Annotated in this window: 55 protein-coding genes and 1 pseudogene (1 of these 56 cut by a window edge); 36 read left to right on the top strand and 20 right to left on the bottom strand. The window is 68.6% G+C overall.

Going from position 1 to position 54,799, the window contains the following annotated elements; genetic code table 11:
• From AB7U46_RS03770 to AB7U46_RS03760, 3 genes are all read right to left on the bottom strand, one after another.
• On the bottom strand, positions 1–622 hold the 5' portion of the coding sequence (locus tag AB7U46_RS03770) for a metallophosphoesterase family protein (RefSeq protein ID WP_428335599.1). It extends 110 nt beyond the left edge of the window; the window shows 622 of its 732 coding nt (coding positions 1–622); its start codon is at positions 620–622; the stop codon falls past the left edge of the window.
• Between the two features lie 66 nt (positions 623–688).
• Complete coding sequence (gene serA / locus AB7U46_RS03765; protein ID WP_428335598.1) at positions 689–2,284, bottom strand: phosphoglycerate dehydrogenase; 1,596 nt, start codon at positions 2,282–2,284, stop codon at positions 689–691.
• A gap of 72 nt (positions 2,285–2,356) precedes the next feature.
• Positions 2,357–3,502, bottom strand: a complete 1,146-nt coding sequence (locus tag AB7U46_RS03760; RefSeq protein WP_428335597.1) for a phosphoserine transaminase — start codon at positions 3,500–3,502, stop codon at positions 2,357–2,359.
• A 160-nt stretch (positions 3,503–3,662) separates the two neighbouring features.
• On the opposite strand from AB7U46_RS03760, the gene serB reads away from it, so the two are divergent.
• On the top strand, positions 3,663–4,541 hold the full coding sequence (gene serB / locus AB7U46_RS03755; protein ID WP_428335596.1) for a phosphoserine phosphatase SerB: 879 nt from the start codon (positions 3,663–3,665) through the stop codon (positions 4,539–4,541).
• Here the strand turns inward: serB and nagA are convergent.
• Both nagA and AB7U46_RS03745 read right to left on the bottom strand, forming a co-directional pair.
• Positions 4,517–5,665, bottom strand: a complete 1,149-nt coding sequence (gene nagA, locus AB7U46_RS03750) for an N-acetylglucosamine-6-phosphate deacetylase (protein ID WP_428335595.1) — start codon at positions 5,663–5,665, stop codon at positions 4,517–4,519. The two genes, serB and nagA, sit on opposite strands and share 25 nt — an antisense overlap.
• Positions 5,653–6,480 carry a BadF/BadG/BcrA/BcrD ATPase family protein gene (locus tag AB7U46_RS03745; RefSeq protein ID WP_428335594.1) on the bottom strand — a complete coding sequence of 276 codons (828 nt, stop codon included), beginning with the start codon at positions 6,478–6,480 and terminating at the stop codon, positions 5,653–5,655. The genes nagA and AB7U46_RS03745 overlap by 13 nt, the downstream gene beginning before the upstream one ends.
• Before the next feature lie 128 nt (positions 6,481–6,608).
• On the opposite strand from AB7U46_RS03745, the gene AB7U46_RS03740 reads away from it, so the two are divergent.
• The 11 genes from AB7U46_RS03740 to AB7U46_RS03690 all read left to right on the top strand — a co-directional run bounded on the left by AB7U46_RS03740 (position 6,609) and on the right by AB7U46_RS03690 (position 16,965).
• On the top strand, positions 6,609–8,708 hold the full coding sequence (locus AB7U46_RS03740) for an FAD-dependent oxidoreductase (protein ID WP_428335593.1): 2,100 nt from the start codon (positions 6,609–6,611) through the stop codon (positions 8,706–8,708).
• On the top strand, positions 8,705–9,316 hold the full coding sequence (locus AB7U46_RS03735; RefSeq protein WP_428335592.1) for a CDP-alcohol phosphatidyltransferase family protein: 612 nt from the start codon (positions 8,705–8,707) through the stop codon (positions 9,314–9,316). Before AB7U46_RS03740 ends, AB7U46_RS03735 begins: the two co-directional genes overlap by 4 nt.
• Positions 9,317–10,498, top strand: a complete 1,182-nt coding sequence (locus AB7U46_RS03730; RefSeq protein WP_428335591.1) for an ABC transporter substrate-binding protein — start codon at positions 9,317–9,319, stop codon at positions 10,496–10,498. It abuts the gene before it with no gap.
• 7 nt (positions 10,499–10,505) lie between these two features.
• The gene (locus AB7U46_RS03725) at positions 10,506–12,095 is read left to right on the top strand and encodes an ABC transporter permease (RefSeq protein ID WP_428335590.1); all 1,590 of its coding nucleotides are present in this window, start codon (positions 10,506–10,508) and stop codon (positions 12,093–12,095) included.
• Between the two features lie 6 nt (positions 12,096–12,101).
• Complete coding sequence (locus AB7U46_RS03720; protein WP_428335589.1) at positions 12,102–12,731, top strand: hypothetical protein; 630 nt, start codon at positions 12,102–12,104, stop codon at positions 12,729–12,731.
• A 185-nt stretch (positions 12,732–12,916) separates the two neighbouring features.
• A complete protein-coding gene (locus tag AB7U46_RS03715) occupies positions 12,917–13,690 on the top strand; it encodes a DUF6478 family protein (protein WP_428335588.1) in 774 nt (257 codons plus the stop codon).
• Positions 13,691–13,700: 10 nt separating this feature from the next.
• Positions 13,701–14,048 carry a hypothetical protein gene (locus AB7U46_RS03710; RefSeq protein ID WP_428335587.1) on the top strand — a complete coding sequence of 116 codons (348 nt, stop codon included), beginning with the start codon at positions 13,701–13,703 and terminating at the stop codon, positions 14,046–14,048.
• Between the two features lie 87 nt (positions 14,049–14,135).
• Complete coding sequence (locus tag AB7U46_RS03705; RefSeq protein ID WP_428335586.1) at positions 14,136–14,597, top strand: RidA family protein; 462 nt, start codon at positions 14,136–14,138, stop codon at positions 14,595–14,597.
• A complete protein-coding gene (locus AB7U46_RS03700; protein ID WP_428335585.1) occupies positions 14,597–15,364 on the top strand; it encodes a glycerophosphodiester phosphodiesterase family protein in 768 nt (255 codons plus the stop codon). Before AB7U46_RS03705 ends, AB7U46_RS03700 begins: the two co-directional genes overlap by 1 nt.
• Positions 15,365–15,412: 48 nt before the next feature.
• Positions 15,413–16,579, top strand: coding sequence for a GNAT family N-acetyltransferase (locus AB7U46_RS03695; protein ID WP_428335584.1), 1,167 nt, complete (start codon positions 15,413–15,415; stop codon positions 16,577–16,579).
• Between the two features lie 11 nt (positions 16,580–16,590).
• The gene (locus tag AB7U46_RS03690; RefSeq protein WP_428335583.1) at positions 16,591–16,965 is read left to right on the top strand and encodes a 4a-hydroxytetrahydrobiopterin dehydratase; all 375 of its coding nucleotides are present in this window, start codon (positions 16,591–16,593) and stop codon (positions 16,963–16,965) included.
• 25 nt (positions 16,966–16,990) lie between these two features.
• Here AB7U46_RS03690 and AB7U46_RS03685 read toward each other — a convergent pair whose 3' ends face one another.
• Complete coding sequence (locus AB7U46_RS03685) at positions 16,991–17,479, bottom strand: peroxiredoxin (protein WP_428335582.1); 489 nt, start codon at positions 17,477–17,479, stop codon at positions 16,991–16,993.
• Positions 17,480–17,554: 75 nt separating this feature from the next.
• On the opposite strand from AB7U46_RS03685, the gene AB7U46_RS03680 reads away from it, so the two are divergent.
• Genes AB7U46_RS03680 through AB7U46_RS03670 form a run of 3 tightly spaced genes read left to right on the top strand, consistent with a single transcriptional unit; the run spans position 17,555 to position 19,955 of the window.
• The gene (locus AB7U46_RS03680) at positions 17,555–18,751 is read left to right on the top strand and encodes an NAD(P)/FAD-dependent oxidoreductase (protein ID WP_428335581.1); all 1,197 of its coding nucleotides are present in this window, start codon (positions 17,555–17,557) and stop codon (positions 18,749–18,751) included.
• Positions 18,748–19,311, top strand: coding sequence for a 16S rRNA (guanine(966)-N(2))-methyltransferase RsmD (gene rsmD / locus AB7U46_RS03675; RefSeq protein WP_428335580.1), 564 nt, complete (start codon positions 18,748–18,750; stop codon positions 19,309–19,311). Before AB7U46_RS03680 ends, rsmD begins: the two co-directional genes overlap by 4 nt.
• Positions 19,308–19,955: an HAD family hydrolase gene (locus tag AB7U46_RS03670; RefSeq protein WP_428335579.1), complete on the top strand. Its 648-nt coding sequence runs from the start codon at positions 19,308–19,310 to the stop codon at positions 19,953–19,955. Before rsmD ends, AB7U46_RS03670 begins: the two co-directional genes overlap by 4 nt.
• A gap of 56 nt (positions 19,956–20,011) precedes the next feature.
• On the opposite strand, the gene map is transcribed toward AB7U46_RS03670, so the two are convergent.
• Complete coding sequence (gene map, locus AB7U46_RS03665) at positions 20,012–20,824, bottom strand: type I methionyl aminopeptidase (RefSeq protein ID WP_428335578.1); 813 nt, start codon at positions 20,822–20,824, stop codon at positions 20,012–20,014.
• A 114-nt stretch (positions 20,825–20,938) separates the two neighbouring features.
• On the opposite strand from map, the gene AB7U46_RS03660 reads away from it, so the two are divergent.
• Genes AB7U46_RS03660 through AB7U46_RS03650 form a run of 3 tightly spaced genes read left to right on the top strand, consistent with a single transcriptional unit; the run spans position 20,939 to position 23,309 of the window.
• Complete coding sequence (locus tag AB7U46_RS03660; protein WP_428335577.1) at positions 20,939–21,667, top strand: competence/damage-inducible protein A; 729 nt, start codon at positions 20,939–20,941, stop codon at positions 21,665–21,667.
• Positions 21,664–22,377, top strand: coding sequence for a GNAT family N-acetyltransferase (locus AB7U46_RS03655; protein WP_428335576.1), 714 nt, complete (start codon positions 21,664–21,666; stop codon positions 22,375–22,377). Before AB7U46_RS03660 ends, AB7U46_RS03655 begins: the two co-directional genes overlap by 4 nt.
• Positions 22,374–23,309, top strand: coding sequence for an OmpA family protein (locus AB7U46_RS03650; protein ID WP_428335575.1), 936 nt, complete (start codon positions 22,374–22,376; stop codon positions 23,307–23,309). Before AB7U46_RS03655 ends, AB7U46_RS03650 begins: the two co-directional genes overlap by 4 nt.
• Positions 23,310–23,345: 36 nt before the next feature.
• Here the strand turns inward: AB7U46_RS03650 and AB7U46_RS03645 are convergent, their stop codons facing one another.
• On the bottom strand, positions 23,346–24,251 hold the full coding sequence (locus AB7U46_RS03645) for a LysR family transcriptional regulator (protein WP_428335574.1): 906 nt from the start codon (positions 24,249–24,251) through the stop codon (positions 23,346–23,348).
• 284 nt (positions 24,252–24,535) lie between these two features.
• Between AB7U46_RS03645 and AB7U46_RS03640 the strand changes: the two genes are divergently transcribed.
• Positions 24,536–26,548, top strand: coding sequence for an FAD-dependent oxidoreductase (locus AB7U46_RS03640; protein WP_428335573.1), 2,013 nt, complete (start codon positions 24,536–24,538; stop codon positions 26,546–26,548).
• Between the two features lie 16 nt (positions 26,549–26,564).
• On the opposite strand, the gene smc is transcribed toward AB7U46_RS03640, so the two are convergent.
• On the bottom strand, positions 26,565–30,023 hold the full coding sequence (smc, locus tag AB7U46_RS03635; RefSeq protein WP_428335572.1) for a chromosome segregation protein SMC: 3,459 nt from the start codon (positions 30,021–30,023) through the stop codon (positions 26,565–26,567).
• Between the two features lie 204 nt (positions 30,024–30,227).
• On the opposite strand from smc, the gene AB7U46_RS03630 reads away from it, so the two are divergent.
• A complete protein-coding gene (locus AB7U46_RS03630; RefSeq protein ID WP_428335571.1) occupies positions 30,228–30,584 on the top strand; it encodes a CidA/LrgA family protein in 357 nt (118 codons plus the stop codon).
• A complete protein-coding gene (locus AB7U46_RS03625) occupies positions 30,577–31,293 on the top strand; it encodes an LrgB family protein (RefSeq protein ID WP_428335570.1) in 717 nt (238 codons plus the stop codon). The genes AB7U46_RS03630 and AB7U46_RS03625 overlap by 8 nt, the downstream gene beginning before the upstream one ends.
• On the opposite strand, the gene AB7U46_RS03620 is transcribed toward AB7U46_RS03625, so the two are convergent.
• From AB7U46_RS03620 to AB7U46_RS03600, 5 genes are all read right to left on the bottom strand, one after another.
• Positions 31,290–31,964: a trimeric intracellular cation channel family protein gene (locus AB7U46_RS03620; RefSeq protein WP_428335569.1), complete on the bottom strand. Its 675-nt coding sequence runs from the start codon at positions 31,962–31,964 to the stop codon at positions 31,290–31,292. The two genes, AB7U46_RS03625 and AB7U46_RS03620, sit on opposite strands and share 4 nt — an antisense overlap.
• Before the next feature lie 38 nt (positions 31,965–32,002).
• Positions 32,003–32,461: a ribonuclease HI gene (gene rnhA, locus AB7U46_RS03615; RefSeq protein ID WP_428335568.1), complete on the bottom strand. Its 459-nt coding sequence runs from the start codon at positions 32,459–32,461 to the stop codon at positions 32,003–32,005.
• Complete coding sequence (locus AB7U46_RS03610) at positions 32,462–33,064, bottom strand: LysE family translocator (protein ID WP_428335567.1); 603 nt, start codon at positions 33,062–33,064, stop codon at positions 32,462–32,464.
• Positions 33,061–34,008 (bottom strand): 4-hydroxy-3-methylbut-2-enyl diphosphate reductase, encoded by a 948-nt coding sequence (gene ispH / locus AB7U46_RS03605; protein ID WP_428335566.1) that lies wholly within the window; start codon positions 34,006–34,008, stop codon positions 33,061–33,063. Before ispH ends, AB7U46_RS03610 begins: the two co-directional genes overlap by 4 nt.
• Positions 34,009–34,070: 62 nt before the next feature.
• The gene (locus AB7U46_RS03600; protein ID WP_428335565.1) at positions 34,071–34,763 is read right to left on the bottom strand and encodes a glutathione S-transferase; all 693 of its coding nucleotides are present in this window, start codon (positions 34,761–34,763) and stop codon (positions 34,071–34,073) included.
• A 74-nt stretch (positions 34,764–34,837) separates the two neighbouring features.
• Between AB7U46_RS03600 and AB7U46_RS03595 the strand changes: the two genes are divergently transcribed.
• The gene (locus AB7U46_RS03595; protein WP_428335564.1) at positions 34,838–36,049 is read left to right on the top strand and encodes a polyhydroxyalkanoate depolymerase; all 1,212 of its coding nucleotides are present in this window, start codon (positions 34,838–34,840) and stop codon (positions 36,047–36,049) included.
• A gap of 77 nt (positions 36,050–36,126) precedes the next feature.
• Here AB7U46_RS03595 and AB7U46_RS03590 read toward each other — a convergent pair whose 3' ends face one another.
• On the bottom strand, positions 36,127–36,687 hold the full coding sequence (locus tag AB7U46_RS03590; protein WP_428335563.1) for an NYN domain-containing protein: 561 nt from the start codon (positions 36,685–36,687) through the stop codon (positions 36,127–36,129).
• A gap of 138 nt (positions 36,688–36,825) precedes the next feature.
• Between AB7U46_RS03590 and folK the strand changes: the two genes are divergently transcribed.
• The 11 genes and pseudogenes from folK (at position 36,826) to recO (ending at position 45,534) form a co-directional block, all read left to right on the top strand.
• Positions 36,826–37,410 carry a 2-amino-4-hydroxy-6-hydroxymethyldihydropteridine diphosphokinase gene (folK, locus tag AB7U46_RS03585; RefSeq protein WP_428335562.1) on the top strand — a complete coding sequence of 195 codons (585 nt, stop codon included), beginning with the start codon at positions 36,826–36,828 and terminating at the stop codon, positions 37,408–37,410.
• A 78-nt stretch (positions 37,411–37,488) separates the two neighbouring features.
• Positions 37,489–37,842, top strand: a complete 354-nt coding sequence (gene rpoZ / locus AB7U46_RS03580) for a DNA-directed RNA polymerase subunit omega (protein ID WP_428335561.1) — start codon at positions 37,489–37,491, stop codon at positions 37,840–37,842.
• A 44-nt stretch (positions 37,843–37,886) separates the two neighbouring features.
• Positions 37,887–40,004 (top strand): RelA/SpoT family protein, encoded by a 2,118-nt coding sequence (locus AB7U46_RS03575; protein ID WP_428335560.1) that lies wholly within the window; start codon positions 37,887–37,889, stop codon positions 40,002–40,004.
• Positions 40,005–40,022: 18 nt separating this feature from the next.
• Positions 40,023–40,709: a DUF2062 domain-containing protein gene (locus AB7U46_RS03570; RefSeq protein ID WP_428335559.1), complete on the top strand. Its 687-nt coding sequence runs from the start codon at positions 40,023–40,025 to the stop codon at positions 40,707–40,709.
• Positions 40,710–40,777: 68 nt separating this feature from the next.
• Positions 40,778–41,521 carry a pyridoxine 5'-phosphate synthase gene (locus tag AB7U46_RS03565; protein WP_428335558.1) on the top strand — a complete coding sequence of 248 codons (744 nt, stop codon included), beginning with the start codon at positions 40,778–40,780 and terminating at the stop codon, positions 41,519–41,521.
• Positions 41,522–41,528: 7 nt separating this feature from the next.
• A complete protein-coding gene (acpS, locus tag AB7U46_RS03560; RefSeq protein WP_428335557.1) occupies positions 41,529–41,960 on the top strand; it encodes a holo-ACP synthase in 432 nt (143 codons plus the stop codon).
• A gap of 53 nt (positions 41,961–42,013) precedes the next feature.
• Positions 42,014–42,796 (top strand): signal peptidase I, encoded by a 783-nt coding sequence (lepB, locus tag AB7U46_RS03555; RefSeq protein WP_428335556.1) that lies wholly within the window; start codon positions 42,014–42,016, stop codon positions 42,794–42,796.
• 43 nt (positions 42,797–42,839) lie between these two features.
• Positions 42,840–43,497: pseudogene (gene rnc, locus AB7U46_RS03550) on the top strand (ribonuclease III); the annotation flags it as partial.
• Positions 43,493–44,410, top strand: a complete 918-nt coding sequence (gene era, locus AB7U46_RS03545) for a GTPase Era (protein WP_428335555.1) — start codon at positions 43,493–43,495, stop codon at positions 44,408–44,410. The pseudogene rnc and the gene era, both read left to right, overlap by 5 nt.
• Complete coding sequence (locus tag AB7U46_RS03540) at positions 44,410–44,745, top strand: DUF1491 family protein (protein WP_428335554.1); 336 nt, start codon at positions 44,410–44,412, stop codon at positions 44,743–44,745. The genes era and AB7U46_RS03540 overlap by 1 nt, the downstream gene beginning before the upstream one ends.
• A gap of 66 nt (positions 44,746–44,811) precedes the next feature.
• The gene (gene recO / locus AB7U46_RS03535; RefSeq protein WP_428335553.1) at positions 44,812–45,534 is read left to right on the top strand and encodes a DNA repair protein RecO; all 723 of its coding nucleotides are present in this window, start codon (positions 44,812–44,814) and stop codon (positions 45,532–45,534) included.
• On the opposite strand, the gene AB7U46_RS03530 is transcribed toward recO, so the two are convergent.
• From AB7U46_RS03530 to AB7U46_RS03510, 5 genes are all read right to left on the bottom strand, one after another.
• Complete coding sequence (locus tag AB7U46_RS03530) at positions 45,531–46,034, bottom strand: N-acetyltransferase family protein (protein WP_428335552.1); 504 nt, start codon at positions 46,032–46,034, stop codon at positions 45,531–45,533. The genes recO and AB7U46_RS03530 overlap by 4 nt on opposite strands.
• 50 nt (positions 46,035–46,084) lie before the next feature.
• Complete coding sequence (locus AB7U46_RS03525) at positions 46,085–47,083, bottom strand: NAD-dependent epimerase/dehydratase family protein (RefSeq protein ID WP_428335551.1); 999 nt, start codon at positions 47,081–47,083, stop codon at positions 46,085–46,087.
• 70 nt (positions 47,084–47,153) lie between these two features.
• Positions 47,154–48,794 carry an acyl-CoA dehydrogenase family protein gene (locus tag AB7U46_RS03520; protein ID WP_428335550.1) on the bottom strand — a complete coding sequence of 547 codons (1,641 nt, stop codon included), beginning with the start codon at positions 48,792–48,794 and terminating at the stop codon, positions 47,154–47,156.
• 270 nt (positions 48,795–49,064) lie between these two features.
• On the bottom strand, positions 49,065–50,153 hold the full coding sequence (locus tag AB7U46_RS03515) for a Hint domain-containing protein (RefSeq protein ID WP_428335549.1): 1,089 nt from the start codon (positions 50,151–50,153) through the stop codon (positions 49,065–49,067).
• Positions 50,154–50,162: 9 nt separating this feature from the next.
• On the bottom strand, positions 50,163–51,698 hold the full coding sequence (locus tag AB7U46_RS03510) for a Hint domain-containing protein (protein WP_428335666.1): 1,536 nt from the start codon (positions 51,696–51,698) through the stop codon (positions 50,163–50,165).
• Positions 51,699–52,037: 339 nt separating this feature from the next.
• On the opposite strand from AB7U46_RS03510, the gene dapE reads away from it, so the two are divergent.
• From dapE to AB7U46_RS03495, 3 genes are all read left to right on the top strand, one after another.
• On the top strand, positions 52,038–53,186 hold the full coding sequence (gene dapE / locus AB7U46_RS03505) for a succinyl-diaminopimelate desuccinylase (protein ID WP_428335548.1): 1,149 nt from the start codon (positions 52,038–52,040) through the stop codon (positions 53,184–53,186).
• Positions 53,183–53,596: a GNAT family N-acetyltransferase gene (locus tag AB7U46_RS03500; RefSeq protein ID WP_428335547.1), complete on the top strand. Its 414-nt coding sequence runs from the start codon at positions 53,183–53,185 to the stop codon at positions 53,594–53,596. The genes dapE and AB7U46_RS03500 overlap by 4 nt, the downstream gene beginning before the upstream one ends.
• 89 nt (positions 53,597–53,685) lie before the next feature.
• Positions 53,686–54,799: RNB domain-containing ribonuclease (locus tag AB7U46_RS03495; protein WP_428335546.1), on the top strand; the 1,114-nt coding region annotated here is incomplete at its 3' end.

The raw sequence follows: 54,799 nt of genomic DNA, 5'->3' as shown, positions 1-54,799 counted from the left end.
GATTGCCGTAATGGGTGGCCTTGTCGATCGCGGTATGGCCATGCACCACGAGCTTGCCGTGATCGCGCGGATCGTCGAGGAATTCGGAGCGGATCCAGAGCATGTCATCCTCGGTCTGCTGGGCCAAGGGCACGCCCGGCCGGATCCCGGCATGAACGAAGAGCGCATCGCCAAAGACGAGATGCGTGGGCAGCGCCCCGATCCATTCGACATGTTCCTGCGGGATCGTCCAGAGCGCATCGGCATGGACCTCGGCCAGCGGCCGATCCTCCGGCCCGCGGATGCCGTAGGAGGTGAGCGTCGTCGCCCCGCCGACGCGCGGATGCAGCCAGGGCCGCTCGACGCGCAGGTTCGGATCGCGCGCCCAGGGGTCGGCGATGAACATCGAGAAAAGACGGTCGTGATTGCCCTTGAGCACATGCCAGGGCTCCCCCGCGGCCTGCCCCGCCATCAGGTGTTCGATCACCTGGCGCGATTTGGGGCCGCGATCGACGAGGTCGCCGACATGGATCAGGGGGGCGGTGAAATCGCCCTCGCGGGCGCGGTCGGCGGCGACGAGATCCTGCGCGCGGCGCAGAAGATCATAGTGGCCGTGGATGTCGCCGATGGCATAGCTGCGCATGGGTCGCTCCGATGGAAAAGGCCCCCCGCTTTGGCGGAGGGCCGGATTGCTGCGCCTGTGTTACGCTCAGGCGATGTTGAATTCCAGCGGTTTCACCTGCTGGAAGAGGCCGGTCGCCTCGAGCTCCTTCACGACGTCGGGCGCGAGCGCCTCGTCGAGATAGGCGATCGCGATCGCCTCACCGCCGGCGGCCGAACGGCCGAGCGTGAAGTTCGCGACGTTGGCGCCGTGATCGCCAAGCAGCGTGCCGAGCTTGCCGATGATGCCGGGGACATCCTTGTTCGTCGTGTAGAGCATGTGGTTGCCGACTTCGGCGTCGACATTGATGCCCTTGATCTGGATGAAGCGCGGCTTGCCGTCGGAGAAGCAGGTGCCGGCCACCGCACGCTCGCGGATGTCGGTGACGACGGTGACCTTGATGTAGCCGTCGAACACGCCCGACTTGTCCTGCGTGGTGGTCGAGATCTGGATCCCGCGATCCTTCGCGATCACCGGTGCCGAGACCATGTTCACGTCGGGGTTGGTGCGCTTCATGATGCCCGCGATCACGGCGCAGTCGAGCGCCTTGAGGTTCATCTTCGACACGGTGCCGTCATAGGTGATGTTGATCGCCTTGATCGGCTCGTCGGTCATCTGGCCGACGAAGGAACCGAGGTATTCGGCAAGCTTCACCCAGGGGCCCATGACCTTCGCCTCTTCGGCGGTCATCGAGGGCATGTTGAGCGCGTTCTCGACGGCCCCGTCGAGCAGGTAGTTCGACATCTGCTCGGCGACCTGCAGCGCGACATTCTCCTGCGCTTCCGAGGTGGAGGCGCCGAGGTGCGGCGTGCAGACGACGTTCGGCAGGCCGAAGAGCACGTTCTCGGTGGCCGGTTCGGTCGAGAACACGTCGAAGGCGGCGCCGGCGATATGGCCCGACTTGATCATGTCGGCCACGGCTTCCTCGTCGACGAGACCGCCGCGGGCGCAGTTGATGATGCGCACGCCCTTCTTCGTCTTCGCGAGGTTCTCGCGGCTCAGGATGTTGCGGGTCTGCTCGGTCAGCGGCACGTGGAGCGTGATGAAATCGGCGCGGGCGAGCAGGTCGTCGAGTTCGACCTTTTCCACGCCCATCTTGTCGGCCTTTTCCTGCGACATGAAGGGATCATAGGCGATGACCTTCATCTTCAGGCCCTTGGCACGGTCGCAGACGATGCCGCCGATATTGCCGGCGCCGATCACGCCGAGCGTCTTCGCGGTCAGCTCGACGCCCATGAACTTCGACTTCTCCCATTTGCCGGCCTGGGTCGAGGCATCGGCTTCGGGGATCTGACGCGCCACGGCGAACATCAGCGCGATCGCGTGTTCGGCGGTGGTGATCATGTTGCCGAAGGGCGTGTTCATCACGATGACGCCCTTCTTCGAGGCGGCGTCCTTGTCGACGTTGTCGACGCCGATACCGGCGCGGCCGATCACCTTGAGATTGGTCGCCTTCTCGAGCAGCGCCGCGGTGGCCTTGGTCGCCGAGCGGATCGCGAGGCCGTCATAATTGCCGATGATCTCGGCGAGCTTTTCCTTGTCCTTGCCGAGCTTCGGCTGGAAGTCGACCTCGATGCCGCGATCGCGGAAGATCTGCACGGCAGCGTCGGAGAGGGCGTCGGAGATGAGAACCTTGGGGGCCATGTCTGGGGCTCCTGAAATTTCGGGAATTTGGGAAAGGATGGGCGCCGCACTGCGCCCACCCGTCTTCGCAAATCAGGCCTGAGCGGCGATTTCCGCCTCGAAGGCGTATTCGATCCAGGGCATCAGCGCCTCGACATCGGCCGTCTCGATGGTCGAGCCGCACCAGATGCGCAGGCCGGCCGGAGCGTCGCGATAGGCGCCGACGTCGAGCGCGACGCCTTCCTTTTCAAGCCGTTTCGCAACGGCCTTGGCGAAGGCGGCGCCATCCTTGATGCGGTCATCGGTGAACTTCAGGCAGACCGAGGTGGTCGAGGCATTCGCCGGGTCGTTGGCGAGGTTCGCGATCCACGGACGCGCGGCGCAGAAGTCCCACACGACCTTCGCGTTGGCTTCGGCGCGGCCGATCAGGCCCTTGAGCCCGCCGATCGTCTTCGCCCAGTTCATCGCGACGAGGTAATCCTCGACGCAGAGCATCGACGGCGTGTTGATCGTCTCGCCGACGAAGATGCCCTCGATCAGCTTGCCCGCCTTGGTCATGCGGAAGATCTTCGGCAGCGGCCAGGCCGGCTTGTAGGTTTCGAGCCGTTCGACGGCACGGGGGTTGAGGATCAGAACGCCGTGGCCGCCCTCACCGCCGAGCACCTTCTGCCAGGAGAAGGTCACGACATCGAGCTTGTCCCAGGGCAGGTCCATCGCAAACGCGGCCGAGGTTGCGTCGCAGATCGTCAGGCCTTCGCGGTCGGCGGGGATCGCGTCGCCATTGGCCACGCGCACGCCCGAGGTGGTGCCGTTCCAGGTGAAGACGACGTCGGTGTTGAAATCGACGGTGGTGAAATCGACGATGTCGCCATAGGCGGCTTCCTTCACCTCGGCGTCGAGCTTGAGCTGCTTGACGACGTCGGTGACCCAGCCGGAGCCGAAGCTCTCCCAGGCGCACATCGTGACCTTGCGCGCACCGAGCAGCGACCAGAGCGCCATCTCGACGGCGCCGGTGTCCGAGGCGGGCACGATGCCGATGCGGTAGTCCGCGGGCACGCCGAGGATCTCGCGGGTGGTTTCGATCGCCTCTTTCAGCTTGGCCTTGCCGACGGCGGCACGGTGCGAACGGCCCAGAGGCGCGTCAGCGAGCATATCGAGGGAGAAACCGGGGATCTTCGAGCAGGGGCCCGAGGAAAAGCGCGCATTGGCCGGGCGCAGCGCCGGAGCTTGGTTAGCCATCTATGGTATCCTTCCAGATAAACGCCCCTCGTTGGGGAGAGGTGTCCCGCTGCCGCTCATATTGCGGGGCGTGCTCTGGCGCAAGCTGAATAATTGCGCTAATCCGCCGCATCAGCTCACGAAAGCGACACCTTTCTCCACTATCGGAAACTCAGCCCAAATGACCCAGTTCATCGCCACCCTGCTTGCCGATCCGAAAAGCGCCAATCTGGAGCGCGTTACGGTGGAGTCGCTGCGCGACGCCTGGGCCGGGGGGGAGGCGCGCTGGCTCAACCCGGGCGTGGCGGCGGAATTCGCGCTGGCCGAGGTGCCGTCGAATCGCTGGGAGGTCTGGGAGGGGCTGCAGGGCCTTGGCGTCGATCTCGTGGTGCAGGGTGCCGAGGGGCGCAAGAAGAAGATGCTGCTCGCCGACATGGACAGCACGATGATCCAGCAGGAATGTATCGACGAGCTGGCAGATGTCGCCGGCGTCGGGGCGCAGGTGGCCGGGATCACGGCGCGCGCGATGAATGGCGAGCTGGATTTCGAAGGCGCGCTGACCGAGCGGCTCGGGCTCCTGAAGGGGTTGTCCGCCGAGGTGATCCGGCAGGTGATCGAGGAGCGGCTGAGCTTCATGCCCGGTGGCCATGACCTCCTGCGCACGATGAAGGCGAATGGCGCCTATTGCGCGCTGGTCTCGGGGGGCTTCACCGCCTTCACCGGTTATGTCGCGGAAACGCTCGGCTTCGACGAGCATCGCGCAAATATCCTGATGATCGAGGAAGGCAAGCTGACCGGCGTGCCGTCGCGGCCGATCCTCGGACGCGAGGCCAAGGTTCAGGCTTTTCTGGAAATCTCGGAAATGCTGAAAATCGAGCATTCCGAGGTGATGGCGGTCGGCGACGGTGCCAACGATCTCGGCATGCTCAAGCTTGCCGGGGCCGGTGTGGCGCTGCACGCCAAGCCCTCGGTCGCCGCGCAATGCGATATCCGCATCAACCACGGCGATCTCTCGGCGCTGCTCTATATTCAGGGCTATTCGGTCGAGGACTTCGCCTGAACTTCGGCGCCGCCCTGCCAGACGCGGGTGAGGCGCCAATCATCGGAGAGGTGCACGAGATCGGCGGGCAGGCCCGGGGCGAGCCGCCCGGCCTTCGCGCCGATCACCGCCGCAGGCCGCGAGGTCGCCATCGCGAGCGCCTCTTCGGGCGTCACGCCAAGTTCCGCGATGCAGCGCGCGATCGCCTGCGGCAAGGTCAGATCCGCCCCGGCGAGCGTGCCGTTCTCGAGCCGCAGCGCCCGGTCGCGCCGCAGGATCCGCCGCCCGGCAAGGGGAAACTCCGTCATCGCCGTGCCGGCCGGCGCCATCGCATCGGTGACGAGAAAGATCCGCTCCCCAGCCAGACACAGCGCGAGCCGCATCACCTCGGGCGCGACATGGATGCCATCGGCGATCAACCCGGCGTGGAACGGCAGCGAGAGCGCCGCGCCGACAAGCCCGGGCTCGCGGGAGCCAAGCTGCGACATCGCGTTGAAGAGATGGGTGACGACGCTCGCGCCCGCCGCCTGCGCCGCCTCCGCCTCGGCATAGCGCGCCTCGGCATGACCGAGCGCGACCACGACGCCCGCGCCCGCAAGCCGCGCGATCTGCTGTGGCGTCGCCGCGGAGGGCGCCAGTGTCACCATCAGCGCGGGCAGGCCGGCGCGTGCCTCGCAAAGCGTGTCGAGGTCATCCTCCTCCATCGGGCGGATGTGCTGCGGCGGGTGGCAGCCGGGGCGGCGCGGATCGAGATGCGGCCCCTCGAGATGCAGGCCAAGGAACCCGGGCACGCGCCCGACCGCGGCAACGCCCGCCGCCAGCACCGCACGGGTCGCGGCGCGTGAATCGGTGATCAGCGTCGGCAGAACACCGGTCGTGCCGAGCCGCGCATGGGCCGCGCAGATCGTCGCAATCGCGCCGCCCGGGGCCTCGCCCGAAAGCATCACGCCGCCGCCGCCATTCACCTGCAGGTCGATCAGCCCGGGCGCCAGCGTGCCACCGGGCAAGGTGATGCGCCGGCCCTCGGGCGCCTCCGCCGCCGGCAGCAGCGCCGCGATTGCGCCACCCTCGACCACCAGCGCGTGGTCCTCGCGAAATGCCGCGCCGTCGAAAAGCCGCGCGCCGGTGAAGATCACTCTGTCCATGTCGTCTCGTCCATCGCAAGCGCGAGCGCCCCGTCAAGCGCCGTGCCCAGCGCCGGGCGCGTCGCCCAGTCCTTTACCGCGAGCGCCGCGCCGAGCCCGCCGATCCAGGTCACCGGCAGCGGTGCCTCCGGTTGCAGAAGCGCGATCGCGCGGCGGATCTCCGCGCGTGCCGCGCCGATCACCGCCTCCGCCGCTGGATCCCCCGCCTGCGCCGCGGCCAGGATGCGGGGCACCAGCGCGGCGAAATCGGCGGGCGTCGCGGTGAGCGAGAACCGCACCACGCCCGGCCCGCCGCCGAACTCGGCCACCAGCGCCGCGGTCAGATCCGTCGCGGGGAAATAGCCGTCGAGCACCCGGGTGACGTGGCTCAGCGCCGCGCGCCCGATCCAGGCGCCCGAGCCCTCGTCGCCAAGCCGCAGCCCCCAGCCGCCGATCGCGCGGATCTCGCCGCCGGTCTGGCGCGCAAAGACCGATCCGGTGCCGAGCGCGGCGACGATCCCGTCGGCGCGGCCAAGCGCGCCGCGCACCGAGGTGGTGACGTCCTGCACCACGCGCGCGGGGAAGGGCAGGGCGGCCTCGAGCCGCGCTCCGGCGCCCGAGAGATTGGTGCCGGCAAGGCCGAGCACCGCGCGCAGCGCGCCCTCCTGCCCGGCGCAGACCGTGGCGATCGTCGCGCGCAGGGTCGCGAGCGCGCCGTCGAAATCCGAGGCGATATTGGCCGGCCCACCCTCGGCGCGCGCGATGACGCGCCCCGACGCATCGGCCAGAACCGCGCGGCATCCGCTGCCGCCGCCGTCGATCCCGAGATAGAGCATCGCACCCCCTTCGCCGCGGCGAAGATGCAACGCCGGGCGCGGGGGGGCAAGCGGTAACGAATCGGCCGCGCGCACCGAATGGACATTGTGCGGGGCGCGGGCGAAACTGGCGCAGCAGGAGGGGCATGGTGCGCAAACCACTCGTTTTCATCGTTTTCGTGACGCTCGCGCTGGCGGCGACGCTGCTCGTCGCGCGCCCTGACCTCGCGGCGCTGCGCGCGGCGGTGGCGCAGCTCGCCGATCTGCGCGCGGCGCATCCGTTCGCGCTCGGCCTTGCGCTGTTCGCCGCCTATGTCCTCGTCACCGCGCTTTCGCTGCCGCTTTCGGTGCCGATGACGCTCGCGCTGGGCGCGCTCTTCGGCTTCTGGCGCGGGCTGGTCCTCGTCTCCTTCGCGGCAAGCCTCGGCGCGACCGGCGCCTTCCTCGTCGCCCGGTTTCTCGCGCGCGACTGGGCGCGGGCGCGCCTCGGCCGCTGGGCCGCGCGGATCGAGGCGCGGGTCGCGCGCGACGGCGCCTTCGCGCTCTTTTCGCTGCGCCTCGTGCCGGTGGTGCCCTTCTTCGCGGTCAATCTCGCCTTCGGCCTCACCGCCATGCGCGCGGCGCTGTTCTATGCGGTAAGCCAGATCGGCATGCTGCCGGGCACCGCCGCCTATGTCTGGGCCGGCACGCAGCTGGGCCAGGTCGATAGCCTGAGCGGATTGCTCAGCCCCGGCCTGATCGGCGCTTTTGCTCTGCTGGCCGTGCTGCCCTGGCTCGCGCGTTTCGGCCTGCGCTTGGTGGCGGCGCGTCGGCGCGCCCGGCGCTGGCCGCGGCCTGCGCGGTTCGAGGCCGATCTCGTGGTGATCGGTGGCGGCGCGGCGGGGCTTGTCGCAAGCTATGTCGCGGCGGCGGCGCAGGCGAAGGTGGTGCTCATCGCCGAGGGGCCGATGGGCGGCGATTGCCTGAATTTCGGCTGCGTGCCGTCGAAGGCGCTGATCGCGGCGGCAAGGGCGGCGGCCGGCGCGCGCGCGGCGGAGAGGCTGGGGGTAAGCGCCTCGGTCGAGGTCGATTTCCCGGCGGTGATGGCGCATGTCTGTGCCACGATCGCGACGATCGCGCCGAAGGATTCGGAGGAGCGCTATCGCGCCCTCGGCGTCGAGGTGATCCGCGGCCGCGCGCAACTCCTCGACCCGTTCACCGTTGCCCTGGGCGCGCGCCGCATCACCACCCGCACGATCGTTCTGGCAACCGGCGCGGCGCCGGTGATCCCGCCGGTTCCCGGCCTCGCCGAGGCGGCGCTGACGACCGAGACGATCTGGGACTGGCTCGCCACCCGCCCCGAAGCGCCCGAGGCGCTCGTCATCCTCGGCGGCGGGCCGGTCGGCTGCGAATTGGCGCAGGCGCTTGCCCGGCTTGGTGCAGGCGTCACGCTGATCGAGGCCGCCGATCGCCTGATCGCAGGCGAGGAGCCGGAGGCCTCCGCCCTGTTGCACGCGGCGCTCGTTCGCGACGGGGTGCAGGTGTTCACCGGCACCACGCTCGCGCGCGCCCTGCCGGGCAAGGCGGTGCTCGCCGATGGCCGCGAGATCCCCTGCACCGCGATCCTTGCCGCCACCGGTCGCCGGTTGCGCGCCGAGGGCCTTGGCCTCGAGGCGCTGGGCATCGCGAGTGACCGGGTGATCGCGGCGAATGATTTCCTGCAGACGGCGCAGCCAAATATCTTCGTCGCGGGCGATGCGGCCGGGCCGCGCGCGCTCACGTCCGCCGCCGGGCATCAGGGCTGGGTCGCGGCAATGAACGCGCTCGCCGCGCCGTTCTGGCGCTTTGACGCGCGCGCCGCGATCCCCGCCGCGATCTTCACCGAGCCCGAGATCGCCCGCATCGGCCTGACCGAGGCCGAGGCGCGCGCCGAGGGCATAGCGGTCGAGATCACCCGCTGGCCGCTCGCCGATCTCGACCGCGCGGTGGCCGAGGGGCGGACGGAGGGCTTCGTGCAGGTGCTCACCGCGAAAGGGGGCGACCGCATCCTTGGCGCGACCGTCGCCGGCGCGCAGGCGGGGGAGATCCTGGGTGAATTCGCCCTTGCGATGCGCCACGGTCTCGGCCTTTCGAAGATCCTCGCAACGCCGCATCTCTACCCGGGCTGGACCGAGGCGGCGAAGGCCACCGCGGGCCGCTGGCGCGCGGCGCGGGTGAGCCCGCGGCTGCTCGCACTTGCTGCGCGTTTCCATCGCTGGAGGCGCGGATGATCGACGCCCTCCTTCTGCCCGCGCAACGCCGCGCGACCGAGCCGCTGGCCCGCGCGGCGCTGCGCCTTGGGCTGCATCCCGATCAGGTCACGATCGGCGGGTTTCTTCTCGGCCTTTGCGCGCTGCCCGCGCTGGCGCTGCATCTCTGGCCGCTCGCGCTTGCGCTGATCGCGCTCAACCGGCTTGCCGATGGGATCGACGGCGCGATGGCACGGCTGAGCCGGCCGACCGATCGCGGCGCCTTCCTCGACATCGCGCTCGACTTCCTTTTCTACGCGCTGGTGCCGCTCGGCTTCGCGCTGGCCGATCCCGCGCGCAACGCGCTGCCCGCCGCGGCGCTGATCGCCGCCTTCGTCGGCACCGGCTCCTCCTTCCTCGCCTTCGCCGCGATCGCCGCGCGCCGCGGGATGCGGGCGGAGGCCTTCCCGGCGAAGGGGCTCTATTACCTCGGCGGCCTCACCGAGGGCGCGGAAACGATTGCGGTCTTCGCCGCGATGTGCCTGTTTCCCGCGGCCTTTCCCGCGCTTGCCTGGCTCTTTGCCGCGGCCTGTGCGATCACCACGCTGACCCGCTGGCACTGGGGCTGGCGCCGCTTTTCGGAGGAGTAGATGCGCGCCCTTCTTGCCGCCGCGCTGATCGCGCTTGCCACGCCCGCATTGGCCGACTGGGCCGCCACCGAGGCCGAGGCCCGCGGCCAGACGGTCTGGTTCAACGCCTGGGGCGGCGATCCGCGCACGAATGATTTCATCGCCTGGGTCGGCGCGCAGACCGAGGCGCGTTTCGGCGTGAGGGTCGAACAGGTGAAGCTGAGCGACACCGCCGAGGCGGTCGCCCGGGTGCGCGCGGAAAAGGCCGCGGGGATGACCGAAGGCGGGGCGGTCGATCTCATCTGGATCAACGGGCCGAATTTCCTCGCGATGAAGGAGGAGGGGCTGCTCGCCGGCCCCTTCGTCGCCGATCTGCCCAATGCGCGCTTTGTCGACCTTGCGCCCGGGGCGCCCGCGACGCGCGATTTCACCGTGCCGGTCGCGGGGATGGAGGCGCCCTGGCGGCTTGCCAAATTCGTCTTTGCCCATGATGCGGCGCGTGGCGCAGAGATGCCGCGCGACATGGCCGGTTTCGTCGATTGGGCCGCGGCGCATCCCGGGCGGATGACCCATCCGAACGCGGCGAATTTCATCGGCGCGACCTTCCTGAAACAGGCGCTGGTCGCGCTTGCCCCCGATCCGGAGGCGCTTGCGCAGCCGGTGACGGACGAAACCTACGCGCGGGAAACCGCGCCGCTCTGGGCCTGGTATGAGGCGCTGCGCCCGAACCTCTGGCGGCAGGGCAAGGCCTTCCCGGAAAACGAGAGCGTGCAGGCGCAGATGCTTGGCGATGGCGAGGTCGACGTCGCGATGTTCTTCGATCCGGCCGCGCCCGCCGCGCTGATCGAGGAGGGGGTGCTGTCCGAAACGGTGCGCGTCTTCGTGCCCGCGGCGGGCTCGATCGGCAATGTCTCCTTCGTCGCGATCCCCTTCGACGCGGCGCATCGTGCCGGGGCCGAGGTGGTGGCGAATTTCCTCCTCTCGCCCGAGGCGCAGGCGAAGATGCAGGACATCCGCGTGCTCGGCAGTTTCTCCGTGCTCGATCCGGCGCGGCTCGATGCGGCGGCGCAGGCGGATTTTGCCGCGCTGCCCACGTCGCCCGCGCTGCCGACGCTCGCCGATCTCGGCCCGGTCCTGCCCGAGCCGCATCCAAGCTGGATGACCCGCCTCGCCGAGGACTGGGCGCGGCGCACGGCGGAGTGAGCCGGCGATGAGCCCGGTCGGAGCCCTCGTCGCGCTGGTGATCGGCGCGCCGGTGCTTTGCGGCGCGCTCTTCACGCTCGGGCTCAGCCTTGGCTTGCCGGGGGGGGCGGGGTTTGGGGCTTATGCGCAGGCGCTGGCGCTGCCGGGCATCGGGCGCAGCCTTGTGGTGACGCTGATCTCCGGGCTTGGCGCGACGCTGATCGCCACCGCCGCGGCGCTGCCGCTCAGCGCCTTTTTCTGGCGCCGCCCGCGGGCGCAGGCCGCGCTTGCGCCGGTGCTCGCGATCCCCCATGCCGCGCTCGCGATCGGGCTTGCCTTCCTGATCGCGCCCTCGGGCTGGATCGCAAGGCTCCTGTTGCCCGGCCCGGTGCCGCCCGGCTGGGTCAGCGTCGGCGACCCCTGGGGGATCACGCTGACGCTCGGCCTCGCGCTCAAGGAAACCCCGTTTCTCGTGCTGATGGCGCTGGCCGCGGCAAACCAGATCCCGGTCGCGGCGCAGATGCGGGCGGGGCAGGGGCTTGGTCATCCGCCGCGGGTGGTCTGGCGCCGGGTGATCTGGCCGCAGATCCATGCCGCGCTGCGCCTGCCGATCGCGATCTCACTCGCCTTCGCGCTGTCGGTCGCGGATATGGCGCTGGTGCTTGGCCCGAGCCATCCGCCGACGCTTGCGGTGCAGATCCTGCGCCTCTCCACCGCGCCCGATCCCGCCCTGCGCGCTCCTGCTGCGGCGCTCGCGGTGATGCTCCTCGCGCTGATGGCGCTGGCCGTCCTGCTCTGGCGCGGGGCCGAGCGCCCCGTCGCCCGACTCACCCGCGGCCTCGCCCCCGGAGACCGGACCGGGGCCGGCCTCGCGCTGATCGGCGCGATGCTCAGCCTCGGCGCGCTTGCCGTGCTGCTGCTCTGGGCCTTTGCCGCGCGCTGGCCTTGGCCCGAGGCGCTGCCGCATCCGGGGCTTGCCGCCTGGCACCGCGCCGACTGGGGGCGCCCGCTTGTGACCACGCTCTCCCTCGGCACCATCGTCACCGCGCTTGCGCTTCTCCTCAGCATCGCGCTGCTCGAGGCCGAGGGGCGGCGGCGCCGGATCTTTCCCCTGCCGCTGATCCTGCTGCCGCTGCTTTTGCCGCAGATCGGCTTCCTGCCCGGGCTCGCCACCGGGTTTCTCTGGTTGCGCCTGCCGCCCGGGCCGGTCGCGGTGATCTGGGCCGAGCTGCTCTTCGTCTTTCCCTATGTCGTGATTGCGCTGGCCGGCCCCTGGCGCGCGCTCGACCCCGCGATGCTGCGCAGCGCGGCGAGCCTTGGCGCCAGCCCCTGGCGCATCTTCTGGCGCATCCGGCTGCCGTTGCTCGCCCGCCCGCTCGCCCTTGCCGCCGCCGTCGGCTTCGCCGTTTCCGTCGCGCAATATCTCGCCGTGCTGCTGCCCGGGGCGGGGCGCGTCGCGACGCTCGCGACCGAGGCGGTGACGCTTTCCTCCGGTGCGGATCGACGCCTCGCCGCGGCGCTCGGCCTGTTGCAGGCGCTCCTGCCGCTCACGGGATATGCCGCGGCGATCACCTTGCCGCGGGGCGCGCGGCACCGGGACTTGCCCGATCGGGACTAGGCCTGTATGCCGGATCCCATGTCGAGGAGGACTTCATCCGATCTGCGCGCCGCGCTTGCCGGGGCCCTGCTGCTGGTGCTGGCCGGCTGCGTGATGCCGGGCGCGCCCGCGACCGACCGCACCACGGTGCTGGGCGGTGCGCTGACGCTCGCCGCGCCGAAGGGCTTCTGCGTCGATCCCGGCTCGCGCCGCGACGGCAAGCAGGGCAGCTTCGTGCTCTGGGGCAATTGCGCCGCGATCTCGGGCGATCCCGCCGCGCCGAAGCCGCCGTTCCATGCGATGCTGAGCGCCACCGTCGGCCCCGAGGCGGCCGGTCCGGTCGAGGCGACCTTCCCCGGGTTCGAGAAGTTCTTCCGCACCCCGGTCGGGCGTGCGGCGCTCGCGCGTTCGGGCCTCGCCGAGGACGTGCGGGTCGTCAAGGTGACGCGGCAGGACAACCTGCTCCTGCTCAAGATCGAGGACCGCTCGAAGGCGACCGGTGCGCCGGTGGCGAAGACCTACTGGCGCGCGATCACCGGGCTTGGTGGCCATATCACCGCGCTTTCGGTGCTGCCGCTGGCCGGGAGCTCGATGCGCGATGCCGATCAGATCGGCTTGCTCGCCGCTTTCGACACCGCGATTCGCGCCGCGAACTGAGCGGGTGGCCCCGTCGCGGGGGCGCGCAATCTTCGGTTGATCCTGCGATGAATGCCGAGCCAAGTGCCCGGCATTGCATGGAAAAGGTCGAATTCCCCTTCCGCTTGCGGCAGCTTCGTGCCAAAGGAAACAGGGGAGTGCCATTGTTTCTGTTTTGGTAACGGTATCGGGTCAAAGTCGCGAACATGTCCAGGAAGTCGAACTCATTCCTCGATCGGCTGGTGCAAAGCCGCATGCTGGCGCGCTGGGCGCGCGCGGCGCGGCTGGCCCCCACGCTCTCGCCGGGCGATCTGCGACAGCTGCGCACCGATGCCAAGGCGATCCGGCGCGAGGTCGATCGGGTGGTCCATTTCGCGGATGAGCGTCTGCTCCTGCCCGCGGGCGGGGGCGACGGGATCGAGCGGCCGCTTGGCAGCGACTGGGCCTGGCGGCCCGAGCTCTGGCGCGGCCCGGTCGCGCCCTGCGGCATCGCGGCGGCGGAAAGCCGGGCGATGCTGGGGCAGGAGGTCACGCTGTTCCACGATTGCAAGGTGAGCGAGCTGACCCTGCGCCAGATCCGCAACACCCGCGCGCAGGACATCGCGCCCTATGCGCTGCGGATGGATGTGTTCCGCTTTGACGGCTCGTTCCTCTCGCTGGTGCTCGATCTGCCGGAGGCCGGGGTGCAGGGGCTGCGCCGCAACCACCTGATGCGGCTGACGCTGGATGTCGAACTGGAAAAGCCGCTCGAGATCTTCTGCCGGCTCAACGTGAAACACGGGCCGAACACCGATCAGCTGGTGCGCGAGCTGCCGCTGGCCGCGGGCGAGCGCTTCGTCGAATTCGATCTCGCCTATACCAAGATGAACGAGAAGCGGGTGGAGAAGGTCTGGGTCGACCTGATCTTCGAGGGGCCGCAGATGAACCAGATCGTGCTGCACGATCTCACCTTCGCGCGCCATCCGCGCGCGGATATCTGAGGAGGTCGGGATGCTGGAGATGTCGCGGGTGCGCGCCGGGCGCTGGGAAGGGCTCTGGTCGGGGAGCGCCGAGCCGGCGCTGAGCGTCAGCCATCAGGAGGCGGATCTGCCCGGTCTCGAGATCGTGGCGGAGGATGCGGGGAAATGGCGGCTGAGCCTGCCGATCCCGGCGGAGCTGCTCTCCGAGGGGGTGCAGACCTTCGTGATCCGCCTGGGCGGGGAGACCGTGGGCCATTTCACCATCGTCACCGGCGTGCCGCTGGAGGACGACCTGCGCGCGGAGATCGACCTCCTGCGTGCCGAGCTCGACCTGCTCAAGCGCGCCTTTCGGCGGCATTGCGTCGAAACCGGCGCCTGAGCCTTTCTGCGGTCACGGCCCCTTGAGGCCGGGCGCCATCGCGCCTAGCCTCGCGCGCGAAGCATGACCCGAAGCAGAGAGGAAATCATGAGCCAGATCGACGCGCGGCTGAGCGCCCTCGGGATCGACCTGCCCCCGGCCCCGGCGCCGGCGGCGAATTACGTGCCCTTCGTGCGCACGGGCAACCAGCTTTTCGTCTCCGGGCAGATCTCGATCGGCGCCGATGGCCACATGATCACCGGCAAGCTCGGCGCCGGGCTCGAGGTCGAGGCGGGCGCGGCCGCGGCGCGCCGCTGTGGTCTGGCGCTGATCGCGCAGGCGAAGGCCGCGCTTGGCGATCTCGACCGGGTGACGCGCGTCGTCAAACTCGTCGGCTTCGTGAACTCGACCGCCGATTTCTCCGATCAGCCGCGGGTCATCAACGGCTGCTCCGACCTGATGGTCGAGGTCTTCGGCGAGGCCGGCCGCCATGCGCGTTCCGCCGTCTCCGCCCCGGCGCTGCCCTTCGGCGTCGCGGTCGAGATCGAGGCGATCTTCGAGGTCGCCTGATGCTGCCCGCCGCCTTCCTCACCACGCCGCTCGCGCATCGCGCGCTGCATGACCGCGCCCAGGGGCGGCCGGAAAACAGCCTCGCCGCGATGCGCGCCGCGATCACCGCGGGCTATGGCATCGAATGCGACATCCAGCCCTCGGCCGATGGCGTGCCGATGGTGTTTCACGATTACGATCTGAAGCGTCTGACCGGTATCTCGGGTCGGATCCGCGGGCTGACGGCGGCCGAGCTGGGGGCGACGACGCTCCTTGGCGGCGATGAGGGGATCCCGACGCTGGCCGAGGTGCTCGATCTCGTCGCGGGGCGCGCGCCGCTCCTCGTCGAGATCAAGGATCAGGATGGCGCGATGGGGCCCGAGGTCGGCGCGCTCGAGGAAGCGGCGGCCAAGCTGCTCGCGGCCTATGCCGGGCCGCTCGCGGTGATGTCCTTCAATCCGCATGCGGTCGCGGCCTTTTCCGCGGCGGCGCCCGGGGTGGCGATCGGGCTGACGACCTCGGCCTATAGTGCCGAGGACTGGCCGCTCCTGCCCGCCGCGGTGCGCACCCATCTCGCCCCGATCCCGGATTACGAGCGTCTTGGCTGTTCCTTCGTCTCGCATGAGGCCGCCGATCTCGCCGCGCCGCGGATCGCGGATCTCAAGGCGAAGGGCGCGGCGATCCTGTGCTGGACGATCCGCTCGCCCGAGGCCGAGGCGGAGGCGCGCAAGATCGCGCAGAACATCACCTTCGAGGGCTATCTCGCCGCGCATCCCGCCGGGGCTTGACGGCAGCCCCCGCCGCCCCATCCTTCCTGCGTCGGGTGGCGGGGCTTCATGGATAAGACTCTCGAGATAACAACGCATTCGCAGATTTCCGAAATCTCGGAAGCTGACTGGAATGCTTGCGCTTGCCCCGAAACCGCGGACGGAGAGCGCGCGTTCGACCCGTTTACCACGCATCGTTTCCTCGCCGCACTGGAGAGCTCCGGCTCGGTCGGGCGTGGCACCGGCTGGGTGCCGATGCATCTTGCGCTGCGCCTCGATAGGGAGATCGCCGCGGTCGCCCCGCTTTACCTGAAATCGCATTCGCAGGGCGAATATGTCTTCGACCATGCCTGGGCCGATGCCTATAAGCGCGCGGGCGGGCGCTATTATCCGAAGCTGCAATGCGCCGTGCCCTTCACCCCCGCGACCGGGCACCGCCTGCTGACCCGCCCCGGGCACGAAGAGCTCGCGCCGCTTCTGCTGCGGGCGATGGCGCAGATCGCGGACCAGCACGGTCTTTCCTCGGCCCATGTCACCTTCTGCCCCGAGGGAGAGAGTGCCGTGGCGCAGGAGGAGGGCTGGCTGCATCGCACCGGCGTGCAGTTCCACTGGGAGAATCGCGGCTACGCCGATTTCGACGATTTCCTTTCCGCCCTGTCCTCGCGCAAGCGCAAGGCGATCCGCAAGGAGCGCGAACGCGCCCGTGATTTCGGAGGAACGATCCGGGCGCTGACCGGCGATGCGATCGAGCCCCGCCACTGGGCCGCGATGTGGGATTTCTATCAGGACACCGGCAGCCGCAAATGGGGCACGCCCTACCTCACCCACGCCTTCTTCGACGCGGCGCATGCGCTGCGCGACGATGTGCTCCTGATCCTCGCCGAGCGCGATGGCACCCCCGTTGCCGGGGCACTCAACTTCATCGGGCGCGATACGCTTTATGGCCGCTACTGGGGCTGCCTCGAGGATCACGCCTTCCTGCATTTCGAGCTCTGCTATCATCAGGCGACGGACTGGGCGATCGCGCATCGCCTTGCCCGGGTCGAGGCCGGCGCGCAGGGCGAGCACAAGCTCGCCCGCGGCTACATGCCGGTGACCACCCATTCGGCGCATTTCATCGCCCATCCGGGCCTGCGCCGGGCGGTGGCCGATTACCTCGACGCCGAGCGTGATGCGGTGGCGGCGGAGATTGCCGAGCTCACCGCGCTCGGCCCCTATCGCAGCGAAACGGACTGACGGAGGAGATGATGACAGATCTGTTGACCGAGGCCGAACGCGACGCGGAGCTTCCGCCGCTCGAGGCCACCGGATGGCGCGCCGCCGAAACCGGCGATGCGATCCGCAAGGTCTGGAAGTTCAAGGGCTTTTCAGAGGCTTGGGGGTTCATGGCGCGCGCCGCGCTCAGCGCCGAAAAGCTTGACCACCACCCCGACTGGACGAACCGCTACAATGTCGTCGACGTCACGCTGACGACGCATTCGGCGGGCGGCCTCACCGCGCTCGATCTGAAACTGGCGCTGAGGCTCGATGCGCTGGCGGGTGCGGCGGAGATCGAGACGGATCATTCCCGGCCGATCGCCTGCCTGTGCTCGGAACATGCGAAACGGGGCGCCCCGGACTGAGCGCCCCGCCCCGAATCCATCGCGCTTACATCGCGGCGAGCAGCCCTTCGCCCGCCGAGGCTTCGCAGGTGCCCGGCGCTTCTTCCTTGTGCAGGATCTTCACGACGCCGTCCTCGACCAGCATCGCATAGCGCATCGAGCGGTTGATGAGCCCCGCCGCCGGCGCGTTGAAATCCATCCCGATCGCGGTGGTGAAGGCCGATTCCGCGTCCGAAAGCATCGTCAGGCCGGCGGCATCGGCGCCGGTGACCTCACCCCAGGCCTTCATCACGAAGGGGTCGTTGACCGCGATGCAGATGATCTCGTCGACGCCCTTCGCCGCGAAGGCGTCCTTCGTGCGGATGAAGCTCGGCACATGGGCGGTGGTGCACACGCCGGTATAGGCGCCGGGCACCGCAAAGATCACCACCTTGCGGCCGGCGAGCTTCGGGCCGAGATGCACCGATTCCGGCCCCTCCGCGCCAAGTTTCAGGAAAGTGGCGCCGGGAAGTTTGTCCCCAACCGTAACAGCCATGTCGATCTCCCTTCGGATTGCACTGCTTTGCCGCAAGGATATAGGGTCGGCGCCGGAACTGACCAGAGGTATGAGATGAGCGGGATCGTGATTGTCGGAGCGGGGCAGGCGGCGGCCTCGATGGCGGCGAAGCTGCGTGCGCAGGGCTATGTCGGGTCGCTGACGATCCTGGGCGAGGAGCCGGTCGCGCCCTATCAGCGCCCGCCGCTCTCCAAGGGATATCTGCTGGGCGAGATGCCGCTTGACCGGCTTACGCTGCGCGGCGCCGACTGGTATGCGGCGAATGACGTGCGGCTGGTGATGGGCGCGCAGGTCACCGCGATCGACCGTGCGGCGAAGCGCGTCGAAATGGGCGACGAAAGCCTGCCCTACGATCAGCTCGCGCTTTGCACCGGGGCGGTGCCGCGGCGCCTGCCTGCGGCGATCGGCGGCGATCTTGCTGGCGTCTACACGGTGCGCAGCCTTGCCGATGTCGATGCGATGGAGCCCGAATTCACGGCGGGGCGGCATCTCGTGGTGATCGGCGGCGGCTATATCGGGCTCGAGGCGGCGGCGGTCGCGGCGAAGCTCGGCCTCACCGTCACGCTGATCGAGGCGGCGCCGCGCATCCTCGGCCGCGTCGCCTGTTCCGAGACGGCGGATGCGATCCGCGCGCTGCATGTCGATCACGGGGTGAAGATCCTCGAGGGGATGCGGCTCAAACGTCTGGTCGGCGAGGCCCGTGTGAGCGGCGCCGAGCTGGAGGATGGCCGCGTGATCCCGGCCGATTTCGTGATCGTCGGCATCGGTGTCGCACCCTCGACGGCACTGGCCGAGGCCGCGGGCCTGCGCGTCGAGAACGGCATTGCCGTCGATGAACAGCTGCGCACCAGTGATCCGGCGATCTGGGCCGCGGGCGATTGCGCCTCCTTCCCCGGGCCGGATGGGCGGATGCGGCTCGAAAGCGTGGGCAATGCGATCGACATGGGGGAATGTGTCGCCGAGAACATGCTTGGCGCCGGTAAGGCCTATCAGCCGAAGCCCTGGTTCTGGTCGGACCAGTTCGACATGAAGCTGCAGATCGCCGGGCTGAACGCGGGTTATGATCGCGTCGTCTCGCGCATCGGCGACGGGAGCTCGTTCTGGTATTTCCGCGGGCCGCGGCTGATCGCCGTCGACGCGCTGAACGATCCGCGCGCCTATATGATCGGCAAGCGGCTGATCGAGGGCGGCAAGGCGGTCACGCCCGAGGAGATCGAGACCGCGACCGATCTGAAGGCGCTGATGAAATGAGGATCATCGGGGGCGAACGTCGGGGGCTGAAGCTGGCCGATGTGGGCGAGGGGGATGCGCAGGCGCATCTGCGCCCGACGACCGATCGCGTGCGCGAGTCGATCTTCAACCTGCTGATCAACGGGACGCATGGCAATCCGGTGCCGGGCGCGCGGGTGCTCGACCTCTTCGCCGGCACCGGGGCGCTCGGCCTCGAGGCGCTGAGCCGCGGTGCCGCGCGCGTGGCCTTCGTCGATGACGGCGCCGCGTCGCGCGCGCTGCTTCGCCGCAATATCGAGCTGATGCGCGCGATGGGCGTCACCGATGTCTGGCGCCGCGATGCGACCAATATGGGACCGTGCCGTGGCGCGGGCTATGACCTCGTCTTCCTCGATCCGCCCTATGGCATGGGGCTTGGCGAGAAGGCGATCGCCTCCTGCATCGCGAACGGCTGGATTGCCCCCGGCGCGATGGTGGTCTGGGAAGAGAACACCGCCCCTGCCGTTCCCGAACCGCTTGTCGAGATCGACCAGCGCAAATATGGCGACACGCTCGTCACCCTCGCCCGGATGCCCGCATGACTCCTTCTGCCGTTCTTTTCGATTGCGACGGCGTGCTCGTCGACAGCGAGCCCGCGACCTTTGCCCTGATTCAGGAGGAGTTCGCCGCACATGGGTTGCATCTGAGCATTCCCGAGCTCGAAGCCCTCTTCATCGGTGGCACGATCGAAGGCGTGCGGACGATCGCGAACGAGATGGGGGCGGGGCTGCCCGAGGACTGGGTCGACCAGTATTACGAACGTCTCTATGCGCGGTTGTGCAAGGGTACGCCGCTGATGCCCGGAATTCCCGAACTTCTCGAAATTCTCGACAAGTCAGAAATCCCCTATGCAGTAGGATCCAACGGGCGGATGGCAAAGATGCGCGCGACGCTCGGCCAGCACCCGGAGATCGAGGCTAAACTAGAAGGCCGCCTCTTCTCCGGTCAGGATCTTGGCAAGCCGAAACCGGCGCCCGATCTCTATCTCCATGCCGCGGCAGCGCTTGGCGTCGATCCCGCCCGCTGCGTCGTAATCGAAGACAGTGCGACCGGCGCAAGCGCCGGCATCGCGGCGGGGATGCGTGTGCTTGGTTATGCGCCGCAAGGGCCGAACCCGCGCCTCGCCGCCACCGGTGCCGAACTCTTCACGAAGATGGCCGAGGTGCCGAAGCTCCTCGGCCTCTGATCGCCGTTTCTATAGAGCGAAAATATCCCGGGGGTCCGGGGGCAGCGCCCCCGGTCTCAGCGCCAGGTCGGGTGGAACCGGTTCGCCGGCGAGAGCGTGAAGATCTCGCAGCCATCCGCCGTCACGCCCACGCAATGCTCGAACTGCGCGCTCAGCGACTTGTCGCGGGTCACCGCCGTCCAGTCATCGGCGAGCACCTTGGTCTCCGGCCGGCCGAGGTTCACCATTGGCTCGATCGTGAAGATCATCCCCTCTTCCAGCACCGGGCCCGAGCCCGCGCGCCCGTAGTGCAGCACGTTCGGCGGCGCGTGGAAGACGCGCCCGACGCCATGGCCACAGAAGTCGCGCACCACGCTCATCCGGTGGCCCTCGACGTAATGCTGGATCGCATGGCCGATGTCGCCGAAGGTATTGCCGGGCTTCACCTGCTCGATCCCGATCATCAGCGATTCATAGGTCACGTCGATCAGCCGCTGCGCCTTGCGGCTCAGATCGCCCGCGACATACATCCGCGAGCTGTCGCCGAACCAGCCGTCGAGCACCACGGTCACGTCGATGTTCAGGATGTCGCCGTCATGGAGCACCTTCGCCCCCGGGATGCCGTGGCAGACGACATGGTTGATCGAGATGCAGGAGGCATGTTTGTAACCCCGGTATCCGATCGTCGCCGAGGTCGCCCCCAGTTCGGTCAGCCGGTTGCGGATGAAATCGTCGAGCTCGGTGGTCGTCACCCCCGGCTTCACGAGATCTGCGACCTCGTCGAGGATCTGCGCCGTGATCTGGCACGAGGCGCGGATGCCGTCGAAATCGGTCGTGGTGTTATAGATGCGAATCCCGTCCTTGGTGACGCGGCCCCGGCTCTCTTCCACTGCACTTCTCCTGCTACGCTGGGCCCTAGATAGTCACAAACGCGCCGATTGGCCAGAGCCGGGCTTTTCCCCTTGCGGGCAGCGGCATATACAAATCCGCAAAGGAGGCCCGAAATGCCCAATCCGACCGCTGCGATCCTGATCATCGGCGACGAGATCCTCACCGGACGAACGCGCGAGGGGAACGCCTATTTCCTCGCGGGAGAACTGGCGAAGGCGGGCATCGACCTGAAACAGATCCGCGTCATCGGCGACGATCACGCGACCATCGTCGCCGCGGTGCGCGAACTGTCCGCCGCGCATGATCAGCTTTTTACCTCGGGCGGCATCGGGCCGACGCATGACGACATCACCGCCGATGCGGTGGCCGATGCCTTCGGCCGCATGATCGACGTGCGCGAGGACGCGCGCGAGATCCTCGCGCGCCATTACGCCGCCCGCGGCGTCGAATTCACCGAAAGCCGGCTGCGCATGGCCCGCATCCCTGAAGGGGCGCGGCTCATCGACAACCCGGTTTCCGGCGCGCCGGGCTTCTCTGTCGAGAACTGCCACGTCATGGCCGGGGTGCCGAACATCTTCCAGGCGATGGTCGCGGGGCTGCTTCCGCATCTTGCGGGTGGCGCCCCGCTGCAAAGCCGCAATTGGCAGCTGATGGTCGCCGAGGCCGCGATCGCCGAAGAGCTGCGCGCGCTCGCCGTCGCTCATCCGGGCGTTTCGCTCGGCTCCTATCCCTTTGTCACCGACGGCCAATATGGCACCAATCTCGTCGCGCGCTCGACCGATCCTGTCGCGCTCGAGGCGGCCTTCGCCGCGCTGAAAACCCATTTCCCGGAGGGGCAATGAGAGATCCGCTTTTCGAGGTGATCGACGCGACCTGGCCCGCGGCTTCGCTCCGCGAGGCAGGGGGCTTTCTCGTGCGCGAGGGGCGCGGCGGTGGCTCGCGGGTGAGCTGCGCAAGCCTCGAGGCGCCGCTGGAACATGCCGATCTCGACGCTGCGATCGCCGCGCATAAGGCCCTGGACCAACAGCCGAAATTCATCATCCGCCCGGGCGAGGAGGCGCTCGACGCCGCGCTCGAGGCGCGCGGCTTCGAGCTTTTCGATCCGGTGGTGATCTATGCCGCGCCGCTGGCGAGGCTTTCGGCCGAGGTGCCGCCGGTGACCGCTTTCGCGCATTGGCCGCCGCTCGCGATCACCCGCGAGGTCTGGAGCGAGAGCGAGATCGGCGCCGGGCGGCAGGCGGTGGCCGAGCGCGCGCCCGCGCCGAAAGCCGCGATCCTCGGGCGTACCAATGACCGCGCCGCGGGCGCCGCCTTCGTCGGTATCCATGCCGGCACCGCGATGCTGCATGCGCTCGCCGTGCTGCCCGAGTTCCGCCGCAAGGGGCTTGCCCGCAATATCATGGCCGAGGCGGTGCGCTGGGCCGCGGGCGAGGGGGCCGAAACGCTCGCCCTCGTCGTGCGGCGCCAGAACGAGGCGGCAAACGCGCTTTACCGCGAGATCGGCATGGAGGCCGCCTGCTACTACCACTACCGCCGCGAGGCCCGCGCATGAGGCTTGCGCTTCTCGCGGCGCTTGCGCTCTGCGCCGCCCCGGCGCTGGCCGATCCTTTCGCGCCCGTGCTCCCCGATGGCGCGTCGATCTCGGCCGAGGCCGACGGCCCGGCGACGACCTATCGGCTGCTGATCGGGGCCTGGAAGAATGGCGCGGCGCCCGAGGAGGTGCTCGAAGGCAATCGCCACGACAGCGCCTGGCGGCTGCGCGGCAATCAGCAGACGACGCTGCAGATCCTCGCGCCCTTGCGCGACCAGATCGAGACGGCGGGCTACGATCTGCTTTTCGAATGCGACACCGAGGCCTGTGGCGGTTTCGATTTCCGCTATGCGCTCGATCTGCTGCCCGAGCCCGGCATGCATGTCGATCTGGGCGATTTCCGCTATCTCGCGGCGCGGCGCGGCAATGACTGGCTTGCGCTCACCGTGTCGCGCTCCTCGGAATCGGGCTTTGTCCATCTGACCGATTTCACCGCGCAGGACGTGCGCCCGGCAACGCCGGACAATCCGCTGGCCACCCCGCAGCCCGCGCCCGACATCACCGCGGCACCGGGCGATTTCGCCGCGCTGATCGAGGCGAAAGGGGCGGTGGCGCTTGACGATCTGCGCTTCGAGAGCGGGGCGGCGACGCTCGATCCCGCGCAATATGCCTCGCTCACGGCGCTGGCCGATTACCTCGCTACGCGACCCGACGCGAAGATCGCGCTTGTCGGCCACACGGATCTGACCGGCGGGCTCGACGCCAATGTCGCGCTGTCGAAGCGGCGCGCGGCGGCGGTGCGGGAGCGGCTGATCGCCGATTACGGCGTCTCGGCGGGGCAGCTCACGGCGGAGGGGGCCGGCTGGCTCGCGCCGCGCGCGAGCAATCTCACCCCCGAGGGGCGGGAGAAAAACAGAAGGGTCGAAGCCGTGTTGGCCTCGACCCCGAGGTGACGGCGCGGACGGAGAGCGCCGTGGAGGGAAATCGTCTCACCAGTTGTCAGGCCCTTTTTCGGCAAAGGTCTGGGCGAGGAAATCGATGAAGGCGCGCACCTTCGGCTGCGTGAAACGCCCGGGCGGATAGACGGCATAGATGCCGAGCGTCTCCATCGGCAGGTCGGGCATCGCCTCCTCGACGAGGCCCTGTTTCATCGCATCGGCGTAAAGGAAGCTGGGCAGATAGGCGATGCCGAGCCCGGCGATCGCCGCGTGCAGGAGCGACTGCCCGTCGTTCACCGTCAGCCAGCCGGCCGAGCGCACCTGACGCCGCTCGCCCGAGGGGGCGGTGATCTTCCAGACATTGCCGTTAGACTGGTTCGAGTAATGCAGCAGTTTGTGCTCGTTCAGATCGTCGATCTTCAGCGGGCGCCCGTATTTCTGGAAATAGCGCGGCGAGGCGATCATCCGTTTCGCGGTTTCGGTGAGCTTGCGCGCGCGCAGCGTGCTGTCCTCGAGCTCGCCCACGCGGATCGCCATGTCGAACCCTTCCGAGATCAGCTCGACATAACGGTTGTTGAGCACCATGTTCACCGTGATCTCGGGGTATTCCTGAAGGAAATCCCCAAGCACCGGCGACAGCAGATTGACCCCGAAATCGGTCGCCACGGAAATGCGCAGAAGGCCCGAGGGCGCCACCTGCATCGCGGTGACGAGCGCATCGGCCTCTCCCGCGTCATTGAGCACGCGCCGGGCGCGGTCGTAATAGGCGAGCCCGATTTCGGTGGGCGAGACGCGCCGCGTGGTGCGGTTGAGGAGCCGCGCGCCAAGCCGGGCCTCGAGCGCCGAGACATGTTTCGAGACGGCGGATTTCGAGATCCCCATCTTCTTCGCGGCGTCGGTGAAGCCACCCTGATCGACGACAGTGGCGAAGGCTTCCATTTCGGTCAGGCGGTCCATTGTACACCCTTCGGGAACGTTTCTCGTTTCACCGATCATTCGGCGTCAAATCGGGCGCAAATGGGGCCGCGCAGGGACAATACCGGGGAAAATGCTGGCTTGGGTTAAGGCACAGAAACGATTGTCGCGGCGGTGGGGAAGGCGGAGGGGGGCGCTGCCCCCCGGCTGCGCCTCCCCCCGAGGTATTTTCGGCAAGATGAAACAGCGCAGGCCCGATGACGCGGCGAAAGAGGTGACAATGCCTTCCGCGCACGTCAATTTGGCGCCCAAAGAGGGAGGAAACGATGAGCGATTATCCGCATTTGCTGGCGCCGCTCGACCTGGGCCATGTGGTGTTGAAAAACCGCGTGCTGATGGGCTCGATGCACACCAATCTGGAGGAGCGCGGCGACTGGAACGCGGTGGCCGAGTTCTATGCCACGCGCGCGCGTGGCGGCGTCGGGCTGATGGTGACGGGGGGGATGGCGCCGAACCCGGAGGGCGGCGTGTTTCCCGGGGCGGCGGGGCTTTATAGTGCCGAGGACATCGCGCATCACCGGCTGATCACGTCGCGCGTGCATGAGGCGGGCGGCCGGATCGCGATGCAGATCCTGCATGCGGGGCGCTATGCCTATGGGCCCGATTGTGTTTCAGCCTCGGCGGTGAAATCGCCGATCTCGCCCTTTGCGCCGCGCGAACTGGACGAGGCCGGGATCGAAAAGCAGATCGCCGATATCGCCACCGCCGCGGCGCGGGCGCGCGAGGCGGGCTATGACGGTGTCGAGGTGATGGGGTCGGAGGGCTATTTCCTCAACCAGTTCCTCGTGCGCCATGTGAACCGGCGCGAGGATCGCTGGGGCGGGTCTTACGAAAACCGGATGCGCCTGCCGGTCGAGGTGGTGAAGCGCGTGCGCGACGCGGTCGGCCCCGATTTCATCGTGATCTATCGCATCTCGCTGATCGACCTCGTGCCCGACGGCTCGACCTGGGAGGAGGTCGTGACCCTCGCCAAGGCGATCGAGGCCGCCGGCGCCACGATGCTCAACACCGGCATCGGCTGGCACGAGGCGCGGGTGCCCACCATTGCCACCTCGGTGCCGCGCGCGGCCTTCACCTGGCTCACCGCGCGGTTGCGGCCCGAGGTCTCGATCCCGGTGATCACCTCGAACCGGATCAACACGCCCGGGGTCGGCGAAGAGGTGCTGGCCCGCGGCGATGCCGATATGGTCTCGATGGCGCGGCCCTTCCTTGCCGATCCCGATTTCGTGGCGAAGGCGGCGGCGGGGCGCGCCGAGGAGATCGCCCCCTGCATCGCCTGCAACCAGGCCTGCCTTGACCACACTTTCTCCGGCAAGGTCTCGAGCTGCCTCGTGAACCCGCGCGCGGGGCATGAGACCGACCTCGTCATCGCCCCCGCCGCGGCGCCGAAGAAGATCGCCGTGGTCGGCGCCGGCCCCGCCGGGCTGAGCGCCGCGATCACCGCCGCCGGGCGCGGTCATGCGGTCACGCTTTTCGATCGTGCGGGCGAGATTGGCGGGCAGCTTTGCCTCGCACGGCAGGTGCCGGGCAAGGAGGAGTTCTTCGGTCTCACCGACTGGTTCGCGGTGATGCTCGCGCGCAGCGGCGTCACCCTGCGGCTCAACACCGAGGCGACGGTCGACACGCTTGCGGGCTTCGACGAAGTGGTGATCGCGACCGGCGTCACCCCGCGCGATCCGCAGATCCCCGGGCAGGAGCGCGCGGCGAGCTATATCGACATCCTCACCGGTCGCGTGACCGCGGGGCCGCGCGTCGCGGTGGTGGGCGCCGGGGGGATCGGTTTCGATGTCTCGGAATTCCTCACCGTGAGCGACAGCCCGACGCTGCACCCCGCGGAGTGGATGCGCGAATGGGGTGTCGGCGATCCCGCGCAAAGCCCGGGCGGCCTTGCCGATCCCGTGCCCGAGGCGCCCGCGCGCAGGGTCACGCTTTTGCAGCGCAAGCCCGAGAAGCCCGGGCGCAAGCTCGGCAAGACCACCGGCTGGATTCACCGCGCCGCGCTCGCCGCGAAGGGCGTGAAGATGATCGGCGGGGTGAATTACGAGCGGATCGACGCCGAGGGGCTGCATGTGAGCTTCGGCCCCGAGCGCCGCGATCCGACGCTGATCGCCGCCGATACCGTCGTGCTTTGTGCGGGGCAGGTGAGCGAGCGCTCGCTCGCCGACCGGCTGATCGCCGCGGGCGTCACGCCGCATGTGATCGGCGGCGCCGATGTCGCGGGCGAGCTCGACGCGAAACGTGCGATCGACCAGGGCACCCGGCTCGGCGCAGCGCTCTGACAGAGGCGCGCCGGGCTCAGGCCACCAGCTGCTCGGCGCGCTTGAGATCCACGGAAACGAGCTGGCTCACCCCCTGCTCCTGCATCGTCACGCCGAAGAGCCGGTCCATCCGGCTCATCGTCACCGCGTGGTGGGTGATGACGAGAAAGCGCGTGTCGGTGCGGCGCGTCATCTCGTCGAGCATGTCGCAGAAGCGGGTGACGTTGGCGTCATCGAGCGGCGCGTCGACCTCGTCGAGCACGCAGATCGGCGCGGGGTTCGCGAGGAAGACGGCGAAGATCAGCGCCATCGCGGTCAGCGTCTGTTCCCCGCCCGAAAGCAGCGAGAGCGTCGAAAGCTTCTTGCCCGGCGGCTGGCACATGATCTCGAGCCCGGCCTCGAGCGGGTCGTCGCTCTCGACGAGTTCGAGGCTCGCCGCACCGCCGCCGAAGAGGTGGGTGAAGAGCGTGCGGAAGCTCTCGTTCACCTGTTCAAAGGCGGTGAGCAGCCGTTCGCGCCCCTCGCGGTTCAGCCCCTGGATGCCGGCGCGCAGCTTGCGGATCGCCTCCTCGAGGTCGGATTTCTCCTGCACCAGCGTGTCGTGCTCGGTCTTGATCTCACGCGCGTCCTCCTCGGCGCGCAGGTTCACCGCGCCCAGCGCCTCGCGCTGCCGTTTCAGCCGGGCGACGTCGATCTCCAGCGTCTCGGCATCGGGCATCTTCTCCGGATCGGCGTCGAGCGTGTCGAGCAGCGCTTGCGGGCTCATCTCGGTCGCCTCGGTGACCCGCTCGGCGGCATGGGCAAGCGTCTCGCGCGCGGCCTCGACCCGGGCCTCGGCGCGGGCACGACCCTCGCGCACCTCGCCCGCGATCCGTTCGGCTTCGCGCTCGGCAAGCGTCGCCTCGCGCAGCGCGCTCTCCGCCTCGGCCAACCGGTCGGCGGCGCCGGCGCAGCGCTCCTCCGCGGCCTCGATCGCCTCGTTCAGCTCCTCGCGCTTCGCCGCCAGCTCCTCTGGCACGGCGGCGGCCTCTTCCAGCTCCTCCACCGTCTCCGCGCGCCGCTCCGTCAGCTCGGCGGTACGCTTCTCGGCGGTGTCGAGCCGGTGCCGCCAGCCCGAGATCTCCTTGGTGATCTCCTGCCGCCGCTTCAGCCGCGCCTCGCCCTCGCGCCGGATCTCGTCGTGATGAGAGCGCCGCGTCAGCATCGTCACGCGCGCGGCCTCGACCGTCATCTTCACCGCATCGACCTCGGCGCGCGCGGCGTCGAGATCGGGCAGGGCGGAAAGCTGCGCTTCCGCTTCGGCAAGGCTGCGCCGCGCGGCCATCGCCTCGTCGCCGTGGCGGGTGACGGCCAGCCGCGCGCTCTCGCGCTTGCCCGCGGCAATCGCGCGATCCGCCTCCGCGCGGCTGAGCGCGCGCCCGGCCTCGGCGAGGCGCTGATCTGCGCTGCGCCGCGCCTCGCGCGCGCGGGCATCGGCGGCGGAGGCATCGGCGAGCGCGCGGGTCAGCGTCTCATGCGCCTGCCGCGCGCCCTCGGCCCGGGCCGCGACCTCTTCGAGATCGCGCTTGAGTTCGACGAGGCGGTTGAGCTGACGCAGCCGCAGCGCGGCGGCGGTCGGCGCATCCTCGGCCCCGGCGCGGAACCCGTCCCAGCGCCAGAGATCGCCCTCGACCGAGACGAGGCGCTGGCCCGGGCGCAGTTCCGCCTGCCGCGCCGCGCCCTCGGTCGCATCCATCACGAGGCCGATCTGCGCGATGCGGCGAGCGAGCACCGCGGGCACCTCGACCTGATCGGAAAGCGGCGCGATGCCGTCGGGGAGCGGCTGCGGATCGGCGTAATCGGGCAGCAGGCCCCAGCCGGAACGGGCGTTTTCCTCGATCTCCGGCGCGCGCAGGTCATCGGCCAGCGCCGCGCCCAGCGCCGCCTCGAAGCCCGGGGTCACCCGCACCCGGTCGAGCAGCTGATGCCCGGTCGCCGCCTCGCGCTCGACAAGCCGGGCAAGCGCGGTGACCTCGGCGCGCAGCGCCCCGGCCTCGCCCTCGGCCTCCGAACGCATCGCGCGCGCGGCGCTCTCGCGGGTCTGCACCTCGGCGCGCGCCTCCTCGGCGGCGGCCAGCGCCTCCTCTGCGGCCTCGGCCGCGGCATGCGCCTCCTCGAGCGCCTCCTGCGCGGTCTCGAACATCTCGCCCGCGCGTTCGAGCGCCTCCTCGGCGGCCCCGGCGGCCTCCTCGGCGCGTCCGGCCTCCGCCTCGGCCTTCGCCGCGGTCGCGCGGCCATCCGTCACCAGGCGCTGCGCCGAGCCATGCCGCGCGGCAAGCCGGGCGACATCCTCGGTCATCTCGGCGAGATGCGCCTCGCGGTCGGCGAGCACATTCGCCGCCTCGGCCGAGGCCTCCGCCGCGGTGGCGAGCTTTTCCTCATGCCCATCGGTCGCCTTCAGGAGCTGTCCCATCTCCCAGTCGAGCTGCGCGATCGTCTCGCCCGCGTCGCGGTTCAGCCCGGCCTCGCGCTCCATGTCGCGGTCGAGCTGCGCGATGCGCGCCTTCAGCGTCTCGATCCGGGCCAGCGCCTGCGCCTCGGTGTCCTTCAGCGCGTCGCGTTGCAGCGTCACGCGCTGCAGGATCGCGCCGGCGATCGCCTCCTCCTCGCGCAGCGGGGGCAGCTTTTCCTCCGCCGCCGTGCGTTCGCGCGCGCGGGCGCGGGCGGTGGCCTCCGCCTGCGCGGCGCCCTGCAGCGCGGCGCGCAGCCCGGCCTCCGCCTCGGCGCGGGCGAGATCGGCCTCGCGCCAGCGGCGGTAAAGCAGCATCCCCTCGGCGCGGCGCAGCTCCGCCCCGATCTCGCGGTAGCGCGCCGCCTGCCGCGCCTGCCGCGCGAGCGTGGCGAGCTGCCCGGCCAGCTGTTCGATCACGTCGTCGACGCGCAATAGGTTCTGCTCGGCACCGTTCAGCTTCAGCTCCGCCTCGTGGCGCCGCTGATAAAGGCCGGAGATCCCGGCGGCCTCCTCGAGGATGCGCCGCCGCGCCTTCGGCCTCGCGTTGATCAGCTCGGAGATCTGCCCCTGCCGCACCAGCGCGGGCGATTGCGCGCCGGTCGAGGCATCGGCGAAAAGCATCTGCACGTCGCGCGCGCGCACGTCCTTCGTGTTGACCTTGTAGGCCGAGCCCGCGTCGCGGGTGATGCGGCGGATGATCTCCAGATTGTCGTTGTCGTTGAACCCCGAGGGGGCGAGCCGCTCGGTGTTGTCGATGCTGAGCGAGACCTCGGCGAAATGCCGCGCCGGGCGCGTCGCGGCACCGGCGAAGATCACGTCCTCCATCCCGCCGCCGCGCATCGCGGTGGGGCGGTTCTCGCCCATCACCCAGCGCAGCGCCTCGAGCAGGTTCGACTTGCCGCAGCCGTTCGGCCCGACGACCCCGGTCAGACCGTCGTGGATCACGAGGTCGGTCGGGTCGACGAAGCTCTTGAAGCCGTTCAGACGCAGCCGGGTGAAGCGCAAGGGCGGACGATTCCTTTTCCGTTTGCCCAAGTTTCGGGCGCGCGTGCGGGGCTGTCAACGCCGGCCCCCACGATCTCGCGGGTTTGGGGCGTTTATCCACAAGATATGCGTGATATGCAGGGGGCGTCCGGGAGCATTGCGGGGCGGGGCGCTTGAACCCGCCGGCGATGGCTCTAGGGTCTCGCGAAAAGGAAAGGGGGCGACATGGTTCCGGCTCTGGCAATCATCCTGTTGTTTCAACTGGTGGGCGAGGTGGTCTCGCGCGCGCTGCACATGCCCTTGCCCGGCCCGGTGCTCGGCATGATCGGCATGGTCTTCGCGCTGAGCGCGAGCGAGGGGCTGCGCGAGTTGATCCGCCCGGTCGCGCAGGGGCTGCTCAGCCATCTGTCGCTGCTTTTCGTGCCGGCGGGGGTGGGCGTCGTCGCCCATATCCCGACGCTCGTCAGCCACGGGCTTGCGCTGGCGCTTTCGCTGGTGCTCTCCACCCTTCTTGCGATCGTGGTCGGCGCGGTGACCTTCACCCTCGTCGCCCGCGCGGTGCGGAGCTATCCCGATGAATGACGCCGCGCTGATCTGGTCCTACCTCGCCTCGCAGCCGCTGCTTTGGCTTTCGGCGACGCTTTTTGCCTATTGGGCGGGGGATGCGCTCTTCCGCGCCTCGCGCCGCAATCCGCTCGCCAATCCGGTGATGATCGCCGTCGTGCTGCTTGCGATCCTGCTCGAGGGCACGGGCACCCCCTACAAGAGCTATTTCGAGGGCGCGCAATTCGTCCATTTCATGCTTGGCCCGGCGACGGTTTGCCTCGCGCTGCCCCTGCAGGGGAACCTGCGCGCGATCCGCAAGGCGGCGCTGCCGATCATGGCGGCGCTTTTTGCCGGATCGTTCACCGCTGTCTTCTCGGCGCTGGCGATCGCCTGGTCGCTCGGTGCCGATGCCTCGCTGCTCGCCTCGCTCGCACCGAAATCGGCGACCGCGCCGGTGGCGATCGGCATTTCCGAACAACTCGGCGGACAGCCGACGCTGACCGCGGTTCTGGTGCTGCTCACCGGCATGATCGGGGCGATCTTCGTCACGCCGATGCTGAACGCGCTGGGCTTCACCGACTGGCGCGCGCGCGGCTTTGCCACCGGCGTCGCGGCGCATGGCATCGGCACGGCGCGGGCGTTCCAGATGCATGACACCGCCGGCGTCTTCGCCTCGATCGGGATGGGGCTGAACGCGGTGCTCACCGCCTTCCTCGCGCCGCTGGTGTTGCAGCTCTTCCTTTAGCCCCGGGTGCGGGGCGGGCGCGGCTTGTAGACCGGCAGCTTCCAGCCCCAGCGCATCGACCCGGCCCGCAGCACGAAGGTGACGATGCCGCAGCCGATCGCCGCGGGCAGGCCCGGCGCCCCCACTGCGGTCAGCAGCAGCGCCGCCGCCGCCCCGGCAAAGGCGCAGCTGAGGTAGAGCTCGCCCTGTTTCAGGATCAGCGGCACCTCGTTGCAGACGACATCGCGCATCAGCCCGCCAAACGATCCGGTGACCACCCCCATGATGAGCACGGTGACCGGCCCATGCCCGCGCGCCATCGTCACCGCGACGCCCGCGGGCACGGCAACGGCGAGCGCGCAGGCATCGAGCCAAAGAAGCGTGCGATAGCGGCTTTCGAGCAGATGCGCGGTGAAGAAGACAAGCACCGCCGCCCCGGCGATCAGCAGCATATATTCGGGCCGCCCGACCCAGAACACCGGGATCCGCCCGATCAGCAGATCGCGCAGCGTGCCGCCGCCCACGGCGGTCAGCGCCGCGATGAAGATGAAGCCGACGAGATCGAGTTGCTGGCGCGAGGCGACCAGCGCCCCGGTCAGCGCGAAGACGAAGACCGAGACGTAGTCGAGCGCGATGCCGATCGGCAGCGTCGTCAGGTAGTCGATGACGGGATGCTGATCCCCGGGGGTCATGGCGGCGCCTCGCTGCGGTGTCGCCCGATGCTAGCGGGTTATTTGCCGCCTTTGTAGGGGGCCATTCCGGCGCGGGCGAGCTCGTCGGCGCGTTCGTTCTCCGGATGGCCGGCGTGGCCCTTGATCCATTTCCAGATCACCTTATGGCGTGCCTGCGCGGCATCGAGCCGCTGCCAGAGATCGACGTTCTTCACCGGCTTGCGGTCGGCCGTCTTCCAGCCGTTGCGCTTCCAGCCGTGGATCCAGCCGGTCACCCCGTTCTTCACATAGGCCGAATCGGTGGTGATGGTGATCGCCACCTCGCGGTTGAGCACCTCGAGCGCGTTGATCGCGGCCAGAAGCTCCATCCGGTTGTTGGTGGTCATCGCCTCGCCGCCGCTCAGCTCGCGCTCCTTGACGAGGGTCTCCCCCTCCATCGCGCGCATCAGCACGCCCCAGCCGCCGGGGCCCGGGTTGCCCGAACAGGCCCCATCCGTCCATGCGAAGAATTCGGTCACTCAGGCACGCTCCATCGCAAGGCGCAGGCCGAGCGCCGCGAAGGAGGCGGCGAAGGCGCGGCGCATCCAGGCGGTGACGACGGGGCGGGAGAGCACCGCCTCGCGCCCGGAGGCGGCCAGCGCGGCATAGCCGAGGAAGGTGACGAAGGTGAGCGCGGCGAAGGTCACGCCGAGCTCGGCCATCATCGCGGTGCCGTCGGTCGGCGCCATGAACTGCGGCAGGAAGGCGATGAAGAACATCGGCAGTTTCGGATTGAGCAGGTTGAGCATGATGCCGCGGCCAACGAGGCGCGAGATGCGCTGCGGCGCGGCCGCCTCGACCTGCAGCCCGCCCGAGCCCTTCAGCGTGCCCCAGGCCATCCACATGAGATAGGCGACGCCCGCATATTTGAGCGTCTGGAACAGCACGGCCGAGGTGTGCAGCACCGCGGCAAGCCCCGCCATCGCGACGCCCAGATGCACAAGCGTCGCGATCGTGCAGCCGAGCGCGGCCCAGGCGCCGGCGCGGAAGCCCTGCCCCAGCGTGGTCGAGAGGGTGTAGACGACGCCGATCCCCGGGGCGAGGCAGACGACGAAGGCGGTGAGCAGAAACTCGAGGCTCATACGGGCTCCCTCAGGATGCGCGGCACCTTGAACTCGATGTCCTCGCGCGCGGTTTCGACCAGTTCGACGGTGACCTCGTAGCGGTCGCGGAAGGCGGCGATCACCTCGTCGACCAGCACTTCGGGCGCGGAGGCGCCGGCGGTGACGCCGACCGCGCGGGCTTCGCCCAGCGCGGCCCAGTCGATCTCGGAGGCGCGACCGACGAGATGCGAGACGGCGCAGCCCGCGGCGGAACCGACCTCGACCAGACGGCGCGAATTCGAGCTGTTCGGCGCGCCGATCACCAGAAGCGCGTCGATCTTCGGCGCGATCGCCTTCACCGCCGCCTGCCGGTTGGTGGTGGCGTAGCAGATATCCTCCTTCGCCGGGCCGGTGATCGCGGGGAAGCGCGCCTTGAGCGCGGCGACGACGCCCGCGGTGTCGTCGACCGAAAGCGTCGTCTGGGTGATGAAGGCGAGGCGTTCGGGATCGCGGGGGCTCAGATGGGCCACATCCGCGACCGTCTCGACGAGCAGCACCTCGCCCGCGGGCAGCTGCCCCATCGTGCCCAGAACCTCGGGGTGACCGGCATGGCCGATCATCACCATCTGGAGCCCGTCCTCGAAATGCCGCTCGGCCTCGATATGCACCTTGCTCACCAGCGGGCAGGTGGCATCGACCCAGATCATGTTGCGCCGCGACGCCTCGGCCGGCACCGATTTCGGCACGCCATGGGCGGAAAAGATCACCGGCCGGTCGTCGGGGCAATCGCTCAGCTCCTCGACGAAGACGGCGCCCTTCGCGCGCAGGCTGTCGACGACGAACTTGTTGTGCACGATCTCGTGGCGGACGTAGACCGGTGCGCCCCATTTCGAAAGCGCCATCTCGACGATCTTGATCGCCCGGTCGACGCCGGCGCAAAAGCCGCGCGGCGCGGCGAGATAGAGGGTGAGGGCAGGTTTCATGACGCGCTCCTTGCTCGCCATGACCTAATGCGCCTGCGCGGTGCCGTCCAGCCCGGGCGGGATCAGAACTCGACCTCGAGTTCCTCGATCTCCTCGGGCTCGGCGAGCGCCGCTTCCGTCCATTCCCGCATCGGCGCCCAGTCGAGGATCGTGTCGACATAGGCCTCGAGCTTGTCGTCGAGCGCGACCGAATAGGTGCGGAACCGGGTGCAGACCGGCGCATACATCGCGTCCGCCACGGTCGGATGTTCGCCAAAGAGGAAGGGCCCGCCATAGGTGTCGAGGCATTCGTGCCAGATCGCCTTCACCCGTTCGACATCGGGGCGCGCGCCGGAGAAGATCTTGAACCTCTCGTGCTTCGCCTTGAGGTTCATCGGCAGCGCCGAGCGCAGATTGTAGAAGCCCGAATGCATCTCGCCCGAGACGGCGCGGCAATGCGAGCGCGCGACGATATCCGCGGGGTAGAGGCCGGCCTCGGGGAAGACCTCGGCGAGATATTGCGCGATCGCGAGCGTGTCCCAGACCTGCACCGCGCCATGGGTGAGCCGCGGCACTAGCACCGAGGGCGAGAGCAGCAGCAGTTCCTGCCGCGCGGAGGCGTCGCTCAGGTCGACCGGCGCTTCGACAAAGTCGAGCCCGGCCATCTTGCACAACAACCAGCCGCGCAATGACCAGGAGGAGTAGTTTTTCGATGAAATAGTAAGCGTCGCCTGGCTCATCGCGCCCTCGCTGCCGTAATTTGCTGCACCTTGCATGGCTTTTGTCGCAGCCTGACCTCGACAAGGCCAGCAATGGCCGTTCCCGGACGGACCAGTGAGAGAAGAGCGCCATGCTTTATGCAACCTACCAGGCACTTGATGATTTTTTCGCCCCTTTGCGGACGGGAGCGAGCTTTGCGCTGAATTTCGCGCCGCGCGCGACGGGGCCCTTCGGGGGGGTGCTGCGCTCGAATGCGGCGCTGATGGAGATGGTCTCGCGCTTCAGGCTCAGCCATGAGCGGCCGAAATTCGGCATCGCCTCGGTGCAGGTCGAGAACCGCGAGGTGCCGGTGACGGAGGAGGTCGTGCTCGACCTGCCCTTCGCGCGGCTCGTGCATTTTCGGCGCGACATCGACACGGTGCAGCCGAAGGTTCTGGTCACCGCGCCGCTCTCGGGCCATTTCGCGACGCTGCTCGCCGGCACGGTGAAGACGCTTTTGCGCGATCACGACGTCTATATCACCGACTGGAAGAATGCGCGCGACGTGCCGCGTTCGGCCGGCGAATTCGGGGTCGAGGATTACGTCGAATACGTGATCCGCTGCATGGAGGCGATCGGCCCGGGCGGCCATGTGCTCGCCGTGTGCCAGCCCTGCGTGCAGACGCTCGCCGCCGTCGCGGTGATGTCGGAGGATCGCAACCCGGCGACGCCGCGTTCGATGACGCTGATGGCGGGGCCGGTCGATGTGCGCGAAAGCCCGACCACGGTGAACGATCTTGCGAACGACAAGCCGCTCGACTGGTTCGAGAAGAACGTGATCGGCACGGTGCCGATGCGCTACCCGGGGGCGGGGCGCCGGGTCTATCCCGGTTTCGTGCAGCTCTTCTCCTTCATGGCGATGAACATGGATCGCCATCAGGCGCAGCATCGCAAGCTTTACGATCACCTCGCCGCGGGGGAGGTGGAGCAGGCCGCGAAGATCAAGGATTTCTACGACGAGTATTTCGCGGTGCTGGATCTGACTGCGGAATTCTACCTCGAGACGATCGAGCGGGTGTTCCAGACCGCCGATCTCGCGCGGGGCGAGTTCCTTTATCGCGGGCGCAAGGTCGATCCGGGCAAGATCCGGCATACCGCGCTGCTCACCGTCGAGGGCGGGCGCGACGACATCTGCGGTCTGGGCCAGACCACGGCGGCGCATGATCTCTGCTCCTCGCTGCGGCCGCATCTCAAGCGCCACCACTTGCAGGCGAATGTCGGCCATTACGGCGTGTTCAACGGCCGCAAATGGGACAACGAGATCTACCCGGTGGTGCGCAACATGATCCTCGCCGTGGAGTGAGGCAAAGGAAAGGCGCGCGGGTGAGGGGCCGCGCGCCTTGCCATTTTCCATGAGTGGATTTCGAGAAGCGAAGGCGCTCAGCCCTCGTTCTGGTCGCTTTCGCGCGGTTCGCGCGGCGGGCGGCCGATCACGTCGCGCAGCGCGTCGAGCTCGATGAAATTATCGGCCTGACGGCGCAGTTCGTCCGCAATCATCGGCGGCTGCGAGCGGATCGTCGAGACGACCGAGACGCGAACCCCCATCCGTTGCAGCGCTTCGACGAGCGGGCGGAAATCGCCGTCACCGGAGAACAGCACCGCATGATCGAGCCGCGGCGCGAGTTCCATCGCGTTCACGGCAAGCTCTATGTCCATGTTGCCCTTGACCTTCCGGCGGCCCATCGAGTCGGTATATTCCTTCGCAGGCTTCGTCACCATCGCGTAGCCGTTGTAATGCAGCCAGTCGACGAGGGGGCGAATCGGGGAATATTCCTCGTTCTCGAGGAGCGCGGTATAATAGAAGGCACGCACCAGCTTGCCGCGGCGTTCGAACTCCTGTCGGAGCAGCTTGTAGTCGATGTCGAACCCAAGCGCCTTTGCGGCGGCGTACAGGTTCGAGCCGTCGATGAACAGCGCGAGCCGTTCGTCCTTGTAAAACATCAAAATGTCCTTTCGTCGTGGTCGGGCGGCGCATCGGTTCGGAGTGGGCGCGCGGAAAACGCGTTACCGATAACGCCGCTAGACCAAGTCTGTGTCGAGATCCATAGCAACCGCAAGCACCGGAGGGTACGTGTTCTTATGGCCAATACTATGTTCGTGATCGCACTGGGGTCAAATCTCCCCTCTGCCGCGGGGGGATCCGCGCAAAGTCTCGCCGCCGCGCTGGGGCGTTTTGCGGGGGAGGGGCTTGCGCTGCGGGCGCTGAGCCGGTTCTGGCGCTCGCCGGCCTTTCCGGCGGGCTCGGGGCCCGATTTCGTCAATGCCTGCGCGCTCGCCGAAGGGGAGATGACGCCCGAGGCGGCGCTCGCCGCGCTGCACCGGATCGAGGCCGCGCTCGGGCGCGAGCGGCATGCGCGCTGGGCGGCGCGGGGGATCGACCTCGACCTGATCGCGGCGGAGGGGGCGATCCGCCCCGATCCCGCGGTGCAGGCCGAATGGCGCGCCTTGCCCCTCGAGGCGCAGATGCGCCGCGCACCCGAGACGCTGATCCTGCCGCATCCGCGGTTGCAGGACCGCGCCTTCGTGCTGATTCCCCTTGCCGAAATCGCCCCGGGATGGTGCGATCCGGTCTCCGGGCGGAGCGTCGCGCAGATGCTTGCGGCCCTGCCGGAGGCGGAAAAAGCCGCGCTGCAGCCCTTTGCCGCGCCGTTCGCGACCGCCTGAGCGGGATTGAGCGCTTGTCAAGGGGCGATGAAGCGCCTAAATAGGCGCCTCACACCTCCCTTCTGACTGGAGAAGCCGATGGCCCGCGTGACGGTTGAAGACTGCGTTGACAAGGTTCCGAACCGCTTCGAGCTGGTGATGCTGGCCGCACATCGTGCGCGCGAGATCGCCGCTGGTGGCGCGCTGACCGTCGACCGCGACAACGACAAGAACCCGGTCGTCGCGCTGCGCGAGATCGCGGAGGAGACGCAGTCGGCCGACGATCTGCGCGAGCGTCTGATCGAATCGAACCAGACCCAGATCGAGGTCGACGAGCCCGAAGAGGATTCGATGGCTCTGCTGATGTCGGGCGAAGTCGATCGTCCGCGCGCCGACGACATGGACGAAGAGCGCATGCTGCGTGCCCTGATGGACGCGCAGGGGCGCGACTGATCGGAACCTTCTGACGGGGCTACTTGGGGGCGGAACGCGCGCGAATGATCGATGTCGAAGACCTGATCGCGCTCGTCCGCAACTACAATCCGCGCTGCAACGCTGCACTGATCCGCAAGGCCTATGCCTATGGTCTGCAGATGCACGAGGGGCAGTTCCGCCATTCGGGTGAACCCTATTTCACCCATCCCGTCGCCGTCGCCGCGATTCTCACCGAACAGCGGCTGGACGACGCGACGATCATCACCGCGCTTTTGCACGACACGATCGAGGACACCCGCTCGACCTATGCCGAGGTCGAGACGCTCTTCGGCCACGAGATCGCCGAGCTCGTCGACGGCGTCACCAAGCTGACCAATCTGCAGCTGTCCTCCAACGCCTCGAAACAGGCGGAGAACTTCCGCAAGCTGTTCATGGCGATGTCGAAGGATCTGCGCGTCCTGCTCGTCAAGCTCGCCGACCGGCTGCACAACATGCGCACGATCAAGTCGATGCGCCCCGACAAGCAGGTGCAGAAGGCGCGCGAGACGATGGAGATCTTCGCGCCGCTCGCCGGGCGGATGGGCATGCAATGGATGCGCGAGGAGCTCGAAGACCTGGCCTTCAAGGTGCTCAACCCCGAGGCGCGCACCTCGATCATCCGCCGCTTCGTCTCGCTGCAGAAGGAATCGGGCGATGTGATCACCAAGATCACCTCCGACATCCGCGGCCTGCTCGAGGAGGCGCAGATCGAGGCCAATGTCTTCGGTCGCGCGAAACGCCCCTATTCGATCTGGCGCAAGATGGAGGAGAAGCAGCTCGCCTTCTCGCGGCTGAGCGACATCTACGGCTTTCGCATCATCACCGAGAGCGAGATGGACTGCTATCGCGTGCTCGGGCTGATCCACCACCGCTGGCGCGCGGTGCCGGGGCGGTTCAAGGACTATATCTCCCAGCCGAAGACGAACGGTTATCGCTCGATCCACACCACGGTTTCGGGGCGCGACGGCAAGCGCGTCGAGGTGCAGATCCGCACCCGCCAGATGCACGAGGTCGCCGAGGCCGGCGTTGCCGCGCACTGGTCCTATCGCGACGGTCAGCCGGCGGAGAACCCCTTCGCCGTCGATCCGGCGAAATGGCTGAAATCGCTCACCGAACGCTTCGGCGAGGGGGATCACGACGAATTCCTCGAGAACGTGAAGCTCGAGATGTATTCCGATCAGGTCTTCTGCTTCACGCCGAAGGGCGACGTCATCAAGCTGCCGAAGGGCGCGACGCCGATCGACTTCGCCTATGCGATCCACACGCGGATCGGCAACAGCTGCGTCGGCGCCAAGGTCGACGGCATCCGTGTGCCGCTCTGGACCCGGCTGAAGAACGGCCAGTCGGTCGAGATCATCACCGCCGCCGGGCAGCGCCCGCAGGCGACCTGGCTCGACATCGTCGGCACCGGCCGCGCGCGTGCCGCGATCCGCAAGTCGCTGCGCGAGGAAGACCGCGGGCGGTTCGTCAAGCTTGGCTCCGAACTCGCTCGGCTCGCCTTCGAACATGTCGGGCGCAAGGTCACCGACAAGGCGCTGCGCACCGCGGCGAAGACCCTCGGCCTGCCCGACGAAACCGAATTGCTGGCAAGGCTCGGCTCGGCCGAACTCACCGCACGCGAGGTGGTCGAGGCGCTTTATCCCGAGCTCGCGAAACGCGGGCCGGAGACGATCGAGCCCACCCGCGCGGTGCTTGGCCTCGAGGCGGATCAGACCTTCCATCGCGCCGATTGCTGCCAGCCGCTGCCGGGCGAGCGGATCGTCGGCATTACCTATCGCGGCCAGGGCGTGGTGATCCATGCGATCGACTGCCCTGCGCTCGAGGAATTCGAGGATCAGCCCGAACGCTGGGTCGATCTGCACTGGCATGCCGGGCAGCACCCGCCGGTCTATACCGCCTCGCTCAAGCTCACGATCTCGAACGACGCCGGTGTGCTTGGCCATATCTGCAGCTTGATCGGCAGCCAGCGGGCCAATATCTCCGATCTGCATTTCGTGGATCGCAAACCCGACTTTTACTCACTCGTCATAGAGGTCGAGCTAAGGGATGTGGAACATCTGCACACGCTGCTCACCGCGCTCGAGGCGGAGACTGACGTGGCGCAGATCGAACGCTGGCGGGATCTGACGCGCAAGCCCTGAGGGGCGGAAGGGAAACGGGTGGTCTTCAAGAGGCGGGACAAGCGCCCATGGCCCGTGGCGCTGCGCGAGACGCTTTGGCCGCGGGGCGGCTGGAGCCGGGCGTTCCATTACGTCCGCCATCGGCTCAACCGCCTGCCCGACCAGCCGCATCGCATCGCGCGCGGCATCTTCGCCGGGGTCTTCGTTTCCTTCACGCCGCTTTTCGGGGTGCATCTGCTGCTTGCGGCGGGGCTGGCGAAACTGGCGCGTGGCAATATCATCGCGGCGCTTTTCGGCACGCTGATCGGCAATCCGGTGACCTTTCCGCTGATCGCGCTCAGCTCGATCAAGCTTGGCCACTGGATGCTCGGCAGCCATTTCGAGCCCTCCCATGCGGTCGGGCTGCTCGCCACCTTCTCCGACGCTTTCGACGATCTGCGCCATAATGTCGTGGCGCTCTTCACCCATGCCCATCCACGCTGGGAGGGGCTGCTCGGCTTCTTCGACGAGATCTTCCTGCCCTATCTCGTCGGCGGGGCGATCCCCGGGCTGATCGCCGGTTTCATCAGCTATCACATCGCCTTGCCGATCGTGACGGCCTATCAGAACCGGCGCCGCACCCGGCTCAAGGAGCGGCTCGCCAAGCTGCGTGCGAAGCTGCCGAGCCGGCCGAAGCCGCCCGCCGAGGGCGAAGGACCGCCCGGGCCGCCCGGGCCGGACGGCTGAGCGCCCCTTCCCCCCGACGCGCCGCTTTGCCATAGTCCAGACCTCGCCCCAACCGACCGGAGGCTTTCATGACCCGTCCTCTTCGCCTTGGCGTCAACATCGACCACGTCGCCACGCTGCGCAATGCGCGCGGCTCCGCCTATCCCGACCCGCTGCGCGCCGCGCTGCTCGCCGAGGCCGCGGGGGCCGACGGCATCACCGCGCATCTGCGCGAGGATCGCCGCCACATCCGCGATGCCGACATGGCCGCGCTGAAGGCGGGGCTTGGCATTCCGCTCAACTTCGAGATGGCGCCGACCGAGGAGATGGGCCGGATCGCGCTGGCCACCGCGCCGCATGCCTGCTGTCTCGTGCCCGAAAAGCGGCAGGAGGTCACGACCGAGGGCGGTCTCGACGTCGTCGCCGATCAGGCGCGGCTGACCGATTTCGTGGCCATGCTCTCGGAGACGGGGATCCGCGTCTCGATGTTCATCGGCCATGACGCGCGCCAGATCGAGGCCTCGGCCGCGATCGGTGCGGCGGTGGTCGAGTTGCACACCGGCCATTATTGCGACCTGCATTATGCCGGCAAATTCGCCGAGCGCGACGCCGAGCTGGCGCGTCTCGCCGAAGGCGCGCGGCTTGCGGCGCGGCTTGGCCTCGAAGTGCATGCGGGCCACGGCCTCACCTTCGAGACGGTGGCGCCGATCGCCGCGCTGCCCGAGATCCGCGAGCTGAACATCGGCCATTTCCTGATCTCCGAGGCGGTCTTCATCGGCCTCGAGGCCGCGATCGGGGAGATGCGCCGGCGGATGGAGCTCGCACGCGGATGAGCCTCGCATGATCCTCGGCATCGGCACCGATCTCGCCAATATCGAGCGTATCTCGGCGACGCTCGCGCGCTTCGGCGACCGGTTCCGCACCCGCGTCTTCACCGAAGACGAGATCGCCAAGGCGGAGCGGCGCGCCGATACCGCGGGCACCTATGCAAAGCGCTGGGCGGCGAAGGAGGCCTGCTCCAAGGCGCTCGGCACCGGGCTGCGGATGGGCATTTCCTGGAAGGACATGGGCGTCACCAACCTGCGCACGGGCCAGCCGGTGATGCATCTGACCGGCTGGGCGGCGGAACGTCTGGCCGCGATGACGCCCCCCGGGCATGCGGCGATCGTGCATGTCACGCTGACCGACGATCACCCCTGGGCGCAGGCCTTCGTGGTGATCGAGGCGCGCCCGACCGGCGCGCTTTCCCCCGATCACGATCCGCTTCCTTGACTCGGGGCGCTCCCCGCGCCAAGGAAGGCGGGACTTTTCCAAGAGGCAGGCGAATGGCGAAGAAAACCGAAGGCGGCGTTGTCGAGACCGTCAAGACCATCTTCTGGGCACTCCTGATCGCGGGCGTGTTCCGCACGCTGTTCTTTCAGCCGTTCTGGATCCCCTCGGGCTCGATGAAGGACACGCTGCTGATCGGTGACTTCCTCTTCGTCAACAAGATGGCCTATGGCTATTCGCGCTATTCCTGCCCCTTCGCGGCCTGCCCGATCTCGGGGCGGATCCTTGGCCATGACCCGGAGCGCGGCGATGTCGTCGTGTTCCGCCATCCGACCAAGGGCGTCGATTTCATCAAGCGCCTCGTCGGCCTGCCGGGCGACAAGATCCAGGTCGTGAACGGGGTGCTGACGATCAACGATCAGCCGGTGGGCCTCAAGGCCGCGGGCGATTTCTCCGAGATCAAGGAGCCGCAGGGGCCGCAGCAGCTCACCCCGCGTTGCGCGAACGATCCGGTCGGCCTTGGCGGCACCTGCCTCAAGACGCGCCAGATCGAGACGCTGCCGAATGGGCGCTCGCACGACATTCTCAACATCTCGGACAATTGGGTGGCCGACAACACCCCGGTCTTCACCGTGCCCGAGGGCGAATATTTCTTCATGGGCGACAACCGCGACAATTCCGAGGACAGCCGCTTCTCGCAATCGGTGGGTGGCGTCGGCTTCGTGCCGAAGGAATATCTCGTTGGCCGCGCCGACCGGGTGATCTTCTCCTCGGCGGGCCGTTCGCTCTTCTTCTTCTGGACCTGGCGTCCGGACCGCTTCTTCAAGGCGATCGAGTGAGGATGACGCGCGCGTGAAGATCGGAACGGACATCGCCGCTTTCATGGACCGGCTCGGGCATCGTTTCACGACGCCCGAGCTTCTGGTTCGTGCGCTCACCCATAGCTCGATCGGTTCGGCGACGCGGCCCGACAACCAGCGCCTCGAATTCCTCGGCGACCGGGTGCTCGGGCTGAGCATGGCCGAGGCGCTGATCCGCGCCGATCGCGCCGCCTCCGAGGGGCAGCTCGCGCCGCGCTTCAACGCGCTCGTGCGCAAGGAGACCTGCGCCGATGTCGCGCGTCAGATCGACCTTGGCGCGGTGCTGAAGCTTGGCCGGTCGGAAATGATGTCGGGCGGGCGCCGCAAGGAGGCGCTGCTCGGCGACGCGATGGAGGCGGTGATCGCCGCGGTCTATCTCGACGCCGGCTTCGAGGTGGCCCGGGCGCTGGTGCTGCGGCTTTGGGGCAAGCGCATCGACGCGGTCGAGGAAGACGCGCGCGACGCGAAGACCGCGTTGCAGGAATGGGCGCAGGCGCGCGGTCTGCCGCCGCCGCGCTACGCCGCGATCTCACGCGAGGGGCCGGATCACGCGCCGGTCTTCACGATCGAGGCGCAGCTCGAGAATGGCGAGGCCGAACGCGCGAGCGCCGGCTCGAAACGTCAGGCGGAACAGGCGGCGGCGAAGGCGCTGTTGTCACGGTTGGAGGGCTCGGCATGAGCGAGAGCGGAACCACGCGCGCGGGATTCGTCGCGCTCATCGGCGAACCGAACGCCGGCAAATCGACGCTGCTGAACCGGATGGTGGGGGCCAAGGTCTCGATCGTCACGCATAAGGTGCAGACGACGCGCGCGCGCATCCGCGGCGTGTGCATGGCAGGCGATGCGCAGATCGTCTTCGTCGACACGCCCGGCATCTTTCGCCCGCGTCGGCGGCTTGACCGCGCGATGGTCTCGGCGGCCTGGGGCGGTGCGGCGGACGCCGATCTCGTCGTGCTCCTGATCGAGGCGCATCGCGGGCTGACCGATGGCACCCGCGCGATCCTCGAGGCGCTGAAGGCGCGCGAAGGCACGCAGCCGGTCGCGCTTGCGATCAACAAGATCGACAAGGTGAAGGCGGAGAAACTCCTCGCGCTCGCCGAGACGATGAACGCCGAGTTCCCCTTTGCGAAGACTTTCATGATCTCCGCGGAAAAGGGCTATGGCGTCGAGGATCTGCGCGACTGGCTTGCAGGGGAACTCCCCGAAGGCCCGTGGTATTACCCCGAGGACCAGATCGCCGATCTGCCGCTGCGGATGATTGCGGCGGAGATCACGCGCGAAAAGCTGACGCTGCGCCTGCATGAGGAGCTGCCCTATCAGCTCACCGTCGAGACCGAGAAATGGGAGGAGCGCAAGGACGGCTCCGCCCGCATCGACCAGATCGTCTATGTCGCCCGCGACGGGCACAAGGGGATCCTGCTCGGCCATGGCGGCGAGACGATCAAGGCGATCTCGAAGGCGGCGCGCGAGGAGATGATCGAATTCCTCGGCCGCCCGGTGCATCTGTTCCTGCAGGTGAAGGTGCGGCCGAACTGGCTCGAGGAAGCCGAGCGCTATTCGGAAATGGGGCTCGACTTCAAGGACGGCGACTGATGGCGGCGCGCCTCGCCTCGGATTTCTGGGTGAGGGCCTATCTGAAGCGCCTCGAGCTTGCCGATATCCCGGCCTATGTCACCGCCCGCGGGCAGGCCGAATCCGGTGCGGTGATGGTGAAATGCGCGCGGCTCGACGGCAGCGCGCAGCTTTACGAGCGGCGCAGCGACCTGATGGGCGGCGGCTGGAAATGGATGCTGCTGCATGACGGGGAGGAGGCCGAGGTCGATGCCTCGATCCGCAAGCAGCGCAGTTTCGACCCCGATCTCTGGGTGATCGAGATCGAAAGCCGCGACGGGCGCACGCTGCTCGACGAACCCGGCCTCGACGACTGACTTCCCTCTTTCGTCCGGGCGGCATAGCCTGCGCGGAGACCCCGGCATCCCGGGCCCGAGACCGGCATGGACTGGCAAGACCAAGGCACGATCCTTTCCACCCGCCCGCATGGCGAGACCTCGGCGATCGTCGAGGTCTTCACCGCGACGCATGGCCGCCACGCGGGCGTCGTGCGCGGTGGCGTCTCGCGCAAGGTCGCGGCGACGCTGCAACCGGGGAGCCATGTCGCGCTGAGCTGGCGCGCGCGGCTCGAGGATCATCTGGGCGCCTTCACGGTCGAGCCGCTCGCCTCGCGCGCCGGCGCAATGGCGGACCGGCTCGCGCTGATGGGGCTCAACGCGACCTGCGCGATGCTCGCCTTTGCGCTGCCCGAACGCGAACCGCATCCGCGTCTCTACGCCGCCTCGGAACCGCTTTTCGAGGTGATCGGGCAGGCGGCGGAGGGCTGGATCGTCGACTACCTGCATTGGGAAATGGCGCTGCTCGAGGAGCTTGGCTTCGGCCTCGACCTGACCCGCTGCGCGGTGACCGGCTCGCGCGAGGATCTCGCCTTCGTCTCGCCCCGCACCGGGCGCGCGGTGAGCCGCGAAGGTGCGGGCGACTGGGCGCCGCGGCTCCTCGTGCTGCCGCAATGCCTTCTGGGGCAGGGGCCCGCGACGCTTGACGAGATCATCGCGGGTCTCACCCTCACCGGCCATTTCCTGACGCTCTTCGCCGAGGAGCACGGGCACCGCCCGCTGCCCGAGGCGCGCAACCGGCTGATCGCGGCGCTTGCGCGGCGGGCCTAGGGCGCGGTGCGGTCGTCGAGCACCAGCTGCATCAGCGTGAGATCGAGCCAGCGGCCGAATTTCTGCCCGACCTGCGGCAGCGTGCCGATCGTCTCGAAACCCAGCTTCGCGTGCAGCGCGATCGAGGGCGCATTCTCCGCGTCGATCGCGGCGACCATCGCATGCACCTCCGCCGCACGGGCATAGGCGATCAGCTGCACCATCAGCGCCCTGCCGCGCCCGCCGCCCCGCGCCCGCTCCGCGAGATAGACCGAATTCTCGACGGTCGCGCGGAACCCTTCCTGCGGGCGGAACGGGCCATAGCTCGCATAGCCGAGCACGGCGCCGCCCTCCTCGAACACCAGCACCGGCAGACCCGCCGCCTGCCGCGCCGCGATCCACTCCGCGCGTTCGAGCGCATCGACCGGGGTCGCGTTCCAGAAGGTCGTCGAATGCAGCGCCGCGTCATTGTAAATCGCGGCGATTTCGGGGGCGTCTTCGGCTTCGGCGTCACGGATCATGGCGGGCTCCTTTGACGCCAGATGTCGCGCGGGCGCTCACGCCGCGCAACCTATTTCGTGGCGAGGAAGCGCGCCGTGCGCCGCTCCGCCTCCGCCGCGGGCACGAAGTCGATGCCGAGATCGCGGCGCGCCGCGGCATTGTCGAGCCGCAGCCGGTGGCCGATCATCTCCTTGATGATCGCAAGCTGGGTGTCGAAGAGCGACAGGATCGAGATCATCCATTTCGGCGCGATCCGCGTCGCGATCTTCCGCTCGGGGAACTCGGCCTTCAGCACCCGCGCAAGCTCGGGGAAGGACTGGAAACTTTCGGTGAGCATGTAGCGCCGGCCGATCGTCTCGGGCCGGTCGAGGGCGCGGACATGCGCGGCGGAGACGTCCTCGATGTCGACGATCGGCAGGTCGAAATCAGGCAGCATCGGATCCTTGCCGGTGAGCACCCGCTCGATCACCGCCACCGAGGAGCCGGTGTGGCGGTCCATCGGCGTACCGCAGACCATGCCGGGGTTGATCACGGTGAGCTGCATTTCGGGATGTTTCGCAACGAAGGCCCAGGCGGCGCGTTCGGCGAAGATCTTTGAGCGCGTGTAGGGGGCGCAGGTCGGCGCCTGCGGATCGGACCAGTCCGCCTCGGTGAGCGGATCGGAGGCGACGCCATGCATCACCGCCTCCATCGAGGAGGTCAGCACGACGCGGGTGACGCCTGCCGCCTGGGCGGCGGCCAGAACCCGCTCGGTGCCCTCGACCGCGGGGCGGATGATGATGCTTTCGTCCTTCGGCTTCGTCAGCGGGAAGGGGGAGGCGGTGTGGATCACCGCATCGACGTCCGCCATCGCCGAAGGCCAGCCCGCGTCGGACAGCAGATCGGCCTCGGCAAAACTGAGCCGCGCGCGCGCTTCGGGCGGCAGCGCGCCCATCGCCGCGCGCACCTCATCGGCGCGGCCGAGGCTGCGCAAGGTGCCGCGCACCGCGTCGCCCTGCGCGAGCAGGTCGTAAGCGATGCGTTTCGCGATGAAACCGGAGATCCCGGTGACGAGGATGGTGCGGGGCATGCGGCCTCCAAAATCTGAACCGTTTGGTTCAGTGTGCCAGAGGCCGCCCCGAAGTCAACCGCCGATCGGCTCAGCCGAGCAGACGGCGCGCGATCACCTGCGCCTGGATCTCGGCGGCGCCCTCGAAGATGTTCAGGATCCGCGCATCGCAGAGGATCCGCGAGATCTTGTATTCGAGCGCAAAGCCATTGCCGCCGTGGATCTGCAGCGCATTGTCGGCGCAGGCCCAGGCGACGCGCGCGCCGAGCAGTTTCGCCATGCCCGCCTCTACGTCACAACGCCGCCCGTTGTCCTTTTCCCAGGCCGAGAAATAGGTCAGCTGCCGGGCGATCATGATCTCGACCGCCATCATCGCGAGCTTGCCGGCGACGCGGGGGAATTCGATCAGCGACTTGCCGAATTGCTTGCGGTCGATCGCGTATTGCATGCCGATCTCGCAGGCCGCCTGCGCCACGCCCACGGCGCGCGCCGCGGTCTGGATGCGGGCCGATTCGAAGGTTTCCATCAGCTGCTTGAAGCCGCGCCCGGTCTCGCCGCCGAGCAGGTTCTCGCCCTTCACGCGGAAGCCGTCGAAGCCGAGCTCGTATTCCTTCATGCCGCGATAGCCCAGCACCTCGATCTCGCCGCCGGTCATGCCGGGCGTCGGGAACGGGTTGTCGTCGGTGCCCGGGGTCTTCTCGGCGAGGAACATCGAGAGGCCGCGGTAATCGGTGGTGTCCGGGTCGGTGCGGGCGAGCAGCGTCATCACATGGGTGCGCTGCGCATGGGTGATCCAGGTCTTGTTGCCGGTGACGACCCAGTCATCGCCCTCGCGCACGGCGCGGGTGCGCAAGCTGCCGAGGTCGGAGCCGGTGTTCGGCTCGGTGAAGACGGCGGTCGAGAGGATCTCGCCCGAGGCGAGGCCCGGCAGCCATTTCTGCTTCTGCTCCTCGGTGCCACCGCAGAGGATCAGCTCGGCGGCGATCTCCGAGCGGGTGCCGAGGGAGCCCACGCCGATATAGCCGCGCGAGAGCTCCTCGGTGACGACGACCATCGAGGCCTTCGACAGGCCGAGCCCGCCGTATTCCTCCGGGATCGTCAGGCCGAAGACGCCGAGCTCGGCGAGCTCCTCGATGATCTCCATCGGGATCAGTTCGTCCTTGAGGTGCCACTCATGCGCGTTCGGGATCACCCGCTCCTCGGCGTAGCGGTGGAACTGGTCGCGGATCATCTCGAGCTCTTCGTCGAGGCCCGAGGCGCCGAAGAGGGCGCGGCCGTGGTTGTTGCGCATGCAGGCGACGAGCGCCATCCGCGCGGCAGAGGTATTGCCCTCGGCCATCAGCTTCGCCGCGGCCTCCGAGGGCGCCCAGCTCACGCCGAGATCGGAGAGGCGGGCGACTTCGCCCTGGCTCATCGGGATGCCGCCGGCGATCTGGTTCAGATATTCGCCGAAGCCGATCTGCAGGATCAGGCTTTCCATTTCGCCAAGGCCGCCCGCCTCGGCGACGCGCCCGGCCCAGGCGCGCAGCTGCACCAGCGACTGGTTGTAGGTCGCGAGCCAGGAAAGCGCATGGGCGGCGAACTGGTCCTTTTCGAGCGCGGCGCCCGAAACCTTGCCGTCGCGGCTCACCCGCATGCGGAGCGCGGAGGCCGCCTGTTCGAGCGTGCCCGCCACTTCGGGAAGGGCGGCTTCGGTGAGGGCAAGGAGATCGGGAAGAACGGTCGTGGTCATGTCAGCCTCATCCGCGCCATGAATCGGCGCCTGTCTGCAGTTGCTCCGTGCTTAGGGAGTTTGCAGGCGCAGCGCAATAAAAATTCGCAGGCGCAGCGATACGGGTTCGAATGTGTCGCATCGGATCGGCCCGCGGAGGGGGCTCCGCCCCCGGCTTCGCCTCCCCCGAGGTATTTTCGGCAAGATGAAAGCCCGCCCCTTCATCTTGCCGAAAATACCTCGGGGGTGAACTGGCGCAGCCAGGAGGGGGCAGCGCCCCCTTGTGCGGCTTCAGGCGGCGAGCGGGCCGCGGCCACGGGCGCGGCTGGCGGCGAGGGCCTGCGCTTCGAAGGGTTCGAGCGCGCGCCGCGCCGGGCTGCGGTGCAGTGGCAGCGTCTCCTCGGCGACCAGCGCGGCGAGGGCCGTGGTGCGCGCAAGCGCCGGCTGACAGGCGAGGCGCCCGGCGGAGAGGCTTTCGATCCGGCAGTCGTCGGCGATCAGCAGGTGATGGTCGGCAAGCAGCAGGCCCTGCCAGTTCAGCACGCAGGGGCGGTCGGGCTGCAGCGCGGTGCAGCCGTCGACGAGATGCTGCGCGGCGACGAGCACTTCGTCCTCGCCGAAGAGATCGTCGACCACCGGGCCTTCGAGGGCGATGCGGTGCTGCGGCATCAGCCAGAGGTCGCGGGTGGCGCCGAAGGCGGGGGCGCAGAGCCGCACCGGGCGCAGCGCGCCCAGCGCGGGCAGCGCGACGCGCCCCGACCAGAGCAGGGGCTGCGGCCCGGCATCGACGGTTTCCACCAGATCGCCCGCGCGCAGGCTGCCGGCGGGGCGGGGGCCGTTGGGGGTGGCGATCGGGGTCGCGGGGGCGAAACAGGCGCCGGGGCCGACCGGGTGGCGATGGGTGCCGAAGGCGAACCAGTCGGTGCGCGGCCCGATCCGCGCCGGCTCGGCGCCGCTTGCCAGCGCCGCGATGTCGCTGCGCGAGAGCGGCAGCGGCGCGCGGCCCGCGCGTTGGCGCAGCGTGCCGGCGCGGGGTTGTTCGAGCGTGAGCAGGCTTTCGCTCCGCGCGAGATTCCAGCTCCAGCTGAGGCGCATGGTGCCGCCCGTCTCGCATTCCGCGCCCAGATCGAGCGAGAGCGCATGCACCGCCGCCCCCTGCCGTTGCAACAGGGTGAGCCGCCCGTCGGCGCCGAGCGCGAGCGAGAAGAACCCGCCCTTGCGCGCGAGATGCATCAGGGGCAAGGGCCCCCGTTCGCCGCGCATCAGGGTGAACTCGAGCATCAGGCTGCCCTGCGCCAGCCGTTCGGGCAGCGGCTCGGGCGAGAGGCTTCGCGCGCCGTCGCCGGGCAGATGGGCGATGATCCAGCCGGAGGTCCGCATCGTCCCCCCTCAGGCCGCCATCGCGCGCAGCAGCCGCGCCTCGTAGGCGCGTAGCAGGCGGCGGGCGGCGGGGCTGTAGCCCTCGCCGGTGGCGGGGTCGATCTCGGGGAAGAGGGCGCAGATCTCGGCCTGCACCGCGGCCTCCATCGAGCCGAGCACTTGCGGCCCGGGCAGGAAGCTTTCGCTCGCGATCCCCTCGGAGAACACGATGTGATGGCGGTCGAAGAGGATATGGACGTAATCGACCGTGCCGCCCTCGGCCACGGTGACGGAGGTGCCGTTCACCAGATCCTTCGCCGCGACGAGCACCTCGGCCTCGCCGAAAAGCAGTTCGGCGACCGGGTCGCGCATCAGCACCCGGTGCTGCGGCGAAAGCAGGAGCGGCCGCGCCGCGCCATGCGCGCCGGCGGCGAAACGGATCGGCGCGAAGCTGCCCTCGGCCGCGACCGAGCGCCGCCCGACCCAGCGCAGCGGTTGCGCGCCGGCGTCCTGCGTCAGCACCAGATCCCCGGGCGCGAGGCTTTCCACCGGGCGCAGCCCCTCGGGCGTGGCGATCCGCGTGCCGGCAACGAAACAGGGCACGACATGGACGGTGACGAGACCGACATCGGTATGGCCGTCCGAGGATTCCACCTCATAGGTGAAATTGACGGTCTCTTCGTCGCCGTCGGTATGGATCGAGAGCGTGCCGTCGGCGTTGAGCGTCACCGTCTCGCCGGAGGCGAGGGTGACGGTCTGGCCCGCGGTGACCTCGACGCCGTTGATATGGGTGATCGTGAGCGTTCCGCCCGAGGTATGGTTGACGTCGTTCGACAGCACGTCGATCGTCTTCGTGTCGTTCGGGTCGATGCGCAGCTCGTCGTCGACGGCGATCAGCACGGTCTGCACCGAATCCCCGGCGATCAGCAGGTTCGAATCGTAGCTCGAATCCGACACGTCGGCGATGCCGATGCGGATCGAGTTCAGCACGTCGACATTGACCGGGAAGGTCAGCGTCATGGTGACGGTGAAGCCGTCCATCTCGGTGTTGTAGGCGTCGTTCGTATTCGAGATGTAGAGGTTCTCGTTATTGGCGCCGTTGATGTTGTTGACCGAGGTGGTCGAGGCCGAGACATTGACCTGCACCTGCTCGCCGTTGACCCAGACGCCGACGACGTCGTTGTAGATCGAGTTGACGTATTCCGGGTATTCCTCCGAGGCGAAGGTGAAGCTGATCGTCATCAGATCGCCGGTCGGGATGAAGTCGACGTCGAGCCAGGCCGCGTCATAGGTATGGGTGCCGGCGAGCGCGTTGAACTGGCTGTTGTTGTCGACGCCGGAGGTATTGGTCGAGGTATTGGTCGCGCGGTTGGGGTCGGAGGAGAACCGGCTCGAGGAATTGGTGAAATCCGTGGCGTTGCCGGTCGAGAGGATCACGCCGCTGTCGGAGGGGGTGGCATCGGGCGAGATCGCGTCGCCGTTCGAATAGACCGCAGAAGACCCCGCGGCCCCGGTATAGGAGGCCGAGACCACGGTGACGCCGTCGCCGAAGATCGTTTCCGCCATCTGCATCGCAGAGGCGTTGGTGTTGTAGGTCAACTCGCTCGCGCGTGCCACGTCCTGCCCCCGAAGACGGGAGACAGCACATCACTGCCCCGGGCGATCGCCCGGTTTCCGGATGGGCCGTTTCGGCCTCTGTTTGGGGGCACGTTGGCCCTGCTCGTGATGCCCTGCCTCGGGTCGGTATTGATTTTCTTCAAGAATATGCCCGGGTTTCGCCGTGAGGAAACCAAAATCGCCCGAACTGGACAAGGACAGGTCAGGGGGTTGCGGGCGCGCAACAGTCGCGCGCGTTGCGCTTGGCGGCGGGCGGGGCTAAGCCTTGGGCCTCGAAAGGATGCCGCCATGTCCCATGCCCCCGTCGATCCCGTCCGCCTGACCGCCGATCTGATCCGCTGCCCCTCGGTCACGCCCTCCGAGGGCGGTGCGCTGCAATTGCTCGAGGGGCTGCTCTCCGAGGCGGGCTTCGCCTGCATGCGCGTCGATCGCAACGGCATCCCCAACCTCTTCGCGCGCTGGGGGGCGAAGGGGGCGAAGGCCTTCGGCTTCAACGGGCACACCGATGTGGTGCCGGTGGGCGATGCGAAGGCCTGGAGCCACGACCCCTTCGGCGGCGAGATCCACGGTGGCGTGCTTTGGGGACGGGGTGCGACCGACATGAAATCGGGCGTCGCCGCCTTTGCCGCCGCGGCGGTGGATTTCGTGCGCGCCACGCCGCCCGAGGGCGCGGTGATCCTGGCCATCACCGGCGACGAGGAGGGGGTGGGCCGCGACGGCACGCGCGCGCTCCTCGACTGGATGGCGGATCAGGGCGAGGCGATGTCGGTCTGTCTCGTCGGCGAACCGACCTGCCCGAATGTGCTCGGCGAGATGATGAAGATCGGTCGGCGCGGCTCGATGACCTTCTACCTCACCGCGCGCGGCGTGCAGGGCCATTCCGCCTATCCGCATCGGGCGAAGAACCCGCTGCATGCGATGGTCGATCTGCTTGGCCGGATGACGGCACAGCCGCTCGACGCCGGCACCGATCATTTCGAGCCTTCGACCTTGCAGATCACCACGATCGACTGCGGCAATCCGGCGAATAACGTGATCCCGGCCGCGGCGACGGCGACGGTGAACATCCGTTTCAACGACGCGCATTCGAGCGCCTCGATCACCACCTGGGCCGAGGGGCTGATCGCCGAGGTCGCCACCGCGACCGGCGTCGGCTTCGATCTGCGCACCGAGGTTTCGGGCGAGAGCTTCCTCACCCCGCCCGGCGATTTCGTCGCCCTCGTGGCGAAGGCGGTCGAGGATGAGACCGGCGTGAAGCCGGAACTGTCGACTTCGGGCGGCACCTCGGACGCGCGCTTCGTCAAGGATCACTGCCCGGTGCTCGAATTCGGCCTTGTCGGCCGGACGATGCACCAGGTCGACGAGCGGATCGAGACCGACCAGATCACCGCGCTGAAGGCGATCTACGCGCGCATCCTGCGGGAGTATTTCGCGTGAAGATCGTCGAGACGACCGATCTCACCGCGCCGCATGCGCTGCGCCGCGCGGTGTTCATCGAAGAACAGGGCATCGCCGAGGTCGAGGAATGGGATGATCTCGACGCCGAGGCAGTGCATCTCGTGGCGCTCGACGGTGACACGCCGCTCGGCACCGCGCGCCTCTTCGTGACGGGCGATCTGGGCAAGATCGGCCGCGTCTGCGTGGCAAAACCCGCGCGCGGCACCGGCCTTGGTGCGGCGCTGATCCGCGAGGGCTGCACGCGACTCGCCGCGGCCGGCTGCACCCGGGTCCAGCTCGGCGCACAATGCTCTGCCATCCCCTTCTACGAAAAGCTCGGCTTCGTGGCTTTCGGTCCAGAATATGACGACGCCGGCATCCCGCACCGGAACATGGAAAAGCCCCTCTGATTTCTTCTTGGCGGAAATACTCCGGGGGTGCGGGGGCGGCGCCCCCGCTTGCCCCGTGACGGCCCCGCGCGCCCGTGCTACGCAGGGCCATGACCCAAGCCCCGATCCCCACCAAGCAACAGATCCTCGACTGGCTCGCCGACAATCCCGGCACCGGTGCGAAACGCGACATCGCCCGCGCCTTCGGGCTGAAGGGCGCGGCGAAGATCGAACTGAAGCGCCTGCTCAAGGAACTGGCCGAGGAGGGGCATATCGCGCGCCGCCGCCGCAGCTATCACGAGGCGGGCAAACTGCCGCCGGTGACGGTGCTCGAGGTGACGGGGCCGGACGATCAGGGCGATCTCTGGGCGAAACCGGTCGAATGGGAGGGGGAGGCGCCCGCCGTCCTCGTCTTCCCGCGCAAGGGCGATCCGGCGCTCGACCGCGGTGATCGCATCCTCGCCCATATCGCGGCGGCGACCGGGCAGGGCTACGACTACGAAGCGCGGCCGATCCGCAAGATCGGACAGGCGAGCCATCGCATCGTCGGCATCTTCCGCAAGGGGGCCGAGGGCGGGCGGATCACGCCGATCGACAAGGGCGAGACGAAGGAATGGATCGTGCCGCCCGGCGCCACCGGTGAGGCGCGCGACGGCGAGCTGGTCGAGGCCGAGCAATCCGGGCCGAAGGGGCGGATGGGCCTGCCGCGGGCGCGCATCCTCGAGCGGCTCGGCGATCCGACCGCGCCGCGGGCGGTTTCGCTCATCGCGATCCACCAGCACGGCATTCCCGACGATTTCCCCGATGCGGTGATGGCCGAGGCCGATGCGGAGCAGCCCGCGGGCTTCGACGGGCGCGAGGATCTGACCGATTTGCCCTTCGTCACCATCGACCCGGCCGATGCGCGCGACCGCGATGACGCCTGCCTCGTGCTGGCCGACGACGATCCGCGCAACGAGGGCGGTTTCCTGCTTTGGGTCGCGATCGCGGATGTCGCCTTTTACGTCCGCCCGGGCTCGGCGCTTGATCGCGAGGCGAGAAAGCGCGGCAATTCCACCTATTTCCCCGATCGCGTCGTGCCGATGCTGCCCGACCGGCTTTCGGGCGATCTGTGCAGCTTGCACGTGCATGTGGCGCGCGCGGTGCTAGCGGTGCGGATGAAGGTCGATGCCCATGGCAACAAGCTCTCGCATCGCTTCACCCGCGGCATGATCCGTTCGGTCG

Source organism: Paenirhodobacter sp. (assembly GCF_050177655.1).
Taxonomy (GTDB): Bacteria; Pseudomonadota; Alphaproteobacteria; order Rhodobacterales; family Rhodobacteraceae; genus Rhodobacter.
The sequence above is the reverse complement of the archived record's forward strand: the minus strand, read 5'-3'. Positions and strand labels throughout refer to the sequence as shown.

What these genes read in the sequence shown, in the direction of transcription:
- serA (WP_428335598.1), bottom strand. Translation starts at nt 2,284, where the DNA reads ATGGCCCCCAAGGTTCTCATCTCCGACGCCCTCTCCGACGCTGCCGTG.
- AB7U46_RS03760 (WP_428335597.1), bottom strand. Translation starts at nt 3,502, where the DNA reads ATGGCTAACCAAGCTCCGGCGCTGCGCCCGGCCAATGCGCGCTTTTCC.
- serB (WP_428335596.1), top strand. Translation starts at nt 3,663, where the DNA reads ATGACCCAGTTCATCGCCACCCTGCTTGCCGATCCGAAAAGCGCCAAT.
- nagA (WP_428335595.1), bottom strand. Translation starts at nt 5,665, where the DNA reads ATGGACAGAGTGATCTTCACCGGCGCGCGGCTTTTCGACGGCGCGGCA.
- AB7U46_RS03745 (WP_428335594.1), bottom strand. Translation starts at nt 6,480, where the DNA reads ATGCTCTATCTCGGGATCGACGGCGGCGGCAGCGGATGCCGCGCGGTT.
- AB7U46_RS03735 (WP_428335592.1), top strand. Translation starts at nt 8,705, where the DNA reads ATGATCGACGCCCTCCTTCTGCCCGCGCAACGCCGCGCGACCGAGCCG.
- AB7U46_RS03730 (WP_428335591.1), top strand. Translation starts at nt 9,317, where the DNA reads ATGCGCGCCCTTCTTGCCGCCGCGCTGATCGCGCTTGCCACGCCCGCA.
- AB7U46_RS03725 (WP_428335590.1), top strand. Translation starts at nt 10,506, where the DNA reads ATGAGCCCGGTCGGAGCCCTCGTCGCGCTGGTGATCGGCGCGCCGGTG.
- AB7U46_RS03720 (WP_428335589.1), top strand. Translation starts at nt 12,102, where the DNA reads ATGCCGGATCCCATGTCGAGGAGGACTTCATCCGATCTGCGCGCCGCG.
- AB7U46_RS03715 (WP_428335588.1), top strand. Translation starts at nt 12,917, where the DNA reads ATGTCCAGGAAGTCGAACTCATTCCTCGATCGGCTGGTGCAAAGCCGC.
- AB7U46_RS03710 (WP_428335587.1), top strand. Translation starts at nt 13,701, where the DNA reads ATGCTGGAGATGTCGCGGGTGCGCGCCGGGCGCTGGGAAGGGCTCTGG.
- AB7U46_RS03705 (WP_428335586.1), top strand. Translation starts at nt 14,136, where the DNA reads ATGAGCCAGATCGACGCGCGGCTGAGCGCCCTCGGGATCGACCTGCCC.
- AB7U46_RS03700 (WP_428335585.1), top strand. Translation starts at nt 14,597, where the DNA reads ATGCTGCCCGCCGCCTTCCTCACCACGCCGCTCGCGCATCGCGCGCTG.
- AB7U46_RS03695 (WP_428335584.1), top strand. Translation starts at nt 15,413, where the DNA reads ATGGATAAGACTCTCGAGATAACAACGCATTCGCAGATTTCCGAAATC.
- AB7U46_RS03690 (WP_428335583.1), top strand. Translation starts at nt 16,591, where the DNA reads ATGACAGATCTGTTGACCGAGGCCGAACGCGACGCGGAGCTTCCGCCG.
- AB7U46_RS03685 (WP_428335582.1), bottom strand. Translation starts at nt 17,479, where the DNA reads ATGGCTGTTACGGTTGGGGACAAACTTCCCGGCGCCACTTTCCTGAAA.
- AB7U46_RS03680 (WP_428335581.1), top strand. Translation starts at nt 17,555, where the DNA reads ATGAGCGGGATCGTGATTGTCGGAGCGGGGCAGGCGGCGGCCTCGATG.
- rsmD (WP_428335580.1), top strand. Translation starts at nt 18,748, where the DNA reads ATGAGGATCATCGGGGGCGAACGTCGGGGGCTGAAGCTGGCCGATGTG.
- AB7U46_RS03670 (WP_428335579.1), top strand. Translation starts at nt 19,308, where the DNA reads ATGACTCCTTCTGCCGTTCTTTTCGATTGCGACGGCGTGCTCGTCGAC.
- AB7U46_RS03660 (WP_428335577.1), top strand. Translation starts at nt 20,939, where the DNA reads ATGCCCAATCCGACCGCTGCGATCCTGATCATCGGCGACGAGATCCTC.
- AB7U46_RS03655 (WP_428335576.1), top strand. Translation starts at nt 21,664, where the DNA reads ATGAGAGATCCGCTTTTCGAGGTGATCGACGCGACCTGGCCCGCGGCT.
- AB7U46_RS03650 (WP_428335575.1), top strand. Translation starts at nt 22,374, where the DNA reads ATGAGGCTTGCGCTTCTCGCGGCGCTTGCGCTCTGCGCCGCCCCGGCG.
- AB7U46_RS03645 (WP_428335574.1), bottom strand. Translation starts at nt 24,251, where the DNA reads ATGGACCGCCTGACCGAAATGGAAGCCTTCGCCACTGTCGTCGATCAG.
- AB7U46_RS03640 (WP_428335573.1), top strand. Translation starts at nt 24,536, where the DNA reads ATGAGCGATTATCCGCATTTGCTGGCGCCGCTCGACCTGGGCCATGTG.
- AB7U46_RS03630 (WP_428335571.1), top strand. Translation starts at nt 30,228, where the DNA reads ATGGTTCCGGCTCTGGCAATCATCCTGTTGTTTCAACTGGTGGGCGAG.
- AB7U46_RS03625 (WP_428335570.1), top strand. Translation starts at nt 30,577, where the DNA reads ATGAATGACGCCGCGCTGATCTGGTCCTACCTCGCCTCGCAGCCGCTG.
- AB7U46_RS03620 (WP_428335569.1), bottom strand. Translation starts at nt 31,964, where the DNA reads ATGACCCCCGGGGATCAGCATCCCGTCATCGACTACCTGACGACGCTG.
- AB7U46_RS03610 (WP_428335567.1), bottom strand. Translation starts at nt 33,064, where the DNA reads ATGAGCCTCGAGTTTCTGCTCACCGCCTTCGTCGTCTGCCTCGCCCCG.
- ispH (WP_428335566.1), bottom strand. Translation starts at nt 34,008, where the DNA reads ATGAAACCTGCCCTCACCCTCTATCTCGCCGCGCCGCGCGGCTTTTGC.
- AB7U46_RS03600 (WP_428335565.1), bottom strand. Translation starts at nt 34,763, where the DNA reads ATGCAAGGTGCAGCAAATTACGGCAGCGAGGGCGCGATGAGCCAGGCG.
- AB7U46_RS03595 (WP_428335564.1), top strand. Translation starts at nt 34,838, where the DNA reads ATGCTTTATGCAACCTACCAGGCACTTGATGATTTTTTCGCCCCTTTG.
- AB7U46_RS03590 (WP_428335563.1), bottom strand. Translation starts at nt 36,687, where the DNA reads ATGTTTTACAAGGACGAACGGCTCGCGCTGTTCATCGACGGCTCGAAC.
- folK (WP_428335562.1), top strand. Translation starts at nt 36,826, where the DNA reads ATGGCCAATACTATGTTCGTGATCGCACTGGGGTCAAATCTCCCCTCT.
- rpoZ (WP_428335561.1), top strand. Translation starts at nt 37,489, where the DNA reads ATGGCCCGCGTGACGGTTGAAGACTGCGTTGACAAGGTTCCGAACCGC.
- AB7U46_RS03575 (WP_428335560.1), top strand. Translation starts at nt 37,887, where the DNA reads ATGATCGATGTCGAAGACCTGATCGCGCTCGTCCGCAACTACAATCCG.
- AB7U46_RS03565 (WP_428335558.1), top strand. Translation starts at nt 40,778, where the DNA reads ATGACCCGTCCTCTTCGCCTTGGCGTCAACATCGACCACGTCGCCACG.
- acpS (WP_428335557.1), top strand. Translation starts at nt 41,529, where the DNA reads ATGATCCTCGGCATCGGCACCGATCTCGCCAATATCGAGCGTATCTCG.
- lepB (WP_428335556.1), top strand. Translation starts at nt 42,014, where the DNA reads ATGGCGAAGAAAACCGAAGGCGGCGTTGTCGAGACCGTCAAGACCATC.
- era (WP_428335555.1), top strand. Translation starts at nt 43,493, where the DNA reads ATGAGCGAGAGCGGAACCACGCGCGCGGGATTCGTCGCGCTCATCGGC.
- AB7U46_RS03540 (WP_428335554.1), top strand. Translation starts at nt 44,410, where the DNA reads ATGGCGGCGCGCCTCGCCTCGGATTTCTGGGTGAGGGCCTATCTGAAG.
- recO (WP_428335553.1), top strand. Translation starts at nt 44,812, where the DNA reads ATGGACTGGCAAGACCAAGGCACGATCCTTTCCACCCGCCCGCATGGC.
- AB7U46_RS03530 (WP_428335552.1), bottom strand. Translation starts at nt 46,034, where the DNA reads ATGATCCGTGACGCCGAAGCCGAAGACGCCCCCGAAATCGCCGCGATT.
- AB7U46_RS03525 (WP_428335551.1), bottom strand. Translation starts at nt 47,083, where the DNA reads ATGCCCCGCACCATCCTCGTCACCGGGATCTCCGGTTTCATCGCGAAA.
- AB7U46_RS03520 (WP_428335550.1), bottom strand. Translation starts at nt 48,794, where the DNA reads ATGACCACGACCGTTCTTCCCGATCTCCTTGCCCTCACCGAAGCCGCC.
- AB7U46_RS03515 (WP_428335549.1), bottom strand. Translation starts at nt 50,153, where the DNA reads ATGCGGACCTCCGGCTGGATCATCGCCCATCTGCCCGGCGACGGCGCG.
- AB7U46_RS03510 (WP_428335666.1), bottom strand. Translation starts at nt 51,698, where the DNA reads ATGGCGGAAACGATCTTCGGCGACGGCGTCACCGTGGTCTCGGCCTCC.
- dapE (WP_428335548.1), top strand. Translation starts at nt 52,038, where the DNA reads ATGTCCCATGCCCCCGTCGATCCCGTCCGCCTGACCGCCGATCTGATC.